Raw genomic sequence first — 56,930 nt, 5'->3', positions numbered from 1 at the left:
GCACATCAAACGCCCCGTTTGTTGGGGCAATTTTCTGTCCCATCGGTCCTGGATCACCCATTTTACGTAAATTCCTAAACCGGAATTCGATTGGGTCCATCTGCAATTTTTCTGCAAGACGGTCAATCTGACCTTCAAGAGCAAAAGTAACCTGGTTTCCGCCAAATCCCCTGAACTCACCGGCATTCCCATTATTGGTAAAAACAGATAATCCTTCTATTTCCAAATTGGGTATGATGTATGGCCCGGGAGCATGCTCGACGGCAAAATCCAGGACGGCGGGACCCAAACTGGCATAGGCACCAGTATCGGCCATAATTTTTACTTGGTGGGCGTGAATTTTTCCCTCCTGGTCAGCACCTGTCTTCATGGTAATTTTCATTGGATGCCGTTTTATGCCCGCCCGGACCGATTCCTGCCGGTTTTGATGGATTTTTACCGGACAGTTCGTCACCAAGGCAAGCAGGGCACCATATGGCTGGATATTCAATTCATCCTTTCCCCCGAATGAACCGCCCATCGGACTGGAAACGACACGGATATCCTTTTCGTCCATATTGAGAATCCTGGCAAGCTGAAACCGATCCTTAAAACCATGCTGCGTTCCAACATAAACGGTTAACTTGCCATCCGGTTCGGGGACGATGACACCTCCTTCTGTCTCCATGTAGGCATGCATTTGCCGAGGCAGCTCATAGGTTTCTTCCACCACAACCGTGCATTTTTGAAATCCCTCTTCCATGTTCCCTTGTTTATATTCGGCGCGGTGGAGGATATTCCCGTCCGGATGGAGGAATGGCGCATCAGGGCAAAGGGAGGCCTCTGGACTGTCTAGGACAGGCAGCGGTTTGTAAACCACTTGAATGAGTTTCAACGCCTCCTCTGCAATCTCTTCTGACTCAGCGGCAATAGCCGCCAACGCATCTCCCACACAACAGACACGGTCGTCACATAGAACAGGCTGGTCAGGGAAAATAAGGCCATAACCGTTCAATCCTGGAATATCTTGATACGTGACTACGGCCCGCACACCAGGCAGCATCTTTGCCTCCTCGGTCGAAATAGATACGATTTCGGCATGCGGTTCTTGGCTGCGCAGAATTTTTCCATATAACATATTTGGAAAAGAGAGGTCGGTAAGGTATTTCAGTCTCCCTGTCACTTTGTCGGGTCCATCAGGACGGACTCTCTGCTTTCGATCCGTTAAGCCAGTTTGCATGGTCATACATACTCTCCTTCTCTATTCCGATACTCTGGCCATCTCATAAACCAAAAGATTGGCTGCAATAGTTTTTTTATACCGCTCGGAAAAAAAATCATCCGAAGGAGCGTTAAACTCTTCTTGTATGGCCCTCTGCAGTTTCGTCAGTTGCTCTTTCGATATGGTTTTCCCTATCAAAAGCTGCTCACATGCCTCCAATCTCTGCGGGCGGACAGACGCGCCGCCAACAGCCAGCCGGATCGATTCTACTTCCTTTTGGTCATTCAGCCGGCAGCATCCGGCGATGGTCACGACACTGGGAGTAAATGCCTCACGTCTTCCAACCTTTTTAAAAAAAGAAGAGGTTTCCTTGTCGTTTCCATTCCCGCAAACGCTAATAGAAACAAGAAGGGAATCTTTCAGGAAAATCCCCTCTTGAAGGCAATCCCATAACGACTTCCTCAGAATCTCTGATCCTTTGGTATATGCGATTACCGTATCCAATACTAAAAAAGCCGGGAGCGTGTCACCCGTACTGCCGGCGATGTTGCCTCCAATGGTTCCCCTGTTGCGTACAGCGGGTGCTGCAATACTTTTCACCGCTTCTACTAATAGGGGGAGATGGGAGAGGAGTGAGGGATGTTGCAGGAGTTGACTTAATGTGGTTAAAGCGCCGATTTGGACCATGGATTTTCCATCGGCGATTTCATTTACGAATCCTTGAAGCTCTTTTATCTTTTCTAAACTTATTAAATGGGACGGAACGGGCTGGCCCTTTTCCCAATATGTCTGCAAAAGCGTACCCGCGGCGATGAACTGTCCGTCAGAACCATATTTTTGCTTCAATTGCAGTGCCGTCTGCAAGTCTTCAGGGATCCAAACAACAGGTGAAACGTTTTTTATAGCACCTTGGCTCATCATGCCCCGTGCAACGCTCCTTTCACGTTTTGATAATCTTCTATCGTGTCAATGTCGACGAAGTCTGCCCTTTTTTCACATTCTATTATTTTCCCCTTTAATGGCCCTCCTTGAAGAAGTTTTCTGGCCCCTTCATCCCCCTTCAACATAAATAATCGGGAAAGGGCACTTGGAAGGAAAATGACAGGCGGCCGTGGAATCCCCTGAAAGCTAGCGGCTATGAAAGAAAGAGGATTGTCTTCTTGTGGATGCTTGAGAAATTCCTTTAATAAAAGTTGAATGGTATCAACCGATAATAATGGCTGGTCTGCTAATAAAATCAAAAATCCTGCTGGTTCTACCCCCATGGCAGCCTGCAATCCACACTTTAGGGAATGGGCCATCCCCTGTACAGCCTCCTGACAAGGAACAGCCGTCCAGCGATTCTTGAAAGGTTCTTCAAACAGGCTGGGGTGAATCCATTTAAGGTCGTCCCCGGCACTTGTAGTTACGAAAACATGGCCTACATCCGCTTTTACCACACTCTCTAGGGCCATATTTCCAATGGTCGTTTCTCCCAAGGGCAAACCCAGCTTATGGACGCCCATCCGTCTACTCATGCCGGCTGCAAGATATACCACAGCAATTTTGTTTTGGTTGTTCAAGCAAACACCCCTGCCATTTTTTTAGTCCTTTGTTTTTGGATTAATTCCGCCACAATGCTGATGGCGATTTCAACCGGTCCTTCCGCTCCGATTTCCAGACCGGCTGGACTGCTGATTTGCGGAGGGATATCCTTCCCTTCGAGAAGGCGTTCAGTCCGTTTCCGCGGACCGAGTATCCCCAAATACTTTAACTCCTGATTTTGTAAGAGATTCAGCAGTTCTTTATCCCTTTGAAAATGATGGGTAAGAATCAGGACCGAATCACTAACTGACAGGTGAAGGAGCGGAATGGCATCGTTCGGAAAACCGACAATCAGCTGTTCAGCATCCGGAAAGTGAAGCTCATGGCAAAATGCCGCACGCCAGTCTGAAACTATAACCGAGAAGCCAACTTCCGCAGCAAGCTTGACTAGAGGAATGGCATCCGGCCCTGCTCCGAAAACAATCAAACGTGGTTTTGGTTCAAAGGTTTGAATATAGAAATTCATCGACAATTCCGGTCGATAGTGAATCCCCGTGTAGGGCGTGTCAATGTGCATTTGAAGAAGAAATGGTTTGAGTTGGACCGGAATTCCGCCATGCCATTTGCCGAATAATTGCCCGTCGTCAGTCATAAACAAGTAATCTGTCACACAGAACTCTTTATCTAATTTTTTTATCAAAGTGACCCTGTCGCCCTTTTCCAGATAGAACTGCAATTGACCAAGGTGATTATGTAACACCATATCTACCGGCTCCAGAAGTACATGGATGACTCCATTGCAGCCGGCCCCCTGCCCCCATGACAAATCATCCTCAGGACGCTGATCGTAAACGATGGTTCTAGCCTGTTGGTCTTTCTTCACCTCCTGTGCATGCCAGGCCAAATCTGTTTCAAGACATCCGGCACTAATCATTCCAATTGCCTCGTTCTCCCTGAACAGCATCATGGATCCTTCCTTTCGGTATGCAGATCCTTCCACGCGTATCACCGTGGCAAGAACATCCTTATGGAACGACGAACAAACCGCATTTAAAATGTCATGAATTCCATCCATTTTTCTCCTCCTCCCTTCATATGAATTAATATACGAACTAGACCCCCTAAAAATATACAAAACTACATTTCTCTATATATGTAATGGATGATACCGACCAATATAATAATAATCTTCAATCATCCACCAAGTTTCATCCATCATACCCAACACCCACCAATCCCTCCACAACACTGGCAAATAATCTAACACAGTTTTTTATTAAGATTCATATTCAAAAATGTTTGTCAGATAACCTCTCAAAAATCGAGATAAAGCTGGAAGATTATACAATAATGAAACCTAACAGTAAAAAGGGGACTGTCCCTCACTTCTGTGATGCGCTAAAGCAGCGGGGGACTGTCCCCCACCCCTGTAACGCATTAAAGCAGTTGGGGGCTTTCCCGCAGAGGGGAGATTTTTATGGCAAACGCGGAGTTTATGCAAAAAGCGATTGATGTTGCTTATGATAATGTAACGGCTGGTCATGGAGGGCCTTTTGGGGCACTTGTTGTTAAGGATGGGAAGGTGATTGGCGTGGGTCGGAATGAGGTCACCTCTTCCCATGATCCAACAGCCCATGCGGAGGTCCAGGCCATTCGGGCAGCGTGTCAGTATTTACAAGACTTCCAGCTCATGGATTGTGACATCTATACCAGCTGTGAGCCGTGCCCGATGTGCTTAGGTGCCATTTACTGGGCAAGACCGCGCGCCGTTTATTACGCTTGCACAAAGGAAGACGCGGCAAAAATTGGCTTTGACGATCAATTTATTTATGAAGAATTGGACCTGCCGATGGAAAATAGGAGAATACCGATGAAGCAGCTATTTCTCCCTCAAGGGGACTTGCCTTTCCAAACATGGGAAGGAGCAAAAATGAAGGTAGAATACTAACTCTTTAGCTTAAAAGGAGGATTTTAATGTGGAGAAACCGATTAACTAAAAGGATTGCCGCCGCTTCCGGCAGCCAGCCCGCAGAAACCGTCATTAAAAATGGAAAAATCATAGATGTCTTTAATGGTGAAATAATCGAAGCGGATATTGCCATTGAAGATGGGTACTTTGTGGGGATCGGAAACTACGATGGGATTAATGTGATTGAGGCAAATGGCCGTTATGTGTCACCCGCCTTTATGGATGGCCACGTCCATATTGAATCCTCTATGGTTACACCGGAAGAGTTTGCCAAAGTCCTGCTTATCCACGGGGTAACCAGCGTCATTGCCGACCCGCATGAAATAGCCAATGTTTTAGGGGAGGAAGGCATTCGATATATGCTCGATTCTTCTGAGCACCTTCCTTTTGACTTTTACTTCATGCTCCCTTCCTGCGTTCCCGCCACAGAGTTTGAACATGCCGGTGCGGTGTTAACCAGTAAAGATTTAAAACCGTTCTATCAACATCCCAGGGTATTGGGACTGGCAGAAGTGATGAACTTTCCCGCAGTCAAGCTGGCGGAAAAAGACATGATGAAAAAAATTGACGAGGCCAAGAAGGCCGGGAAAAAGATTGATGGACACGGTGCCGGACTATCCCCTATGGATTTAAATGTCTATCTAACGGCCGGAATCAGGACCGACCACGAAAGTACCACAGCGGAACAAGCCAAAGAACGGCTCAAAAGAGGAATGTACTTAATGATCCGGGAAGGGACCGTCGCCAAAGACTTACAGCAGCTGATTCCTATCGTCAACGAGCGAAATGCCCGGAGATGTTTATTTGTCACAGATGACAAACACCTAGATGAGTTAATCCGTGACGGAAGCATTGACCACAATATCAGACGAGCCATTGCCGCTGGCCTCTCCCCCATCACTGCTATTCAAATTGCTTCTATCAATGCCGCAGAGTGCTTTGGATTAGCGGAGAAGGGTGCCATTGCTCCAGGTTATAAAGCCGATTTCCTTTTACTAGATGATCTGGAATCCATCAAGATTTCACAAGTCTATAAGGACGGGAAACTAATTGTCGATGATGGAAAATTAGAACATTTCCCTGTTGTCGAGTCTGTAACCCCCACTGCCAATTTGCGGAATTCTGTACGGTTTAAAGAGCTTTCTCCCGGCGACTTTCAGATTTATTTGCCATCCAATAAGGCAAATATCATTGAAATCATTCCCAACAGTTTGGAAACCAGGCATATCATTGACATGGTTTCGGTATGTGACAAAGGCTTCTTCCTAACTTCAACTAGTAAAGATTTATTAAAACTGGCCGTCATTGAGCGCCATCATATGACAAATCAAATCGGATTAGGCATTGTGAAAGGACTAAAGCTCCAATCGGGGGCCATCGCCACTACCATTGCTCATGATTCCCATAATTTGATTATTGCGGGAACCAACGATAGGGATATGGCAGTTGCCGCAAAAACGTTGCAATCGATTCAAGGCGGTTTAGTAGTGGTGAATCAGGGGGAAGTCATTGCTATGTTGGAACTTTCCATTGCGGGTTTAATATCGGAAAAACCCTACCAAGAAGTCCATTCCCAGCTCCACAACATTCACCTTGCACTGAAAAAATTGGGTGCCAGCAGCGAGTTCAACCCGTTTCTAACCTTGTCCTTCCTATCCCTGCCGGTTATCCCCGAATTAAAGCTTACGGACAAAGGCTTGTTCCAGGTCTCGAAATATGAACATATCAACATCAGTGCCATTTAAAACGTATAAAAATCCCTCACCGTTTAAAGGCAAGCTCCTCTAATCATTTTCCCCTTGAATGCAAGGGGACACCTCAATTTATTTGAGGACTCCTTACTCCCTTTTTTGCTCGTGTCCTCAAAGGAAGCAATCCTGGGGACACGGGTCCTTTTTTCCCTCTCTCCTATCAAACAATGAGGACAAGCCAATTTCGGTTTGTCCTCATTTGCACCCTCCACTATGCCACAGCTGAATCTTGATTTTCTGATTTCTTATGGTGAAACCATGCCAAGAAATGGCCGCTGAGCGAAGCCAAAGTTTGTTGAAACAGCATCCCAATCACAACCGGGACCGCTACGGATGGAGGAAAGTACGTAACACCAATCACCGCTCCTGCGCTAATATTCCGCATCCCCGCCGAAAATGTCAATGTTACGAGGTTATCCCAATCCTTGATGACCAGCCGGCCAATCAGGAACGAAAAGACATAGCCGGTCATGGCAATAAAAAACACAACCACCATAATCCCAAGAAGCTTCAGGTTGAAATCCTTAATGTATGGCGAAACAATGGCACCATTCAGCATGACCACCACCCCGACACCAATCTTTGAAAAAGGAGCCAAACGGGGTCCCCATTGCTGATGGATTTTTCCCTTCGTCAGCTGATTCAGCAAAATGGCTATGATGGAAGGAATCACCACCATCAACATAAGTCCCTGCATCAAATCAAGATAATCCATTTCAATGGTTTGACCTACAAAAACGGAAATCGAAAAAGGGACAATGACAGGGGACAGCAGGGTATCTATCAAAATGATTGATAAAACCATCGGGATATTTCCCTTATAAATGGACACCCAAATAAAACTTGTAATCCCAGTCGGAATCACCATGACTAAAATGAGGCCGGTAATGGTATAAATATCACCAGGAAATGCAAGATGGCCGACTCCCCATGCCCATATCGGCATAAAAACATGGAGGAGGAGCATCGCCATAAAAATCGGAAACGGATGGGAAACAACATCTTTTAAGGATTTGAAATTAGAACCTAAGCTGCCGGCAAACGTCATAAAAGCAAATATCCACGGAATCAGAAAAGAAAAATCTTTAAGATATGTACTTAGGAACACCCCAGTGATCACACTAATCGGAGTCAGTACCGGCATGATTTTCTCGAGGAACTTGTTTAATTTTTGCAGCATTCACGAGGCACTCCTTACCGTTTATACAAAACTATCATCAAATATCATTAACCCCTTTACCTTTCCTATTATAAATTGCCATTCTACTAAAAGCCATGTGAATAAAGCCTTTTTTTCCTCCAACAAACACAAGTTGGAATTCAACGCTCCTTTATATACGCAAAAATACACCTCAAGTCTTAGCTTAAGTTCATTCTCCAGTACATTTGGGAAAACTGGAGGATTTTGTAATCTATTTGTAGAAGGTAAAAACAAAGGGGGAGTACCTATGAAGAGAATTTTTGTTTTGCTATTAGTGATCACTGGATTATATATTCTTTTTAACCGTCCGATTCATCTGGATGTCTTCAATAATTCCAAGGCCAATGGAACGGCTGATATCACAAACGATACACAAGTCATCAAGCTTAATGTATCCAGTGCCCGCGCAACGATTATTCCAGAAGACCGGCCAAATCTAAGAGCGGTTTATAATGGGAAGCAAAAGCTCAAGATTACCGATTCGGGCGATACGGTTGTGGTTTCCCTGAAAGGCAGCTGGTTCAATTGGGGTTCTGCCAAGAGCAATCTGACCATCTATATTCCCAAAGACTATAATCGGGATTTGAACATTGATTTAGGTTCCGGGAGTTTACAATTCTCCGGATCAGAAAAAACATCCATGACATTAGATGATGTAACGGCCCATATTGGTTCAGGAAAAATGGATGTATCGAATCTTGAAGTGAACCATTTAAAACAGGACGTCTCTTCGGGAGTAGTCAAATTGGATTCAGTCGTGGCAAAAACAGGCACCTTTAATGTCACCTCGGGCAAACTCGATATCAATCACTATAATGGGGCCGTCAACGCGGATGTGACATCTGGACTATTCAACATTCAATTGGACCAATTAACAGATTCTGTCACAATGGACGTGAGCTCCGGTGCGGTCAATCTTGACCTGCCAGAAAATGCTGATTTTACTCTCCAAAGTGATATAAGTAGCGGAAACATCTCTTGTGACTTTCCGTTAACCGAAAAAGAGTCCGGAAACAAAAGCGTTAATGGGAAACATGGTTCCGGAAAATATAACATCAAATTGGATGTAGCAAGCGGCGATATTGATATCTTTTAATCGCCCCTAAAACCAGGGACTTCATCCCTGGTTTTTATGTAACCAAATCGGCCTGTTCGGCATACCGTATAGTGCCTTGCCTCTTTTTATAATGGAAGGAGAATTAGCATGTATTACACCCCTTTTCATTATCCGGCAACGCCTTCGGTCCCAACCTATGGTGCTTCCGTTTGGAGTTGGCCGGCATACCGTACGTATCCACCCGTGGATACCGCCTTATTTCAAAGCTCAATCAAATCATTTCACCGACTAATGGAACAAGGGAGCATCCTACTCTCGCGGTTGTCGAACCCGCAATTTGCCCGCAGATTAATGAATGCCGCCCAGCAAGGAAAACAGGCAGAAGTAAACACCCTCATGAAATCAATCGGATTAACGGTACCCGTCTCGACACAATACACCCCCAGCGGTGTTAATTTCATACTCTCTACCCAGACCGGGCCCAGCACCCAACAAGATTGCTGCAGTCTGGCAATCTCGTTAAAATGGGGACGATGATGCAACTTGCTCCAAGGTACCTGCCGCGCGTGATGGCAGGTATTTTTTATTTCCTCTAAGGGGCTTTTTTCTGTTTATATAAATAAAAAAAAGGAGTAAAATGAAGTTTATTAATTTCATAGAGAAGAGGAGCACCACACCATTGGAAGAACAGAAAAATACCTATCGGGAACAATCTCTTTTCAGTATTTCCTGGCCGCTTTTTATAGAACTGACGCTTCACATGGGAGTTGGAATCATTGCCACCTTTATGCTTGGCCATTACTCAGATGATGCGGCTGCAGGTGTTGGCGTGGCAAACCAGCTGTTAAACTTATTTATATTGGTTTTTAACGTCACTTCAATTGGCGCCACCGTTTTAGTCAGTCAAAATTTGGGCGCAGGCCAGTTGAAACGGGCCAGGGATTTAGCCCGTTCGGTTTTTGGATTGAATTTTTGGTTTGGGATTATCGTCGCCATTATCCTATTTATATTTGGTGAACATCTATTGCACCTATTTGATATTGAAGGAAAGGTATTTGATTACGGGCGTATCTTTGTAAAAATTTGCGGGGTGTCACTGTTTTTCGAATCCTTGTCACTTGCATTAAGCTCTGTTCTCCGCAGTTATGGGTACACGAAGGAATCGATGTTTGTGACCTTGGCCATGGACCTCATTAGCGTGACCGGAAATGTGATCGCTTTAACTGGTATCTTTGGCTTACCCGTCACGGGCGTTCAAGGGGTGTCATGGAGTATTATGACGGCACGCGCATTTGCGGTAGCAGCCCTGCTTTACTTCGTCCATAACCGGCTGAATTTAAGCCTAACCGTTAAGGATATTTGGAGAGCCAAAAAAGACGATACCAAAGCCTTGCTGGCGATTGGCATTCCTTCTGCAGGGGAAAATTTATCCTATCAATTGTCACAATTGATTATTACCAGCTTTGTCGTATCTCTCGGTACGGCTTCCCTCGCAGCCAGAGTTTATGTTTTAAACATTAACATGCTATGTTTTTTGATTACGGTCGCCATCGCACAGGGAACCCAGTTGCTGGTTGCCCGCTACATCGGGGCTAAACAATATGACCGTGCCCTAAGCCGAGGCATCAAGACATTAAGGATTGCCATAGCCGCATCGACCATCACGGCATTGACCATTGCGCTGATCGGTTCGCCGCTTTTGGAGACCTTTACGAGCGATCCGACTATCATCGCCGTTGGTCTGCCGGTATTATGGGCAATCGTGTTTGTGGAGCCGGGAAGGGCAATGAATATCGTGCTGATGGGTTCGTTAAAATCAGCGGGCGATGTCCGCTTCCCCGTAATAATTGGTATCATTTCCATGTGGGGAGTGGCCGTTTCCTTAAGCTATTTACTGGGCATCCATTTGGGCCTTGGGCTTTTGGGAGTCTGGCTTGCACAAGGAGCGGATGAGTGGCTAAGGGGCTGTTTCGCGTTAAGGCGCTGGCTCATGAAGCCTTGGGAACGGTTGAGTAAAATCAGGGTTCCGGCATAAAACAAAAAACGGTATCCGTTCATGGATACCGTTTTTATATGTAAATAGCAAATTCTCATGTTAACAGTTGGCTGACTCTTGCAAGAGAGTCAGCTTTTTTGGCGCTAAAGGGTTGTTGGCTGCAAAAGTCTAACGATTAAGATGAGTTTTTCCTCCCGCATTATCGTTCGGAGAATCACCTGTCCCATTCTTACTTTTGCTATTTGGGGTTCCCATGATTTGATTATCCTTGGTGACTTTGGCCCCTTTTGAAAAATTATCTTTTGTTTTCATCGAGTTGGCTCCTTTCAAAGATTTCGCTTCGAATCACGTTAATCTGCAACCTTCTCTGCCACGATAGTCTCTCCGATTTTAGGTTCACCGGCCTGTTTTTGCCTTTTATGAACCTGTGTTTCAAAGCCGGCTTCGGTTGTTCCTGTGGACATTAACGGTTGTTTTAGCATGTCTTCATGGTTTCTATTTTTGAACATACTGTCTCCCCTTTCTACGTTTTATATTATTTGTTATATATTTTTTAACATGCAAAGGATTACGGTAATTTTAAAAATGCTTCTTTATAAAAAACCTTGGCTTGCAAGTGCAATTAACAGCGAAAAAGCCATCCAAACGGATGGCCTTTTCTAAGGGATTATTTCACCCTTGCAAACCCGAAACCTGAAGCATTATCATCCCCAGTTGTTGCACTATACCCGCCCTTGATGTCGTATAATTTTGCCCTTCTTTGCAGTTCAGCTCTAAGCTGGGCATTGGTCCATGATGGATTGGCTGACCAGATTTTTGCCGCCAATCCGGAAACGTGAGGTGTTGCCATCGAGGTTCCGCTAATCGTGTTGTAACCGCCGTCGTACCATGTTGATTGGATGTCCCGACCTGGTGCGGAAACTTCGACATCCCGCTCTTGGATGACAAAATCGCCGTCCGTTGCCGAATTGCCGCGCGATGAGAAGTCAGCTACACGATAGGTTCCGTTTTGCTGAATATTTTCCAAGGCCGCTACAGCAACAGCGTTCATTAAGGCTCCTGGATAGCCAATGGTATTATCGCCATATCCGCTATTGCCTGCTGCTGCCACTACCAGCACGCCCTTACCATATGCGTAGTCTACCGCACTGGCAATCATGCTATCTTTGGCGCTGGAGCCCAAAGACATGGAGATGACGACCTTTGACCCGGTCCTTACAGCTTCATCTGCCGCATGACGAATGGCACCGGCAATGTCATCGGAATATCCCGATCCTCTGTCATTTAGCACCTTGTAAGACCAAAGCTTGGCCTCGGGAGCAACGCCATAAATCCCTGCGCCATGTGCTAGTGCAGTCCCAGACACATGGGTTCCGTGGCCGTTTTTGTCAGTGCAAGACCCATTGACCATAGATGTAGTGGCACGGGTAAAATCTTTACATTGCTCAGCGCTTCCGGCTAAGTCACTATGATTAATATAGGCTCCTGTATCCAGTACGGCGATTTTGACCCCTGCCCCGCCGGAAGTACTTGTAATCGACGGATCATTATAAATGGCTTCAATTCCCCATGGGGTACTGTCAGCAGGAAGGGATGCCTCTTTCACACCTGGTGCAGCTGCAGATTGGTTTTCCATGCTATCAAGCTGCACTTCTGGTACTCTGTTAATCTCTAAATTTTTATTTTTTAATAAGGCTTGATACTGAGCGGAATTAACCGTAGTTGTAAATCCTTCGGCACCAAAATCCCAGCGGACTCCCACATTTTGTTTGGCCTTGGACATTTCTGAACCATGCCCTTTAATCATGACACGATAAGACTCGTTAGGAACTGCCGTTTGACCGAAAGCACCTGTTGCAAATAGAGATAGACCCATAGTTACCGCAAGGAACCCAGAACCAAGCCATTTAAGTTTTTTCAATCTTACTCCTCCCCTTTTATATCATTCAGCCGATCGGTTGTAATAACGAGTTTATTTCCAATTTTCAGATAAATCAATAAGTTTATTGTAATTACGAGTTGGGAAAAAATTGGAATTTTTTGTATGCAGGAAGTCTTCGCCTTAAAAAAATCCTACTAAATGAACTTGCCTTAAAGCACGTGAACCTATTGGGGATGGGATGGCGTTTCATTCGATTTTCCATTATTCACCAGTCTGTCATAACATTTCGAACAAACTTTGAACTTACTACTACAGCCGTGTTCTTTACCAAAAATTACTATATATTAGAAGTGTAAAGAGAAACAAAAAAGGTGGAAGGGTGGAAAACAAAATGTTTAACCAAATTTTACGGGAAAACAAAGTCTCTGCTATCATTCTAACGGTGTTGCGTTTATATCTTGGATATACTTGGTTTACAGCCGGTTTTCATAAACTCACAGGCGGCTTCGATGCTTCCGGTTTCCTAAAAGGAGCGATCGCCAACCCGGTAAAAGGTCCTGAAGGCGATGTCCTATTTGGCTGGTACGTTAAATTCTTGGATGGTTTCGCTTTACCAAACGTCGATCTGTTCAACTTCATTGTTCCTTGGGGAGAATTGTTAATCGGTCTTGGCTTAATCCTGGGATGCCTGACAACCGCTGCCATGTTCTTCGGTTTAGTGATGAATTTCGCGTTCTTCTTGGCCGGTACAGTATCATCTAACCCTAAAGACATTTTCTTAGGCTTCATCATCCTAACCGCAGGCTACAACGCTGGCAGAATTGGATTGGACCGCTGGGTTATCCCATTCATTAGAAAATTCAGCAGCCGGAAAGCTGAAGTTGAAAAGCAAAAACCAACTGCTTAAATACATCTAAGACAGCAAAAGACGATTCAGATTTCCTGAATCGTCTTTTTTGTTTTTTTCAAAAAAAGGAAAACGCCGGTAAGGTGAACCCGGTCTCATATAGGAACAAAAAATCCACATTATTGCCGATACATAGAACCAATATAATCAAAAAAGAAGTGCACCCCTTACACATTGGGATACACTTCTTCACGGTTACATTATTCCATCCAATTTGTATGGAAGATGCCTTCTTTGTCCACCCGTTGATAAGTGTGGGCTCCAAAGTAGTCACGTTGCGCCTGCAACAGATTGGCTGGCAGCGTTTCTGTACGGTAGCTGTCATAGTACGAAATCGCACTGGCAAAAGCCGGCACTGGAATTCCACGTTCCACTGCAGAAGCAACCACCTTACGCAAAGCCGATTGATAAGACTCCACAATTTCCTTGAAGTAAGGATCCAGTAAGAGGTTCGCAATCTCCGGATCACGGTCGTACGCATCTTTAATTTTTTGCAGGAATTGGGCACGAATAATACAGCCGCCCCGGAAAATCATCGCAATATCGCCGTAGCGGAGATTCCAATCGTACTCCTCGGATGCCGCGCGCATTTGGGCGAAACCTTGGGCATATGAACAAATTTTACTCATATACAAAGCCTTACGAACAGCTTCAACCAATTCTTTCTTGTCGCCTTCAAACGTACTTGTCTCAGGACCTGTCAATATTTTGCTGGCCCGGACACGCTCTTCTTTCATGGCTGAAATAAACCGGGCATAAACCGATTCAGTAATGAGCGGCAGCGGCACACCCAAATCCAAAGAATTTTGGCTGGTCCATTTGCCTGTTCCTTTTTGTCCGGCTGTATCCAAAATCAAATCAACTAATGGTTTGCCGGTTTCTTCATCGATTTTCGTAAAGATATCCGCTGTGATTTCAATTAAATAGCTGTCCAGTTCACCCTTATTCCACTCAGAGAACACGCTGTGGAGTTCTTCCGCATTTAAGCCTAAGACATTTTTTAGGATAAAATAAGCTTCACAAATCAATTGCATATCGCCATACTCAATCCCGTTGTGAACCATCTTGACATAGTGTCCGGCACCATTTGGCCCTATGTATGTACAGCAAGGATCGCCATTTACTTTGGCGGAAATCGCTTCTAAAATCGGCTGGACAAGATCATATGCTTCCTTTTGGCCACCAGGCATGATGGAAGGACCTTTTAATGCGCCTTCTTCCCCGCCCGATACCCCTGTACCGATAAAATGGAAGCCCGCATTCGCCAGTTCTTTGTTGCGGCGCATCGTATCCTGGAAGAAAGTATTTCCCCCGTCAATAAGAATATCGCCTTCCTCAAGGTATGGCTTAAGCTGCTCAATCGTGGCATCCGTTGCAGCGCCTGCTTTAACCATAATTAAGATTTTTCTTGGCTTTTCTAAGGAGTTGGCAAATTCCTCAATCGTTTTAGCTGCGGCGAAATTTTTGCCCTTTGCCTCGTTATTCATAAAGTCTTCCGTTTTGTCGTAAGAACGATTGAATACAGCCACAGAATAACCGCGGCTTTCAATATTCAGGGCAAGGTTTTTACCCATGACGGCCAAGCCGATAACGCCAATTTGTTGTTTCGACATATGTAATCCCTCTTTCTTTCTTCATCCTAATTTAGATAACCATATTCTTTCCCAGTTGACAATAAATGTGCCTATATATTGTAGAAAAAATTTAAATAGAGATTAGCTTTTGAGCATAAATAGTTTGTCCAAGTGATGCCAATTCTACTTAATAAAATCATTTTAATGGAACACTTCTCGGCTTTTAAAGAATAAGTTCTGATGATTAGGGCGGAATGCGCTCGACTCCTGCGGGTGTACGGGGCAGGGGAGCCCCCTCGGCACGCCCGCAGGTTTGCTGAGTGCCTGGAGCAGAAATCAACAACCTAATTAGAGCGCAACAGAAAAAAATAAATTGACCATAAACTTCATTTATATTAATATATTAGATTGCAGGCATTTTTTTAAGTGGTTCGAGAACCTCCCACTATAAAAAACTAAGGAGAAGTGAATATGGAGAAAAATAATACATTGGGTGCCCCTATCGCATCCGGAAAAACGCACAGCAGAGTGCAGGAAATTGTGGTAAACGGGATTGTTGCGGCATTGTATATTGCTGTATCGGCACTCATCCAGCCGTTTGGGTTCACCCAGGTTCAATTTCGCGTATCGGAGATGTTTAACCATCTGATCGTTTTCAACAAAAAATATTTGTATGGAATTATTCTTGGTGTTTTTCTAACCAATTTATTCTTTTCGCCAATGAAGGCCTACGACTTGATTTTCGGTGTCGGCCAGTCCCTCATTGCCTTATTGATTACGATTTTGTGCTCACGATTTATTAAAGGCATCTGGACACGGATGATAGTCAATACCATTGTCTTTACCTTTACGATGTTCTTGATTGCTCTCGAACTACAGCTTGCATTTGACCTGCCATTTTTATTTACATGGTTAACCACAGCAGCAGGAGAACTGGTTGTCATGGCAGTGGGCATGCCAATTATGTATGCCATCAATAAACGTGTTCATTTTAATAAAATGTTATAACCTAAAAAGGCTGGTACATCAATAGATGCGCCAGCCTCTTTTTTAATTGGAAATTCTTTTCAATAAACAATAAAATAAAGAAGAACTGAAAGAGGAAGGGAGAAAGTAAAATGATGAAACGTCCTAATGAAAATGAATATCCAGAATACTATGTTCCATACGTACAGTTGGTTCCGGATGGTGACCTGCTGCAAATTTTAAAGGAAAATCTGAAACAAGTAACTGAACTATTTAACAATATTTCCGAAAATGACGCGGATTTTCGTTACGCGCCAAATAAATGGAGCATTAAAGAAGTTCTGGGCCACATGACCGATACGGAGAGAATTATGACTTACCGCCTCCTGCGCATTGGACGCGGCGACCGGACTCCGTTGGCCGGGTTTGATGAAACGATATTTGTAACCGGATCAGAAGTGAGACAATTGCCTGTAAAAAAAATTCTAGAAGACTTCACAGCCGTACGGAACGCCACCATTACATTAGTTCAAAATATGCCTGAATCTGCTTGGGCCAACGTAGGCCTTGCCAATGAAATGGAAGTTACTGCACGGGCAATCGCCTATATCATTGCAGGGCATGAAATGCATCATCGAAACATAGTTACCGATAGATATTTAACCGTTCCTAATAACATAGACATCCATGTACAATAAGAAATCTATGTGTTCTAAACGATTGATTATTCGTTTAGCACGCAAAACGAACAGAGTTTTTTGCGAATAGCGTTAGGGAATCACGCCCTAATTCCAGAATGGGAACATCCGTCCAAAGAAGTCTTTTAACTTCAATAAACTTCTTCGTTCCCGTCACAATGCCATATACACGGCACAGGATACCTGTTGATACTCTAGAAAGGCTGTTAGCCACGCTGGTGAATCAAATGGTTATGACTTGACTTATATTGGAGTACGTGGTCCTTTTCTTCCTTGCAGGTAAAAAGGAAGCGTTGCTCCAATTTCCATTCACTAAATATCGGCTTTTAACAGCTCAATTTTATCCTGAAAATCATATTCCTTTTTCAAATGGTTGGCTATGGCTCTCCATTTCCTATAGTTGGATTGATGTTTATCAAATCTCTTTGAAAAGGATAAAATCGTATCATACTTTGGCTTTTCCGTCCTGAAATGGTAACCCCGTCTAGCAATCATGCAGGCAGCTGCTTGGTTGGAACTAAGACCATATCGTGCCATAAATTTCATTTGACCGATTTGGCTGGTATACGCGGGATTGACTCGTTTGATATTTACCCCCGCTTTCTTTGCTTTTGACTCGATCAATTGTTGAAATGTTGAATAAGCAAAGCCGGATAGCATTCGGGCATAGGCAGGACCCATTTCCCGAAGCCGTGTCCTTTTCTTTGAAAAGTCCAATTTCTCAATCATAACATTTTTTCGCACAGACACAGCGTATTCTAGAACCGACTTTATAGCATCACTCATAGAGGCGACGACCTGCTCTTTCCTTCTGCTATACATGGGGACTTTTATGGTCCAGCTATGGATTGGGTTTCCGAATCGATCAATTTCGCAAACGGCAATAAAACCGGCATTTAAGTCAACACCAATGAAGCCATTGCCATTTGAAGTTCCCGCTTTAGGCGTTTCCCTTTCGACAGTTGCGTGGACATACCAGCCTTTTTCTTGTTTCATAAACCGATAGGTAATGGAAGAGTAATATTTTTGTGGGCGGCCGCTCCGCGTAAAACCCATACTTGGAACCTTTGCTTTGTCCAGCCAGACTTGTCCGTAAGGGAAAAGGACGGCCGGAAATTCAATATACCTTCCAAATGTGTCTGTGAAATAATTTGCCACACGCAGTCTCAGTGTGTTGTTACGGTCATAAGTCGCTGTTTGGTTCCCATACGTTTCACCTTTGGAGCCAATCACCAAAAATTGGCTGCTTCTAGCCTCCAGCCAGTCATTTCGCCATTCTTGATGGTTCTTATATTGATTTTCTTCTAAATGAAATTGTTTATGTAACAGCTTCTTTGAACCAAAGCAGATGCGTAGAGTATGATTTTGGGCGTCCGACTCTAGTTTTTCTAATTTTTGCCTGAGATTTCTTAGCCTTCGTTTCTTTTGATGGAGGTAATGTTTAAGGTTTTGATATCTTTTTACGATTCTCTGAAAGGATGGATGGGTTTGTGAAAGAACTTGGAGATTTTGATGAAGTTGAACTTTTTGTGTGGTTTTCTTGTTTATTATTTTCTGTAAATAGGCAACTCTAGACTTCAGCTCTTGAATTTCCAGCTTTCTTTTTTCAATAAAAGAAGAAACCTTTCCATCCAGTTGCATTCTTAGTGAATTAAACTGCCGGGCCGTGATTCCATATTGCTTCATGAAGGTCTTTTTGAGGCTGGAAGAGGAAGCCCCTTTGATATGAGATTGCACAAACAGCTTCCGCTCAAGCTTTCCGAAATAGGCGGCATATTCTTGAAGGTACTGTTCCGACGAGAGAACGTTATCGAGGGGGATGTTCGGCAATTTCGTTTGGTAGGTTTGCAACATCTTCCAAAACCTCTTTTACTTTTTCTTCTAGAATTTTATTTTTGTAGCTTTGAATTCCATACAGCTTTCCTGAAAAGCTGGTAATAATAGCTATTAAATCATCAACAAGCTCTTCTTGAGGTGGTGTCTCATCTGTTTGCTCATCTAAAATATGCAACTGTACTTGGTGGCTTTCAAAATAAGTTTGTAAGTAATGAAATCCAAATCGAGTAAGGCGATCACGATATCGTATGGCGAGATCGGATAGGATACCGGCCTCTGCCAATTTCATGATTTTGACAAGTCCTTTCCGATTGTCATTCAACCCAGACCCCACATCCTCAATTACTGTAACCTGGTTGAAGGAATTCAAATCCATTTGATTTTTGATAAAATCAATCTGTCGTTGTAAATCTCCTTTCGCTTTTTGTTCATGCGACGAAACGCGGGCATAAATGACCAAGTTTTTAGCACTCTCTTGATCTTCACCGTTCCCTAATAGCCGGTTAATCTCGCTTTCTGGCAATCTTCTTTGCCCGTTCGGAGTACGAACAAAGACAGCCTTACCGGAAATGTCCCAGCGTTGTAATGTTTTGACTGTCACTCCTAAAGTTTTTGCAGCCTCATTCATCCTATATAACTTTTCCATATTCAAACTATAACACCAAAAACAGTTGATGTCCATTAATGTCTATGTTTTTGAAAACTGCTAAAAACCCTGTTACAAAAATAGAGGCGGCTATTCTCCAACTAAATTTCCTAAAATCATTGCGAACGTTTGTTCTTTGTTTTATAATGATATTAATGGAAATAATAGGTAAGTATCCATACCATTAGACACATAAATTTGCCTTATTTCTGTTAAAAAAAATTTCTTGTTGAACAGGAGCTGCTCAATATGACTGCCAAACTGATTCCTTATTTTGTCATGGATGGAAATGCAAAGGAAGCGATTGAATTTTATCAAAAAGCGTTGGATGGCCAGGTGCTTTTTATCCAATCCTTCGGTGAAATGCCGGAAAATCCTGAATTTCCTCTGCCAGAAAGCGCAAAGGACCGCGTGAGTCATGCAACGATTCAAGTTGGCCAATCGGAGATTATGTTTTCTGATACGTTTCCAGGCCAGCCTTCCCAAAAAGGAAATCAAGTGACTATTTGCATTTCCACGGATGATGCCGAACAATCAACAAGATTCTTTCATGCATTGGCCGATGGCGGCCAAGTCCAAATGCCGCTGCAGGAAACCTTTTTTAGCCCGGCCTACGGAACGTCACTGATAAGTATGGGATTACCTTCCAAATCTTCACAGAGGGAAAACAATAAATGAAAAACAGCTCTGTCCGCATTCAATTTGCGGCAGAGCTGTTTTTGTTTATATTTACCCCATTTTTGCTTTTGACGCTGCTGCCTGATATTTTCTCATTGGGCCATATTCCAAAACCTCTTGAAGATAGAGGTTTCCTTTCGGGCTCGTTTGTTTAAGCAATTCCATTAAGTATGTAATATCATCCATCGCCCTGTGTGTCTGATAGTTGGTTATTTGATGGGCTTGAAGCAGTGTAAGCAGCTTCCCATTGGGGAATCCGTACTGCTTCCAAGGCACATTTCTCATCGTGCAAAACCACTTTAAATCATTGACTTCAGGATACATATGAAATAGAAAGCTTCGGTCAAAAGAAGCATTATGGGCAAACACCGCATCAGTCCGGTCAAAATAGGACTTTATTTTTCCATCAACAAAGCTTTTGCCTTCTACCGCTTCAAACGGGATCCCATGGACCCGAAATGCTCTTTCATAGTTTCTCCGTGCAGAATGTTTCAATGGCTCTCTTAAAAATGATTCTTCTTCGAGCACTTCGATGATTTCACCTGAATCGGGCCGAAAGGAAAATAGTTTTAAAGCCAATTCGATTACTTCATCCGTCGCAGGACCCAACCCGGTTGTCTCAACGTCCAACACCAATCCGATTCTTTCCTTATTCAGCACAATAATCATCCTTTAAATAAATTTACTCCATTATATCAAACAGGGAAATTTTTATCCTGCACATGCCCTAAAAAAAATAAAAGCGGCTCACTCAAAAGAATGGGACGCTAAGTTTCTGAATTCAGTTATCAGTAAGACTATTATAGAGTACTGTCTTCTTCCAACTCATGTTTATTGTAGTACCAGTTTGTGATTTGAGTCATAATGGCAAATACGAGGAAGAAATTCATCGCCCAAACGTTGATGAACGGAGCTAAACCGCCAAATTCTATGGTCACATACCCCTTTAGCTTCATAACAATCATCGATTCAATAAACACTAGGATAAACCCAGCAAAACCCGCAACGGCAGCTCTAATCACCTTTTTCTCCCTCCAATGTGGATAGCTTATTTACGTTTTTAACAAATGTAAATTTGACAACTTTGTGAACATCTTATTCTCATTATATAGCAGAAAGACCACCCTCCACAATGAATTAGCTCATTAAATTTTCAAAATTTTATTAAGAAAAGCGCAAGCATATTTTTTTAGAATAGCCTTAAAAAATAATAAGGTTTATTCTTTTTGGCTGTTGATTGCAGTGAAAGAAGCTCAGTGAACCCGCGGGCGTGCCACGGAAACTCCTCGGCCCCGTGCTCCCGCAGGAGTAGAGCTTATCCGCTCCAATCAACAGAGTTAAAATATTAACATGATCGTTTAAAAGAGCCAAACAAAAAGGGCAGCCTTTAAGATGTTGGGCTGCCCTTTGTACCTTATTATCATATAAAGTTTTACTTTAAAAATTTAAATGTCGCATTCACGAACATTTTTACGCCGATTTCCAAAGAATCCTCATCTATGGTAAAACGGGCGTGGTGGTGCGGATAGGTGATTCCTTTTTCTGCATTGCCTGCCCCGACATAGAAGAATGCCCCAGGAGCTGCCTGCTGGAAAGCGGAAAAGTCTTCCCCGCCCATATTGGCAGGAATTAACTCTAATGTGTCTTCGCCGAACACATCCAAAACCGTTTCCTCGAGAACACGGGTGGCTTCTTCGTCATTGATAACCGGATGATAACCGAAATCGAACCGGAAATCATAAGAGGCCCCATGCGCTTCCGTTATTCCTTTAATGACCCGCTCCATTAAAGCAGGAACAGATTCCCGAAGCTTTTTATCAAAAGTACGGACGGTGCCTTGAATTTCAACTGACCCTGGGATGACATTGTGGGTAGTGCCGCCAACAAATTTGCCGACAGTAATGACCAGTGGCTCAAGCGGGTCAGTATTGCGTGAAACGATATGTTGAAGGTTGGTCACAACCTGGGCGGCAACAGCAATCGAATCCACGGTTTGATGCGGCAATGCGGCATGCCCGCCTTTGCCTTTTACAGTGATGTAGAAGGTATCCGGTGAAGCCATCATCGCTCCGTACTTGATGCCAACCTTACCATTTGCAAGCGGTGACCACAGATGGGCACCAATGACAAAATCCACGCCCTCCATTACACCGGCTGCGACCATTTCGGCACCGCCGCCTGGGAATAACTCTTCGCCATGTTGGAAAAAGAAGCGGACTTCTCCTTTGATCTTGTCTTTCAATTGGGTAAGAACCTTGGCGGTTCCAAGCAGCATTGCGGTATGGCCATCATGGCCACAGGCATGCATAACGCCTGGATTTTTTGAGACAAATTCAAAGTTATTCTCCTCTTCAATTGGAAGAGCGTCCATATCAGCACGAATAGCCAAAACTTTTCCAGGCTGCTCCCCAATCAATCGGGCCATAACGCTTGTTTTGGTAGGACGGGATAACTCGAGATTGCCAAACGAGTTTAAAGTATCATAAACAAATTGAGCTGTTTTCTCTTCTTGAAAGGATAACTCTGGGTTTTGGTGTAAATACCTTCTCCAGCTGATGACCTCTTCATTAACCTCATCGGTGAATTTTGTTAAGTCTACTTCTGTACTTGAAGCCATAATTACATCTCCTCTTAGAATAAACATGGTGCCAAATGACTTTTAATATACGATAAGGCCGCATATCGAGACAATAATGGAACTAAAACCAATCAGAAACGTCAAAAGCGAAAGTTTAGTCGTTAGTGACTTTTTAAAAGACTGATAGCCATGGTCCTCTTCTATTAAACGGTCAGTCCGTTCCATAGCTCTCGGTTTCGGAGCCATCATTGTACCGATGATTCGAAAGCCTTTAAAAAATAATGATAAAAAGCCCGATTGAAAAATAACCATCATTGCCCAAACTAATAGACTGATAATCCCAACCAAGAAAGACTGGTTAATCCAATCAACCAAAGAAATCCCTGAGGCTATTTTAACTCCTATCCACATCATGATGAACAAAAGAAAAACCATCAATTTTTTCATCTTTCCCATCCTTCCTGTTGTACAGCCATTATAGTCTTATGACAAAAATGGATAAGCAGACAGGAGTTTCTCTGCCTCCCGTCTGCTTGCAACTGTTTGTTATGATCTATCAGTTTATGAAAATCTTAAGATGTAAATCTTTGATAGAGGATGCTTCCCCCGAAAGGGCAACTCTTCTTACTCAGAAACTTTTTTTGCATATCTTACATCCGGATAACGGTTGTAAGGATAATTGATGCCATCAAATTTTTGAGAAGTCAAGAAAGTATTGGTATAGTGATATACCGGAACGAATGGAAGTTCATCCATTAATACTTTTTCTGCATCATGTAATAATTTGAAATGCTCTTCTTGTGTTTGCGCTGTTTTGGCTTGTGCCATTAAGCTGTCATACTTTTCATTTACCCAGCCTGTACGGTTGTTCGGGCTATCCCCAAGGTAGTAGTCAAGAATTACAGCCGGGTCAAGCAATACGCCAATCCAGCCCATACGAGCCATTTGGAAGTTGCCTTGTGCGGTCGTATCTAAGTAGGTTTTCCACTCTTGGTTTTCTAGTTTAATATCGACGCCAAGGTTCTTTTTGTACATTTCTTGCACTGCTTCAGCAATTTTCTTATGGTTTTCAGCAGTATTGTATAATAGGGTTACATCAGGAAGAGTAGTCCAGCCTTCTTCTTCCATACCTTCTTTTAGCAATTTTTTGGCTTCAGCAACATTTTCTTTGAAGTAGGATCCGCCATCCTTACGGAAATCTCCATCTGCTGTTTTAACGCCGCTTGGCACGAATGCATATGCAGGGATTTCTCCAGCCTTAGTTACATTCTTTGTTAAGGTTTCACGGTCAATCGCCATAGCAAACGCACGGCGGATCTTCGCATTTGTGAATGGTGCTTTGTTTACGTTAAACATGTACATATAAGTTCCGAAATAAGGAACATTTTTGTATTCTTTGCTGCTTTTCTCTTGATCGATTACGTCTGTTGGCAATGTTTGAATTAAATCAAGCTCGCCAGTTTTGTACATTTGATAATAAGTTGTTGCATCCGGAACCATTTTCCAGGTAACTTTTGTTAAATTAATATTTTTATTATCATAGTATTTTTCATTTTTCGCAACGACAACATCGCTGTCATGCTTCCATTCAGACATTTTGAATGGTCCGTTTGATACATAGCCATCAGATTCTGCTGCCCAGTTTTTGTTGCCTTCCACAAGGTCTTTTTTAACAGGGTAGAATGTCCACATGGTCAAAAGTTCTTTGAAATAGCTAAGTGGTGCAGCTAATTCAACGACAAGTGTTTTGTCATCTTTCGCTGTAACGCCCACATTATCAACAGTACCTTTTCCTTTGTTGTAGTCCTCAGCACCCTTTAGGTAATAAAGATAGAAAGCAAATTGGCTTCCTGTTTCAGGATTTAATACACGTTTCCATGCATATTCGAAGTCCTGTGCAGTTACAGCTGTCCCATCAGACCATTTTGCATCATCACGAAGGGTAAAAGTGTAGGTCTTGCCATCATCGGAAACTTTTACGTCTTTCGCAGTTCCCAGAACAGCATTTCCTTTTTCATCCTTTTTGTATAAGCCTTCAAAAATGTGATCCAACACCCAGCCGGAAGTTGTATCAGTTGCCATCGCCGGATCGAGTGCCGGTGGTTCTGAGATGGCGTTTAAAGTCAGTTCTTGCTTAACGTTTTTAGCACTGTCTTTAGTGCCAGAAGCTTTATCTGCATTATCACTTCCACAGCCTGCTAACGCAGTACTGATCACAAGCGATGCTGCAATGGCAGACAACCACTTTTTCATTTTTGTTCCTCCCTTTAAATGGTTAATTATATAGATGGCATGCAGTCCAATGGTTGGCCTTTACTTCTTTCCATTCTGGAGCGGCCTCGGAACAAATAGACATGGCATGCGGACATCTTGTACGGAATCGGCAACCGCTTGGCGGATTAACGGGGCTTGGCGGGTCTCCCGCAAGTACAATCCGTTCTCTCCGTTTGGCTCTTGGATCCGCAACCGGAATCGCCGATAATAATGCTTGAGTGTATGGATGAAGCGGTTCTGCGAATAGATCATCGCTGGTTGCAAGCTCCATCATTTTTCCTAAATACATAACCCCGATCCGGTCACTGATATGCTTAACCATACTAAGGTCATGGGCAATAAATAAGTAAGTTAATCCTTCTGTTTCTTTCAGGTCCTCCAAAAGGTTTACCACCTGTGCTTGGATGGACACGTCCAAAGCGGCGATTGGTTCATCTGCCACGATAAATTTCGGCTGGACAGCCAAGGCCCGGGCAATACCAATCCGCTGGCGCTGCCCGCCGCTGAACTCATGGGAGTAGCGTTTTGCATGCTCTGGCACTAGGCCTACACGGTCAAGCAGGTCATAAATCCGTTCCTGGCGCTCTTTCCCTTTGGCTAAGCCATGGGCATCGATTCCTTCCGCAATGATGTCACCAACGCGCATTCTCGGGTTTAAGGAAGCGTAGGGATCCTGGAAAATAATCTGCATTTCCCTGTTAACAATGCTTTTTTCCTTTTTGTTTAAAGTGGAAACATCAACGCCATTGTAAATAATTTTTCCTTCAGTCGGATCTTGAAGGCCGACTACTGTTTTTCCGAGCGTCGATTTTCCGCTTCCGCTTTCTCCTACCAAGCCGAATGTTTCGCCTTTTTTAATATACAGCGATATATCATCAACGGATTTAACCGATTGATCCTTGCCTATGGAGAAATACTTTTTTAATCCATCTACTTGGAGCAGTGTATCACTCATTTTTGAACCCTCCCTGCTGCAATTTCCTCTTGAGCCATAGATGCACGAGGGTCATTTAGCCAGCATTTGGCTGTATGGCCTTTTTCGACTTCAAATTCCGGTGGCATTTCACCCAGACAAATTTCCATCGCATAAGGACATCGCGGCGCGAAAGGGCAACCCTTTGGCGGTGAAAATAAATCCGGTGGAGAACCTTCAATCGGAACAAGACGCTCTTTTCCATCTGCTTGCGGGTCTGGCCTTGAGGCCATCAGCCCCCATGTATACGGATGTTTCGGGTTGGCAAACACTTCTTCCACCGTTCCGGTTTCGACCATCATGCCTGCGTACATGACCATGACACGTTCCGCCGTCTCGGCTACCACACCCAAATCATGGGTGATCAATATAATTGCGGTATCCATTTTATCCCGAAGGTCTTTCATCAAATCGAGAACTTGGGCTTGAATGGTTACATCCAATGCGGTTGTCGGTTCATCGGCAATCAGCAGTTCCGGATTGCAGGCAAGGGCAATGGCAATCATGACCCGCTGCCTCATACCGCCGCTAAATTCATGAGGGTACTGGCTGTAACGTTCTTCCGGATTCGGAATGCCGACCAGTTTTATCATTTCGATGGCCCGCTTTTTCGCATCCGCTTTACTAAGATGCTGGTGGACAATCAGTCCCTCTTCAATTTGCTTGCCCACTTTCATGGTTGGGTTCAGTGACGTCATGGGGTCTTGGAAGACCATACTAATCTTTGAACCTTTTACTTTTTGGAACTCCCGTTTTGATAGTTTGAGAAGATCCTTATTATCAAATAGAACTTGTCCATTTTTTATTTTTCCGGGAGGAGTTGGAATTAACCCCATTATCGATTGAACGGTTACGCTTTTTCCGCTGCCGCTCTCGCCTACGATGGCGACAATTTCTCCCTTATCTACATGAAACGAAACATTCCGTACGGCTTTTACCTCGCCGCCATAGGTTTTAAAATTAACTTCCAGGTTTTTTACATCTAGTAAATGAGACATCATGTCACCTCCCCTATTTGCGATTTCGCGGATCTAATGCGTCTTGCAGTCCATCCCCAAAGGCATTAAAGGCAAACATGGTTAGTGAAATCATAAATGCCGGGAAGAACAAGCGCCACCACTGACCGCTTAAAATAACCCCTAACGAATCGTTAGCCATTGTTCCCCAGCTGGCGAATGGAGCTTGAACGCCAAGTCCAAGGAAGCTTAAGAAGGACTCAGAAAAAATGGCTTGAGGGATGGTAAACGTTAAATTAACGATAATGATTCCCAATGTATTTGGAATGAGATGGCGAAGAATAATCTTCGCATGGGATGTACCCAATTTTTCAGCTGCAAGGACATAATCCTGTGATTTTAATTGCAGAACTTGTCCACGTGTTAGCCGGGCCATACCCACCCATCCTGTTACGGACAGGGCAATGACAATGGTTGTAATCCCAGGCTCCATGATCACCATTAACAAGATGACGACTAGTAAATATGGGATACCATAAAGAATCTCGACGATCCTCATGATAATCGTGTCCACTCTGTCACCCAGTTTGCTCCTGCCTGCCATATAGCCGGCAATCCCGCCAACCGTAACCCCTATCAACAGGTCGATTAAAGCGGCGATGATTCCAATCGTAAGAGACACGCGGGCACCATACCAAGTTCTTGCCCAAACATCCCTCCCTAAATCATCTGTTCCGAACCAATGTTTCCCGTCAGGTGCCATGTTCGAATTCAATAAGTCTTGACTAGTAGGACCGTATTTCACCATTAATGGACCGAAGATCGCAAAGAAGATAATGATGATTAACAGCGAGGCTCCCAATACAGCCAGCTTATTTTTCAAAATGTTTAAAACCGTTTCCTTCCATGCGCTTAAAGAAGGACGCTGAATTGTTTCTGAAGCTTTTTTATCAGGAGAAACCGGTTTAAACAGATTGTTTTCCATTGAATTTGTCTGCATCCTCAGTTCCCCCCACTTGATAATTTAATTCTTGGGTCAATCAATCGGTACGAGATGTCGATGAGGAAAAGAATCACGACTAGAACCGTACTGTAAAAAATGGTTGTTCCCATGATTACCGGATAGTCCCGGTTGAAAATTCCGTCAACAAAATATTTACCTAAACCAGGAATGGCAAAGATCTTTTCAATAACAAACGTTCCGGTAATTAAGGTAACGGCCAGCGGGCCAATAAAGGTAATAACCGGAAGGATGGCATTTCGGATGCCGTGTTTCAGGACAATCTTAACGGTAGATAATCCTTTCGCATCCGCCGTTTTGATATAGTTCTGGTTCATGACATCAATCATGCTCGACCTCATAAACCTTGCAATAACCGCTAAAGGCGATAACGCAAGGGCAATCGATGGAAGGACAGTGTGATCCCACGTTCCCCACGAAGCAACCGGAAGCATATGCCACTCTACCGCGAAGTACTTGATTAACAGCGGTGCCAATATAAAACTTGGGACCGATATCCCCAGAATGGCGATCAACATGGCCACAAAATCAATGGCCCGGTTATGATAGAGCGCAGCGATGATTCCTAACATCAAACCAAAAACGAGAGCAATCACCAGTGCTTGAATCCCAAGGGTTGAGGAGACTGGAATCCCGGCGGAAATGATGTCGTTAACCGATCTTGTTTCCGACTTAATCGACGGTCCCATATCGAGCTTGGCGAGGTCTTTCATATATAAAACGTATTGAACCGGGAGAGGCTCATCTAAATGGTACTTTGCTCTAATATTTGCGAGCACTTGTTCCGGCAATACATTTGCATCAGAAGCAAATGGATCGCCTGGAATACTTTTCATAATGACAAAGGTTAACGTGATAATGACCCAAATCGTTAACAGCATCATGAGTATTCTTTTGATGATATACACTCCATTCACCTCCTATATTTTTAAAAGAAATTATGCATTTACTGATCCTAACACGCCATTAGTGGCTGTCATGGCAATAATAGCGCAGCCCCACATATGCTTGTAGGCTGTTACAATATCCTCACAAGTGAAACGGATGTTTTTCGGTCCTGTTAATTCCACCGTTGGAAGTGTGGTCGTCATTTTTGCCTGCTGCGGACCTTTCAATTCAATGTCAAAGGTAACTGGCCCTTCGAATGTAATAGGCTTTAAGGATTTGACTTTTTTAACAGCCGCTTCCGCTTTCGTTCGAATTTCTGCACGGGCTACTTCTGGATGGAGCAGTTCTGCAGCAAACCGGTCTACCGCTCGTTTTGTTACCGCCGCTTCCACCTCGGGCAATGTTTCTTTGACTTCCCGAACATACGCATCATCACCGCTGATGAAGATGGCAGGTACCCCGAATGCTCCGGCAACCAAGGTGTTCATTTCGGTTTCTCCGACTACTTTGCCGTTGATTTTCATTTCATTGATACAAATGCCGGCCAGTGTGTGGCTGATGACTGTTACATCGGAACCGCCTTCTCTGCCATGATGGCCAACGAACATGATGCCGTCGAAGGATTCGTCGAGTCCTTCTAATTGGCACATGACACGGTTGCTTCCGGAGACCAATCGGGCTCGGGGATCGAGTTCCTCTATTAAAATATTAGACATGTTGCCGTGGCCATCTGCAACGACCACTTCAGTTGCTCCCCCATTAAAAGCCCCTTCTATAGCGGCATTCACATCGGCGGTCATTAATTTACGGAATCTCTGATACTCGGAATTTGTTTTTAGCTGTTGATTGGTGGCAACTCCTGAGATGCCCTCCATATCGGCTGAGATAAATATTTTCATAACAAAACCCCCAATTTTTTTAAAAATGTAACTCGACTATCTTATGAGTCTATTAAAAAGGAAACGTTTGACCCTCATGAAGATTTAAAATAAACGCTTTGAGTAATTCTTTTGTTGCTTCAAGATCCCCCGCATCGACGACTTCCACCGGAGAATGGGCATAACGTGATGGAATAGATAGGACTCCTGTCGGGATTCCTTTATTCGCATAATTGACGGCGCCTCCGTCTGTGCCGATTCCTGTGAAGACTTCCAGCTGATACGGAATATTTTTCTTCTTAGCCAAGCTAATGAGCAGGTCTTTCATGGTTTTATGTACAATTAAGCTAAAGTCCATGACTTTAATGCCCGTTCCTGCTCCAAGCGCCAAACTTTGGTCCATGGTTTCTTCCAGCGTATCACTCACGGCAGTTGTATCCACGGCAATTGCTGCATCCGCATCCAAATGCTCTGAAGCCGTCTTGGCTCCTCTTAAACCGACTTCCTCTTGCACGGCAAAAAGTAAAATCAGTTCCCCGGAGAAGGACTCATTTTCCAGTTCGTTTAAGGTTTGCAGGAGGACTGCGCAGCCTGCCCGGTCATCCAATGATTTGGAACGGTATCTTGGTGCTGACTTAGGTCCGATTACTTGGAATTCTGTTCCCCATGTCACCGGTGTCCCAATGTCAACGCCCATTTCCAGTACTTCCTCTTTAGAAGCAGCACCGATATCAATATACATCTGGCTATGTTTTCTTACCTTCGAAGATTCGTCAAATTTCGCATAATGGGCAGATATTGTACCAATCACACCAGGAATAATCCCGTCTGTTCCCATTACCTTTACCGGCTGGGCCAAGAGAATCCGGTCATCGTTTCCACCTAGCTTTTCAAAACGTAATAAGCCATTCGGCTCAATCTTTTTAACAATAAATCCAACCTCGTCCATATGGGCGGTTAATAACACCACAGGTCCTGGCTTGTCGCCTTTTTTTCTGGCAATCACGTTGCCAATCGGGTCAATCGTTACTTGATCGGCTTTCTCCTGTAAATATTCCTTAAGAAAATAGGAAACCGAATGCTCGTAACCGCATGGACCTGACAGCCCTGTCAATGTTTTTAGAATTTCTAACATGTCGAACCCCCACCTTTAAAAGTAATCGAATGTATTTTTGAATACATCCATCTGAATGGTCGTATTCATTTCAGTTATAAAAGGTAACTCATTCAATTTGTATAATAAGTCGGTTATATCTTCCTGGTTTGGAACAGCGATTTGGGCAAGCAGGGAATAGGGTCCGGATGTCATGGTAATGTATCGGATTTCCTTAAACTTTTTCAATTCCTCAATAACTTGCATAATCCGTTGAGGGGCAGTCTTGATTTGTATGATTGCACCGGATTTAATACCGATGGCTGCAGGATTCACTACACCGACAACTTCAATAATTCCGTTGTCCAACAGGTTTTTATATCGCAGCCGAATGGTTTTCTCTGAAACATTTAAATTCGAGGCAATTTCAGTAAAGGAGACTCTTCCATCCTTTGAGAGACGCTGAATTATCCCCCTGTCCAGTTCATCCAACTCGTACTTCAAGTCACTTCCTCATTTCGGTCTGATTTTTCCAACTTATTCCTCATCACAGTAGTGAAATTGAGGTTATCGGGCGAATTACATTATTCAGACTTTACTTTATTATCTGAATTAGGAATTTAAGAGTTATTATAGTTAAATAACTTCTATATTGCAACTATTTTTACTACTTTTCAGAAATATTTTTTTAATTAAAATATTTTGCATACGCTTTCATTTTCAAATGAAAAGCGCAAGCGCCCTGGTCAGCGCCGTATGGCCTCCTCGAAAAAGCTAACGCTTTTTCTTCGTGCGATGCTTATGCTCCCGAAGCTTTCCTTTGTGGAGCTCTCCAACTGAGATAAGGTGAAACTTCAATCAGCGATCTTTTTTCTCGCTGATTGTTAGTTGAACCAATCGGGTTCTTACGGGCAGTTGAGAATCTACTGCCCGTTGAACGGGATAAAGGAAACACGAAGAGCGGAGCGCATTCGTGCTTGAATTATCGTAGGGCGGAGAGTGAACGACACTAGGCGCTAGGGCGCTGGAGCTGGAGCTGGGCAATTCTCAAAGACCAGATATACTTTCTAATACATAAAAAAACACCCAGTCTGAGAATGGCTTGATCGGGCCATTCGCTCAACAGGATGTTGTTTTTAATTCCACTATTTTCCATTAACTAACTTTAGGAATGAACCTTGGCTATGAATTCGTCAATCGTAAGGACTGTGCCGGGAAATCCTAGCTTGTCGGCCAGTTGGGTAATATAAGGCGCTTCGACATTTGCCTGAACTAAGGCTTGTTTTTTTGCAAAAACCTCACGTGTTGGCCCATCTGCTAGTATCCTTCCATCATTAAAGACGATTGTCCGTTCAAAGTTGTTGGCGACAAAATCCATATCGTGAATAATAGTCATAACAAGCTTGCCTTTTTCTTTAAGCGTTTGGATAATCTGTTTGATTCTTTCCTTCCCCTGGCTGTCCTGGGCAATCGTTGGCTCGTCAAAAATGATTATATCGGTATCCATCACCATGACGGAAGCAATACATAGAAGTTTTTTTTCTGATAAACTTAAATCGTGGGGATTGGTGTCCAACTGACCATCCAGTCCGACCATTTTTAGCGCCTCAAGGGCTTTTTCCCTTGCCTTGGATTGCTCCATCCTGATGATTAGCGGGCCAAACAATACTTCATCCAGGACAGTTCGTTTAAAAATTTGATCATTCGGGTTTTGAAAAATAAGCCCGATTGTCCGGGCCAGTTCGGCTGCCGTTTTCCCTTTGATGTCCTGACCTTTCATGGCAATCTGTCCTGTATCAGGTTTCAACAGGCCTTTCAGCAATTTGACGAAAGTGGTTTTCCCCGCGCCATTCTGGCCAATGATGGCAGTGGAGCGCTGGTCAAGCTCCAAGTCAATGTTACGTAGTACAGGAGCACCTTCATCTTTTTTATAGGAGAAAGAGAGATTGGTTACCTTAATCATCGTCTCATCTCCTTTAATGCCGCTTCCGCTTCCTCCAGGGTAACAGGGTAAGTTTCCATCCCTTTGTTTTTTACGCCCATTCCCTTGCAAACCCTTGTATAAACAGGAGCTGTGACTCCAAAGGATTCGAGATCGTCCCTTGAAAAAATCTTTGCGGGTGTATCAAAGTCGATTACTTTCCCCTGATCAAGAAGGAGAACCCGATCACAATACTGGGCCACTTTTTCCATCTTATGTTCCGCCATAATAATGGTAATCCCCTGAGTTTTTAAACCTTGAACTGCCTGAAAGACTTCCTCGGAACCTCCTGGATCAAGCTGGGAAGTAGGTTCATCGAGGACTAAAATCTCTGGCCTCATGGCAATGATGCTCGCAATCGCCATCCGCTGCATTTGTCCCCCCGATAAATCAAAAGGATTATGATCCTTCACATGTCCAATTTTAAAAAGCTTTAGCACTTCATCTATTCGCTTTATCATCTCCGCCCTTGGTATACCGCTATTTTCCAACCCAAAGGCAATTTCTTCATACACCGTCATTTTGGACCCCGTTACCTGTGTAAACGGATTTTGGAAAACCATGCCAACCTTGAGGGAAATATCCGTAATCGAATGGGTTTTCACTTCAAGCCCGTCCACCAGCACTTTGCCTCCGTATGCCCCTTTGTAGAAATGGGGAACGAGTCCGACAAGCGCTTGGCACAGGGTGGATTTACCTGCTGAATTACGTCCGATAATTCCAATAAACTCCCCTTCGTTGATGGAAAATGAAACATTGTCCAGTGCCAGGGTTTCAGATAAAGGATATTTATATTTTAGATTTTCCACCGTAATTTTCTTCATGATAGGATCCTCCACACGACAGCACCGGCAATCCCTAGCAAGAACAGGAGTTGAATGAGTTTACTATAAGGATTGATTTTTTCTTCATGTAAAAAAGTTTTGGGAACCCGGGAATTAAAGCCCCTGACCTCAAGGGCCATCGCCCGTTCTTTCGTGTTGATCAACGAGCCTAACACTACTGGACCGATCAATGGCAAAAATGCCTTGACCCGGATGAGTAAATTTCCCTCCGTCTCCATTCCCCGGGCTCTTTGCGCATCGGTAATCGTACTGACAGACGCCATCATCTCCGGAATGATTTGAAAAACGGAAACAATCATATAGCCAATCCGTGGCGACATGCCCTTGCGGACCAGCGACTCCACTAACTCTGATGGTTTGGTTGTCAGGATGAGAATCATGAAGGCACTGACAATATTGATGACCCGGAGTGTAATCGTTAAGGCAAACAACAGCCCCTCTTGATACATGGTGACAGGTCCGATTTCAAACAGGACGGTTTCGTTTTCAGGTTTAAACAGCCCTTGAATGATCACAACCGTGATAAGCACTAGGAAAACAAAGCTAAACACAGGGACGGTTTTTAGCAGTACTTTTGCAAAAGCAAGCAGCAGCAAACTAATCCCTACACAGATAAAAGAGATTGAATAAGATGGCAGGATAATCGGGATTAAGATAGCAAATACAATATAGATTAGTTTGGTAATCGGGTCGATATCATGCACGAAAGAGTTCCTTTCGGCATATAAACCGATGGATTTCAAATGGCTTCACCGTCTTTCGCTTCAAAAAGAGGGTTAATCAAGGGTTTCTACCCGATCATGATTGTTATATAATTGAACAATATTTCTTGGCAATCCCTTGAAAATACCATAGCTGATTAACACGACTAATAGTTTGTCTGGCACGTCGACGACCACTTCATCCAGTAAGGAGGCAAGCCAAGTGGAATCTGTGTTGGCCAATACTGCCGCAAATAAGGCATCCCCCCATACATTGCCTGTTTGCCCTCCCCAGAACCCGATATTAAGCGGTGTGGAAACAATGGTAGCCACGAGTCCAATGATAATCCCCGCTACAAGCGCTTTTCCCCAACTGGAAATATAGCCTTTGTAAAATAAGATTCCTGTAACCAAGCCGATGCCGGCGCTGGTAATCGCATAAACAAACGAAATCGGGTCCGCCGTTAACCCATATATGATATTGTTAATCGCACCAGCAAGGGCTCCAACAATCGGGCCGCCCAGCATCGCCGCAAGCACCGTTCCGATGGAGTCCAGCCATAATGGAAGTTTTAATAAACCCGCGAGCAATTTTCCAATGTAGTTTACACCTACTGCCACCGGAATAAGAACCAAAGAAGCTGTTGATAAACGTAATGACCACATGCTTTGATTTTTCATCTGTAAAACCCCCTTTTAATCTTTTAAACTAGAATGATAGGAAACGATTGCTTCTAAAGCTGTCAAAATCTCAAGCTCTTCCCCGTGTTTGCTTTTAGCTTCCTTTTCAACGTAATCGTTAATTCCCCCTTCCAAATCACCTTCTTTTTCGACTACAACATTTAGGATCGAAGCGGTTTTCATTCCGCGTAAGCCGCCGATGACGAATAAGGCAGCTGTTTCCATATCGGCTGCCAGCACGCCTTTTTCCGACCAGAACTGGTCAATCTCTGACTCTTTATCAGTATAAAAGCTGTCATGACACCTGACAATACCTGTGTAAAAATTTACTTTTGCCCGCTTGGCCGCTTCTACCGTGTGAAACAGCAATTGGGTATCGGGCACTGCCGGATAAGAGTGCTCTATATATGCCGCGGAAGCGCCGTCATTTCGGACAGCACCGGAAGCAATAATCAAGTCCCCTAGTTTAAGGTGCGGCTGTAAGGCACCGCTTGAGCCAATCCGGATCATGACATTTACACCGATATTTTTTAATTCCTCCACGGCAATTCCGGCAGAGGCTCCACCAATTCCAGTCGAGGTGACTAATATCGGTATCCCTTTATAGCTTCCTTTCACGCTTCGATACTCCCGATTGCAGGCGATTTCTTCCGCATCGTCCAAGAATTTTGCCACTTCCAATACGCGTCCAGGGTCACCCGGCAATAGCGCATAGTGAATTCCCGTCTCTTTTCCTAGTCGGATATGCGGCTGCAGGTTTGTTTCCATTTATTTTATGCTCCTTTTCCGTAGAATTGGCTAATTATTTCGTATGATAATAGCTTGTCTATATGATAATATTACCAAATAGTGGAGGCATGTGTATTGATTTTTTATCAAATCTTCACAACTTTCACACAAGTAATCTATAATTTCTACATAAATTTTTCTTACTATAAAAGTAACTTAATTAGGAAATAGGTTCACTGAACTCATTTCTTAAAACTTCCCATAATTTTGATTGGTGCCGGCACCAATCTATTTTTTTTGCCACGATCAAATCTTCATAACTTCCACATAACTTGCCTATAATTTCTACACAAGTCTTTCTTACTATAAAAGTAACTTAATTAGGAAATAAGTTTATTGAACTCATTTCTTAAGACTTCCCATAATTGGATTGGTGATTGCACCAATCTATTTTTTTTTGGCTTTTAGGCAAAAAAAATTTGTCCTTTTGCAAAGACAAATGTCAACTGTTGGTCCAGGACCGTCTTTTTTTTGTATTCATGCCTTTACAACTTCGAGCCAATTCGTTTGGGAGCCGTAAACACACTTTCTGGAACTCTCCCTTGTTCCATCCGATTATTTTTGAGCTGGACAGCGGTTTTGCTCTGGAAATAGGCTTTGATGGAATCATTAATAAACGCAACACTAATAGCCGTTAGTATAAAGAAGCCAATCGGAACCAGAACGACCCACGAGTAGGAATACAGATAACTGACCTCACCGCCGATGACACCGGACCATTCAAAGGAAACGGAATGTGGGGCTTCCTCTTTCGGGGCTCCATAAGGGACATAGGTCCCCCCGAAAAACAGCAGCATAAAACCCAGGTGGGCCAATAACTGCAAAGTTTGAATGAATTGCTGGCCAAATAGTAAAATCCACTTCTCATACACGTGGGGCACAATATGTTTGAAAAATATATACGTCCTGCCAGAACCGAGCACTCTGGAGGCCTCAATAAATTCTTCCTTCAACACCAGCCTGATTTCCGAAGAAATATGGATGGTTAAGTTGGGGATGGCGATGATGACAAGAATAAGCGTCTCAAATAAGGCCCGCTGCCAAAATGGATTGGCAAACCCATCGATTGTCATCCACAGAACGCTGTAGAGAATAAAATAGGCGATAATCGTTTGCGGCACCACGGAAAATGGCTCAAACAATGTTTTCATCCCGCTGTAAATCGGATTGGGCAGCGAGTAAACAAGGAAACTTAAGATCAGTGATAGCAACATCCTAAAAAACGTTACGACTAACACAACCCCGATTGTCCATTTTGCGCCCTCCACCATCTTATGCCCCAAATCATAGCCATAAATGTCTGACCCTAGGAGATAAACAGAAAATGGCGGATAGGGTGGTTTCCCAATGATTTTTCCCGTATCATCCACCTGAACCATCGTCTGCCTGATTTCTCCGTCATTAAAAACCGTATTGAGAATACTCCCAATGAAGAGGGATAGCAGAAAAAGGACGCTAATGAGGAACCTTTTCCTTTTTAATAAGAATATCAGCATATTATTGGATTTCCTTTCTCTTACTAAAACTAATCCACTCATAAATCCTAAAAACAAGGAAAAAAGGAATGAAAATCAAAATACAGCCGATAAAAAAAGGATCGGAGTAGGTTAACATAATGCGGAGCAAACCATTCATATTAAACAAGTAATCTATCACCAATAAAGTTGACAGCATCGACCAAAGAATAGTTTTGGAGGTCCCGAACATCCCCTCGGCAATATTTCTTAACACATGGACATTTAAAATATAGGAGAACTGCAGACCTTTGGCTTTGGCCAGCAAAATGTATGGCTTTTCTAATTCCTCCTCAATGGCATGAATCATGACTTTGGTTATGTAAAAGCTGATGGGAACACTTAAGCAAATAACCGGCAGAAGGATGGCTTCTTCCCTGACCGTCACGACATGTGCCAGTTTAATTCCCGTCTGCTTATATACGATAATCACAAATAATTGCAGCAACAGAATCAGCATTAAATCGGGGATTGACTCAGCAATTTCCAGGAAATTTTTCAATTGTTTCAGCCTGTTCCTAAAAAACAGAAACGCCAGATACGAAATCGCAAAAGCAATCAAACTGGCTGTCACAACTCCCATAGCCAACATTTTCATGGAATCCCAGTATTTTATAAAGATGATGGGAAACAAGGAGTTCTTTTGGTCAACGGTTGTAAAATCGCCAAAGGTGAACACTTTTACATTCAGGTCAAAAACAGCTTGGACATAGTCATAGAAATGAAAGGATATGTTATCAAATAAAACCGGTAATACTGTAATGAGAATGAGTACTTCAACTGCAAACAGGCACTGCAAAATGAAGGCCAGCAATTTTCGGAGAAATGTCACCATCTTCATATGACGCGTTTACCTCATCGTTTTTATTTTTACAGATTTTCCCTCTTTTATATAGTCGTAAAGTTGGTAGTAATAGTTTCACTGTTTTGAAAAAATCACTTTTTTTAATAGACTCTGCTTCCCCGTCAGGAAAGCACGACACTACTTGATTTATTAGAGGTTTTATTGTTTCTTTTTGCCAAACCATCTGTTAATCAAGGCATTCCCCGCCAAGAAGGCAGCAATACAAATAGGTATGGACCACATGCCTATGGCAGCGGAAACTTGATTGCCAATCACAATTAAACCAACCAGCCAGATAAACTTAAGAAACCAAAAAAACAGATTCATCCTCAAGCGCCCTTTCTTAAACTATTTACCACTATCATTACCGATAAATCCTGGGCTTTCAATGAATCTGCAAGAAAAGCATAAGCTCCCTGGTCAGCGCTCGACAGTCTCCTCCAAAAAGCTAACGCTTTTTGTTCTTCTGATGCCTATGCTTCCGAAGCTTTCCTTGTGGAGTGGACAATTCCCAAAGTAAAATCTTATAACTATAATCCCCCTGTCGTTTCAGGGGGACTACCTGCTGCTAATTACGCTACTTTAATTGCTTTTCCGAATGGGATCTTCGGCATGAACTTACCGGAAACAAGCCAGAACAGCTCAAAATCCACTTTCTCCAAATCCTCAGGTAAAAAGCCAGTTACATCTGTGATATAAAACAATGTATCAATCTTCTCTTCCTTTGCCCACTCAAGCACTAATGTATAGGAAGATTTCCCGTGGTTATGGTAGGTAATAGTATCGCTTTTGACAGGGGTGATACTTCTTATTTTGAAATCGGCTTGAACCAAGATGGTGTCTGGTTTTACTTTTTCAAACAACGTGACAATATTGTTAATTAAAATGGTGGGTGCTTCCTTGGTGGATGTATCGACCGCTAATGCCACCTTTTTATCCTGGCGTTCTTGAATCATTGAAAGGATTCGCATATGCCATTTCATTACCGTTTTCCCCCTTGTTTGGAATGAGCGAGCGATATTATTTTAAGTCATTCCATGAAGGAATATAAATGGATAATTATCACATTGACCGAATTTTGAAACAAAGCAAACAACATATATTTGGCTAAAACGGGAACATTAGATTTATGGCACTTTTAGCGGTAACGTCCTTTTAACACCTAAAAAGCCATCACCTTATTCCTGCCGCAATTTTTGGATAAGTATAACCCTTCATCGGCACGTTTTAATAACATATCAATATTATCGAATGGCTGATACTCCGCTACACCAAAACTGGCTGTCAGTGCCCCCGCTTCAGTAAAAGAATAGTCCTCAATGATTCTTCTTAGACGTTCTGCTAATTGAAGGGCATCACCTCCACAGCTTTCTGTTATCAAGATAAACTCTTCGCCGCCCCAGCGGCCAAACATGTCCCCTTGCCGCAAATTCTTTTGGACGAGACTGGCAAATTCAATTAATACCGAATCCCCGGTTTTATGGCCAAATCGATCATTCACCATCTTAAAATGGTCGATATCAAAAAAGATAATGGAAAACGGCTTCCCTGTGACTTCCGCGTCTCCTGTCATTTTTTCCAGCCATTCATCAATTTGATGACGATTGGCAATGCCGGTCAATGAATCAAGAAAGGCATGCCTTTTTACTAATTCCACTTCGGTGAACACCTTAAATAAATGCTGGGCAAAGAAAAGAACAATAATATATACCAAGGTTGCAATATAAAACTGAAGGAAGGAGTCCACTGATTCAGCCGGCAGCCGGCCAATATATAGGAGGCCGTTTGATAGAGTAATAATAAAAATGACCAAAGAAAAATAAAGGCCGCGTTTCTGCCCTAGCGTAAAAAAAATAAACAATATATACAAGGGCATCCAGACAATGAAATCCCCCAGTTCTCCCCCGCCGGATTGAACAATCCTGTAATAAATGGTTGTAGCGACTTTTGAGACATGATAGATACTAATCAATAATAAATTCGAGTACTCAACCATGGCTGTGAACCGATTTAAAACCAATAAAACCCAGCTGACTGTGAACCATACAATCATGGCAAAGTTTATGATGGCAGTGAGCTTAGGTTGAAACAATAAATTTTCCAGAATACTGTTTGAAAGAAGCGAAAATACTAAAATTGGCAGAACCCATAAATAAATCAACCTTTTCAGTTCAGCAAACGATTTTAATGATCTTGCCATTGACTCCCTCTCCCGACTATTCATTGTCGTTTGACCTGGGTGCATTTCATATGACAAACAGTTTATATTTACTACCGAAATTTCCCTTTTTATAAAAATTATGTATTCTATTATTATTGTACTGTAATTGGATAAATTTTCATATCATTGTTTTTTGTTTTGTGTGCTAAAAGTACCTCCTCTTTATTTAGGTAAAATAGGATAAAAACTCCAATCAGCAGAGTCAAAAAGCAGCGATAGTCTTTAACAAAGCCTAAAAAAAGGTGCCTGATACAGTTTGTATCAAGCACCTGGTTTTGTTATATTTATGCTGCCTGTTCTTCTGAGTTGTCTTTAAGATCGTGTCCTTCCCACTTCGAGATAACGATAGCGGCCAAAGAGTTTCCTACAACGTTGACGCACGTGCGGGCCATATCGAGGATACGGTCAATCCCGGCAATAAAGGCCAAGCCTTCCGCAGGAATACCGACACTGCCTAATGTCGCCAAGAGAACAACAAGGGAAACCCCTGGGACACCCGCTATACCCTTCGAAGTGACCATCAGCACAAGGACCAATGTAATTTGATGGGTAATGCTCATGTGAATGCCGTACATTTGCGCGATAAATAACGCAGCGATTGCCTGATAAAGGGTAGAACCGTCAAGATTGAAGGAATAGCCAGTCGGAATGACAAATGAAGTAATGGCTTTCGGACAGCCGATTTTCTCCATTTTTTCCATAATTCTTGGAAGAACGGCTTCCGAACTTGCGGTTGAATAGCCTAATAATAATTCGTCTTTCAAGTACTTCAACAACTTGAAAATGTTATAGCCGACAATCTTTGCTGTAAGGCCCAGTACAACGATGATGAAGAAAATCATGGCACCGTATACGACTAACACTAATTTCCCAAGAGGTATTAATGATGATAAACCAAACTTGGATACGGTCACCCCGATTAGCGCAAATACACCAATAGGCGCTACTTTCATAATTTGGTTTGTGACATAGAACATAGCATCAGCAGTGCCTCTAAAAAATTGAATTAAAGGCTGGCCTTTTTCCCCAATAGCTGCTACACCAAGTCCAAACATGGCTGAGAAAAAGATAATGGCAAGCATATCACCGTTGGCTAATGACTGAATAATATTCGTAGGGACAATATTGACAAAGGTATCGATTTTCGAGTGCGACTGTGTGGTTTCAGCTGTCTCTACATACGTATTAATATCCGTTTTCGTTAATTGAGACATATCGACTCCTGTTCCCGGATGGAACAGATTGGCTGCCAGGAGGCCGACGACAATCGCAACCGTCGTAATGATTTCAAAGTATAGCAGGGTTTTTCCGCCGAGTTTACCTAACGTTTTCATGTCACCCGTACCGGCCACACCAACGATAATGCTGGATATGACTATCGGCACGACAATCATTTTAATTAAACGGATAAAAATATTTCCAATTGGCTGCAGGATTTCGGCTACTTGAGGATTTCCGTAAAATATCCCGCCAATAACAATACCAAGAACTAAACCGATAAAAATTTGCCAGGCTAGGCTAATTCTTTTCATTTACACCTCTCCTTTTTTCTATGATGATAAAACAATTTAATTTCTAATTTTATCCTATATGAAAATAATAGTAAATATCCTATTACTCCTATTTTAATGTGATACTAGAATAATTTTAATAATAATCAATGGGATAATCAATCTGAAATACATTCCAATTTCCTATAATGCTTTGGAAATAAGGATATCTTAGGGTATTATAATACTATACAAATAGTTTAAAAGATTCAGAATGGAAGGTGCGGCATGTTAGAGAAATTTCCTATCTATATGAAGTCTCTTGAACAAGATCGGCAAATAACAGTATACCTCCCCAAAACCTATAAAACGGATGACAAACATTATCCCGTTTTGTACATGCACGATGGACAAAACGTGTTTGAAGACGAAGGTGCCATCAACGGGGTCTCCCTTGGCATGAAGCAATATTTGGATGATACCCGCATGAACATAATTGTAGTAGCAATTGACCAAAATAGCCAAGAACGAATCAATGAATATTGTCCATGGAGACATGGCCCGTTAAGCCAGGAAATTCTTGGATTTGATTGTCCTCTAGGAGGCAAAGGCGAGGCTTATCTAGATTTTATCGTGAATGAACTAAAGCCGCTTATGGACGAAAAGTACCGGACACTTCCGGACGAGACGGCAATGTCAGGAATCTCTTTAGGTGCACTGATCAGTACCTTTGCTGCTTGCCGGTATCCTGAGATTTTTAGAAAAATAGCTGTCTTTTCTCCAGCCTATTATCGCAACCAGGAAGAAATCGAGAAATTATTAAACGGTTCAGATCTTTCCGCCATTGAAAAGTTCTATATGGACATCGGAACAAGGGAAGTACCGGACAATGCGGGAGAAAGTGAACTTTTTGTTTATTTGTCTAAAAGAGTTTACGAAATTGTGAACAGCAAAATTAGCAATAGCCGATTTATAGAGATTGACGACGCCGAGCACCATTATAAGTTCTTTAAGGAAAGAATTCCTGCCATGTTGGCTTATTTATTTGGTGATGAATTGAAAAAGGAGTGAAACTATATTGTTTCCACTCCCATTTTTTATTATAAATGAAGCACCATTAGTTCAACGTCGTAATACACTTCATCGATTTTTAAAGCTTTTTCCTCGCGCCCGAATACTTTAAAACCCAATTTACTGTAGAGTCTTTTTGCACTTTGATTGCCTTCTGTAACGACTAGATTTAATTTTTCAATAGCCCCCAATGATTTGGCAAAACCAATGGCTTCTGTCAGTAAAGCAGACCCCACTCCCAAACCTTGTTTTTCAGGAGTCACGTACATGGCAACAATATTTCCGCAATGCCGGATTTTGGGTGCCTTTTCCTGTGTGAGCGTGACCATCCCAATCAGCGCCGCCCCCTCAAACGCCCCAAATGTATAGGCATCTTCTTGTGCTAGATTTCGGGCCGTTTGCTCTACCGGGTTCTCCCTGGCGAGCGCTTCTTCATAACTAGTTAAAAACGCCGTTGGATTATGTTTTAACGCTTCTAATCTTAGATCCCAATAAGTATCCGCATCGGCTGCATACAGACGCCTGATTTCCAAATTGCATTCCCCTTTCTTTATTACATTTATGTATGAAACAGCTGGTTGACCTCTTTCTCCAACTCCTCTGCCAAAGGAAATGATCCTTCATGTTTCAAGCTTTTTACGATGTTGGTATAATACCACTTTTGCTGATCTTTTCCGCGTTTAAACCTGGTCCATACTTCTTCTCCATTTTGTAAGAAGTCGTCTGAAATGGAACGGATATTATGCAGTTTATCCGCACAGGCCACCGCTTTTATGTCATGGGATGCCGACTTTAAAAATTCAATCGTGTGCTGTTTTCTCTGTTCCCAGGAATGCGACTTATTCGGTTCGGAGCACCCCTCCACGATAGCCGCAATCTCAGGTCCGAATTCTTGACTGATGTCCTCCAAGGTAACAGGAGTATCCTCAACGGTATCATGCAGGATACCTGCCGCCACTAGGTGATCGCTGTAGCCAGCCTTCAATAATAGCATGCCAACAGCGGCCGGATGGGAAATATACGGGATATCCGTCCCTTTCCGGCACTGCCCGGCATGGGCTTTGGCCGCAAATTGAAGCGCATTATCAATCAAATCCATTTGAATCCCTCCTTATGACTTTACCACCTTTATTGTAACATCTGGTGTTGACCGGTATGGAATTTAATTAATAGCAAAGGAGCCGCTGCTAGCGGCCCCTTTCCTCAAACGTATTATACTTTCTCGCCCTTTTCCATTACTGGAGAAAGCGATCCTTTAAACAAAGGGACAAGGAATAATACACCGACAATAAACAGAACGGCAGACGTTTCATAAATCGTTACCAGTGAAAACGTCTGTTTTAACCAGCCGCTCATTGTCATCGTGATAACGTTCGTTCCCATAAAGACGGGATTAAGAATTCCGTTTACCCGTCCGATGAAGTTAGCCTCTGTGTTTTTCAAAATCATGGTATTAATCCCAATATGGATACATGGCATAAAGATTCCGCAGATAAATTCAACGGAGAGTGTAAGCCAGAACAATTCCGAGAATCCCATGATCAGGAAACCGATGGCATTTACCGTCATCCCCATGGCAAGCAGGATTTGCGGCGGAATTTTTTTCGCCATTCCCACCGTAATCCCACCGCCCAAAATCATTCCAACCCCAAATGCCATCATCAGCCATTGCATTTGCTCTTTTGGCAGACCAAGTTGCTCCGTAACGAGAAAAACGGTTAATGGCTGCGTCAGCCCCAAAGCCAACCCGGATGCGGCAAAACACCCTCCAAGCAATGTCAGCGGCCGGCTGTTCCATACATAACGAAAGCCTGCCTTCATTTCTTCCATAACGGTTGAATCTTCTTGTTTTTCGTCTTGTGCTTTATCAGGCGGGAGCCGGAATAGAATCCCTGCTGACAGCAAGAAGGCAATTCCCATAATCGCAATCGCAACGTCGATGCCGTATTGCTGATAGACAAACGTTCCAATCACCGGCCCAAGGATCATGAACAAGGCAAACAGCGTTTGATAGAGCGACATTCCCATTTGGACCAATTCTTCTTTTACATGCAGTTTAAACAGCTTCATTCCCGAAGGCTGGGAAAATTGCGACAGAATCGAAGAGGCAAGCGTGGCAAAGAATACGACTTTCCAGCTGCCAAACACGAGGGTCAGCAACACCACAAAAATAGAGACGGCACTTAAGAAATCACACCAAATCATCGTCCGTTTTGGCTTCCAGCGGTCAGCAAAGGTTCCCCCGATAAACGAAAATAAAAAGATGGGGGCGAACTCAGCAACAGAAATCAGCGATACCGCGACCGGGTTTTCATTCGTCTTTTCAACAACAAATAGTAAGACCGAGTAATTTCTTACCCAGATGCCAATTTGCAGGAAAAGGGTAGAAAGCAAAATGGTTTGAATGACCCGGTTGCGGAATAAAGTACCCACGGAAATGTCAGCTTGAGCTTTTTCCATAAAAAAACCTCCTTATCCATAAATCTGGAAAGGAGGAAAATGAGCGCAGAAAGAAGTCGTAATATCATACGGAAATCTTTCATATAAAAAAGCTCAAACCAATCCTATCCAGAAAATTTTTCGTCATGATACGAATAGCTTCTCAAATAGGACTAGTTGATCATTGGCTTTTTCGTCACCCTTCCGAAATGAAATGTAGTTCTATCTTACTGTAAATGGATAGAAGATTCAAGAAATTTTTACACTTTTTGTTAAATTGGGATGGAAGCTATTCATGCATACCACTGTCCCGTCAGGATAAACTATGAGAGGCAATTATAACCGTGCTTTTAGAATCTTAAGGGGTGATTGGAATGGCAGATACTTTGGGCCCGATTGACTATCAAACAGGCAGTTCGATTCGGACATTTAATATTTTAGATACCCGTGTAAGTGAGGAAGGTTATGATGTTGTGTTAAATATTGACCTGGATAGCGGTTATGACCTAGAAGGGGTCAAGATGCAGATATCATTTGACGACCTGACGGCCTACGAAACGAAGGATATCCATGAAGCAGTAAGATACGCTTTGGGATTTTTTGATCCTCAGCCATAAAGAAACAGCAAAGGAAAATGTCCATTGTAAAGACTGGCCCATTTTCCTTTTTATTTGATCTGTTAAACGATAATGTTGATTTACTAACTCTGTTGATTGGAGCAGAGAAGCTCGACTTCTGCGGGAGAGACCCCGCAGGTGCTTCCAGCGCCGAGGAGGCTCCCCGGCAGCCTCGTGGGTTCGCTGAGCAACTTTCGCGGAAATCAACAGCCAAATTTAAAAGAGCCTTTTTTTTTCCCATATTATCTATTCACCGTAACCTCCGAAGCGCCTTCATCGTCAATAAAGTAAAGCGCTTTAAAGGGTGAAGAATGAATGGAAAAACCAAAAAGCCCCTTTGACCTCATGCAAAGAAAAGTGCAGAAAATCTATAGGGAGAATCTAGCTAGACCAACAAATAAGCAAAAGGAGTCAAGGGACACCTTGATATTTCTTGGTTTTATTGTTTTTGGATTTATTATATGGGGAATTGTAGAGCGGATTTTATTATAGCAATGGTTAATCTGTACCTGCTTATGTTAGCTTGTTTTTCAAAATAAATGCTTGGAGGTTGTCAATTACTAGCCTAACAGCTCCGAGCGTAGCAGAAATATCTCCCGAAACTTCTAAACTGTGGTCGGCCTTTGGAATCACTACGGTCCTTACAAGTTTATTCTGTTTAAATGACTCCACCCGTTCCTCCATAAAATGGTGGTCATTACTCCCGATAACGCAAAGGGAGGGTACCTCTGTAGCCAAAATGGCTTGATAAACCTTCTCGTCTTTAAGAAGTGGTGTAAGCCATATTCCAAACGACTTGTGAATGAAATTTTGCTGTGCCCATTCCAAAGCCATCGGAATGGTACCAATTGATTTGCTTAACAGGAAACACTGTTTATATTCAGCATCTTTTAATACCTCTGCCACCGTAGCCTTAACATCCTCGTAGATCCATTGTTCCTGTTCAGCATCAGGCAAATTCGCGAATTGCTCATTTTCCTTGAATTGATAGTTAACATGAAGAACATCTATGTTTTGGGTCATACACACATTAGTCGCATAATAAAACAAAGGCAGCTGTGTTGTATAGCCAATTCCGGGCAGCATAATACAAATACTTTTATTGGATTTTTGTCCCCGTAACCAGGTATAAGGAATGGTTGAATATTCATTTCTGACAACTTTACCCTCTGTCATTTGAAACATGTTCCATCCCCCTCTTATGTTGTTTTCTTTGAAACGTCTCTCTCCAATCGTTCAATGACGCGGGGCCCAAAGAATAACAGATGCACCAATTATGCAAATAGCGGCTCCTATCCAGTCATAAAGATCAGGTGTTTTTTTATCCACTAGCCATCCCCATAATACGGACAAAACAATAAAGACGCCTCCATAGGCCGCGTAGACTCTGCCAAACGAAGGAAATGCCTGAAAGGTTGCAATTACTCCATACAAGGCAAGAATAATTCCACCCAATATCCCCAGATAAAATGGTTTTCCTTCTCGTAAAGACAGCCAAACAAGATAACCGCCGCCAATTTCAGCCAGTCCAGCCAATGTAAATATAAAAATAGCTTTCAACCATGACACATCCTAACTTGTGCAGTGTAACCGTTACTTCCCACCATTATATCAAAGCCTTTTTTACAAGACACCTTTGGAATCTGTTTATTGGGGATTTCCTGATATATTAGGATTTTTCCCGATATATCGAAATTTTTCCTGATATATTGAAATTTCCCCTGATATATTGGGATTTTTGAGGTTAGTCTTAAAAGTGGACACGTTAAAATGAGATTTAGTTTATAATACAATCATCATTAATAAGGGACGTGTTCACTATGGGTAAGCACCATACTCAAGAATACAGGGATTATGTTTGTAAATTAATTGTTGAAGAAGGCAGGAAAGCTACAGATGTCGCATACGAGCTTGAAATATCCACTAAGACGATTAGCCGGTGGGTGACAGTTTATAGAGCGAAAATAAATGCTGGGAAGACAAGTGAGAACTATATTACACCCACAGAACTAGAAAAACTAAAAAAGCAACATGAGAAAGAGCTTCAACAGTTAAAAGAGGAGAATGAAATTCTAAAAAAGGCCATGCACATCTTCACGAAAAACCAAGCGTGATTTATAAATTTATTCAAGCCCACTCTGATGAACACACTGTGGCGAAGATGTGCAAAGTTCTTAAAGTATCATCAAGTGGCTACTATAAATGGGTCAAAAATCTGAACAATCCTCTTTCTGAGAAGGAGGACTATCGTTTAGAGCTCCAGCAGAAGATTAGTAAGTCCTATCATGAAAGTTTTGGAACGTACGGTAGTCCTAGAGTGCATTCTGATCTTCTGGACTGGGGATATATCATTTCCCAAAAAACGGTCGCTCGAATGATGAAAGAAATGGGATTAAAAGCCATTCCAACAGAAAAGTTTGTGGTTACTACGGATTCCAATCATGACTTAAATATTTATCCTAACCTTTTAGATCGCCAATTCAACGTAAAGGAGCCTAATCAAGCCTGGGTAGCTGATATTACGTATATTTGGACACTTGAAGGATGGGTTTATTTATCATCGGTCATGGATTTATTTTCTAGAAAAATTGTAGGGTGGAGTATGGCTTCACACATGAAGAAAGAGTTATCCATTCAAGCGTTAAATATGGCGATTGTTTCAAGGCAGCCTGGAGAAGGCTTAATTCATCACTCGGATCGTGGTTCTCAGTATTGTTCGCATGATTATGTTGATATTTTGAAAGAGAAAAAATTGCAAATCAGTATGAGTAAAAAAGGCGACCCGTACGATAATGCTTGTATTGAATCGTTTCACGCAACTATCAAGAAAGAGCTAATTTACAGGAGACGCTTTACTACAAGGGCTGAAGCTATAAAAGCCATTAATTATTATATTAGTGGTTTTTATAACGAAAGACGAAAGCATTCGACCTTAGGAAACCAATCACCGAATCAATTTGAGAGAAGTCACCAACAAAATGAAGTAGAAAAAATCTCGTAATATAGCCATTTGGTGTTAGAAATAGTCAATCATGTTTTTCGATTGACTATTTCTAATACGGACCAAACGAAGTGCGGTAGTGGTTTTGTTTAATAATATCTCAAATTTTATTGTCCACTTTCTTGACAGAAGACCATTTTCACTGATATATTGGGATTTTCACTGATATATTGGGACTCCAGAAATTGGCCCTTACCGTGTGCTATAGAAGACTTATTTCCACAATCGGCTGTACATGATGAAACAAAAGAGAATGGCAGTTAATGGCCATTCTCCTTTGTTTAAGGATTTGTATTTTTTTCGAATAAAAAAAATATATAATCAGTAGGAACTCCCTTAAACCCTAGCTGTCTCAAAATAGCGGTAATATTGCCGCGATGATAGGTTCCGTGGTTAGCAACATGATGGAAAAGTTCTGAATAACTGGTGGTTAATGTTCCATAGCTGGGATGATGGATACTCGTCTGCTCATTCCATTCTTGATTTTTTATAAAAATTAAGGTATTTCTCTCCTAGTTTTGCATAATTTTGCTCAAGTGTTTCCAAATTTCTCTCGGATTTTTCTTTGCTTATTTGAGCTACCCCCTCAATAACCTCACCAAAGCTGTCTCCCCTTATCGTCCGCAGCCAGACATAATCGGTCTGGTACATATGGAAAAGGGTTTCGTAAAGGGATGGAAAAACGCTGTCTACTTCTTGAAAGCAAATATCGGAAGGCAATTCCTTCAAATGGTTAAAAACTCGCTGATTTGCCCATAAGTGGTACTCTATCAGTTGTCCGCCCAAGCTAATTCCTCCAATCTATCCTTTATAGGCTTCATTTGGTCCAAGCACTCGTTTACCCGTGTCCGGTACTTCCTGCCTCTTGATTCGAATTTTTTTCCCTTGAGCTTTTATCCATGAAAATTGGTTTATCTCAAACTATTCTTCTTTTTCACGATCGATTCCTTCTTGGTATTGTAACTCTTTATAAAAAAAGAGAACACTTCTGGACTTATAGATAAGTCTTAGAAGTGTTCTCTCATAGATACACCGATTATTTTGCTTCAGCGTAAAGTTTGTTGACTTCGTCCCAGTTCACTACATTGAAGAATGCACCGATATAATCAGGGCGTTTGTTTTGATATTTTAGGTAGTAAGCATGCTCCCAAACATCAAGGCCAAGAACTGGCTTTTTGCCTTCCATTAATGGGCTGTCTTGGTTAGGTGTGCTGGTAACAGCCAATTTGCCGCCATCAACAACAAGCCATGCCCAGCCAGAACCGAAACGGCCTGTAGCAGCTTTTGTGAATTCATCTTTGAATTGGTCGAAGCTTCCAAATGCTTCGTTGATAGCGTCAGCAATAGCACCAGTTGGAGCGCCGCCGCCATTTGCAGAAAGCAAGTTCCAGAATAGGCTGTGGTTAGCATGTCCGCCGCCATTGTTGCGCACTGCATTACGGATATTTTCAGGAACAGCGTCAAGGTTTGCGATTAACTCTTCAACGCTTTTGCTTGAAAGATCATCATGGCCTTCAAGAGCTGCATTTAAGTTATTTACGTATGTAGCATGGTGACGGTCGTGGTGAATGTTCATTGTTTGCTCATCGATATGAGGCTCAAGTGCATTTGCTGCATATGGTAATGCAGGAAGTTCGTATTTTGCCATTTTTCTTTCCTCCAATTTCAATATTGATTGTTTACTTACTCATTATAGAATAGGATATTTAACTTTTTCAACTAATAAGTTTAAAAATAAGTCATATTCTTGAGAGTAAAAAAGAGCTGTATGGGGACAGCTCTTTTTTAGCGTATTAGCTTTGCTTAACAGGATATTCCTCACCAATCGCATGCAATCGCTCGGCGATCTGTTCTTCGGTTAATTCATGTTCCTTTACATAAAGGTTTCTTGGATGCACACGGCATTCGTGGGTGCAGCCGCGCAGATATTTATGCTCATTTTCTTCGGAGCAAAGAATTTGCTTGTTGCATTCAGGGTTGGCACAGTTTACGTACCGCTCAGACGGTTCACCTGAGAAATAGTCTTTCCCTACAATGACATGTTCCTTTTGGTTGACGGGAACGCTGATCCTTCCGTCAAATACATAACATTGGCCGTCCCATAGCTGCCCTTGTACTTCAGGGTCTTTACCATAGGTGACAATCCCTCCATGTAACTGCCCAACATCCTCGAATCCTTCTTTTACAAGCCAACCTGAAAACTTCTCGCAACGGATTCCTCCGGTACAATAGGTTAGTACTTTTTTTCCTTCGAATTGTTCTTTGTTTTCCCGAATCCACTCAGGAAGCTCACGGAAAGCCTTGATATCCGGGCGGACAGCCCCTCTGAAATGGCCAAGGTCATATTCGTAATCATTTCTGGCATCAATGACGACCGCATTGGGATCTTGCATGGCTTCATAGAACTCTTTTGGACTTAGATGTTTACCAGTCACTTGGTTTGGATCTATATCGTCTTCCAGGCGGAGCGTCACAAGCTCTGAACGAGGTCGGACATGCATCTTTTTAAAAGCGTGCCCCTCTGATTCATCGACTTTAAACACCATTTCTGCAAACCGGGGATCCGCATGCATTTTTTCCCTATACTTATCGGTTTGTTCGACCGTTCCGGATACCGTTCCGTTGATTCCTTCGGCAGCCACAAGAATCCGGCCTTTTAAACCAAGCTCTTTACAAAATTGTAGATGCTCTGCTGCAAATTCTTCTGGGTTTTCAATCGGCGTATACATATAATACAGTAATACTCGATATGGTTTTGTTTCTGTCATCTTCTTTTCCACCTATCTGTTATATTTGCAAGATATACCATTTAGGCTGGGTTATATATGAACCACTTATCTCTTACAAATGAAATATTTTTTATAAATAGAACTGTTCAGGAATTTTCCCGAATTTTCGGCGGTGATATAAAAGCGGGTCACTGTTGGCACTTTGAATATCAATTACCTCACCAATTAAAATCATATGGTCTCCGGCTTCAATGGTTTTAAACGTCTTACACTCGAGAACCCCAGCAGCCCCGGAGATAATCGGCAGATTGTTTCCCGACAGCTTCCATTCGCAATTATTAAACCGATCTGTCCCTTTTGTAGCAAACAGGGCACATACATCACTCTGATCTCCTGCAAGGACGTTTACGGCGAATTTTTCGGTATTGACGAACGACTCATACGTTCCAACCCGTTTATCAATAGACCATAAAATCAACAGGGGATCGATTGAAACGGATGCAAATGAATTGACGGTAAGGCCAAGCGGCTGATTATTTTCATCAACAGTTGTCACAACCGTAACACCGGTTGGATAATTGCCCATTACCTCTTTAAAAAGGGTTACCTTGTTTTCCACGCTTTTACACACCTTTCCCTTCGCAAATAATATTCATACGCTGTTTTTCTATTTATTAAACATTAAAGTATAAAAACCAAGGATAATTATATCATCTATGTTAAAAACTAGCTTGTTAAATGTTTTGGCTGACTTAGCCTTTTTTTCCAATCAGGCGCAGGGTAAATGATAGCTCTAATATATCTTTCCCTGTCTAATCCACTTTGTTGCCACCCATTTCTCCCCTTGGGCAACCGGAATACTGGTGTGCAGGGACATCCGGTCCACTTGCCCCTTACTGTTTCCATAGTGGAAATAGACAGCAGTTCCTTTTTTCGGAATAATGGTGACTCCCGCTTTTGGAAAAACGGTCTCGCCTCCGGCTGGAACATCATTTAAATAGATTAATAGAGTGCCGACACGCTGACCTCCTTGCTCAGGCTTTACCCTGTTTGAAGGAAAATAGTCAAAATGGGGCTTATACTCTTCACCAATTTTGTAGTTTAACACCTGGAGTCCTTCTCCGTTTTCAATCGGATAATGGGTCAATTCGGCAATCCGCTTTTCTATGGCTGAAACCAGCCAATTTTCGCCCACAGAAAAATACATTCCTTTACTGGTTCTGCCCGGAGCGGCTTTTTCCTTCCCAGTTTCGGAATCAATGATTTGGGAGGGCTGCAAGCGGTCCCTGGATAGATTGATGAGCTGATCGCACTCTTCATAGCTTAATAGATTATCTAAATGAAGAATAAATGGGTGGTCCACTCGGGAGAGGACTGTGATGTCTCGATCACTGGTAGTAATGATATTTCCCTTATTCCCGATTTCCGGTACTTCGTATGCAAAAGGAGTTGGGCTGCTGCCCTCGGTCTTAACCGATTGATTCCCGACCATACGCAAAAGAGTCTGATAAGCAAACGTTTCATCAAATCCCTTTTTAATCATGGCCGCAGCAATTGCCTCAGGGGAAGCGCCACTTTTTAAGGTATTCATAATCCAATCTTTGAATTCAACTGTGATATGCTTGATTTTCTCCACTTACTACCTCTCCCTCCAGGACGAATCGCAAATCCCACCTATTTGATTTAAGCCTTGATATAATTATACTCTAGTTCATCTTCTAGTTCATGGTAATTCACATGTAAATCATGGCCATCAAAATACCATAAATCCGATTCTTCAATAAAGAATAAGACGCCATCTTGCTCAATGCTTACGGCAATATCAAGTGGATCCTCCTTTGTAAAAGCCAGTGTATACCCTTCCTGCACAGGACTGGAACCATATATTTTCACATAAAACCTGACTTTATCTCCACTCTTTAAACCGACATCGTCCTTAAACCATTTAAACGCCTGTTCACTGATGACAATCTCCATAACGTGATTCCTCCATTAACACAATATCAATCAATTCTTCGCAGTCTGCTATATAGGTTTCGTTAACCTTATCCAATGTATTCACCATAACAAACATCTTCTCGGTCAATTTATATTTAAATAGAACATTTGTCAACCAATCGAATTGACATGTATGATAAAATAAAAATGTTTTTATACCTTTTGGTTTCAAAATGGGGACAGTCCCCCATCACTTTAACGCATTAATGGAACGGGGGCCTGTCCCCCGCCGTGGTAAAGCGTTAATTCAGCGGGGACTGGCCCCGATTTAGGCAGGTGAATGATATGGCAGCAAGGTTTTCTACGAAGGATAGAATTTTGGAGTTGTTGAAGAAGGAGTCAAGTTTGACGGTTGGTGAGTTATCTAAGTTTTTGGGGATAACGGAGATGGCGGTCAGGAAGCATTTGAATGTATTGGAGCGGGATTCTTTTCTTGTTGTGACGGAGGTTCGTCAACCGATGGGGAGACCGATTCAGGTTTATTCTTTATCGCCGAATGCGGATGGCTTGTTTCCGAAGAATTATGAAACGATGATGATTGAGTTTCTTCGTGATCTGAAGGAGCTGCATGGCGACGAAATCATCGATTATCTCTTGGAAAAAAGAAGTGAGAGACAAAAAAATGAATACCTGCCGAAAATGCAAGATAAGAGTTTAGAAGAAAAAGTGGAACAGCTGAAGGAGATCCAGGTAAAAAAAGGCTATATGGCTGAACTCAAAAAACTGGGTCAAAATCAGTTTGAATTAATAGAATACAATTGTCCGATTTTTTCAGTTGCCACAGAACATAAACAAGCTTGCACATGCGAAACCAATATGTTTAAGCGTGTCCTGGGCACCGAAAATGTCAAAAGGATCACTTGTAAAACCGATAACGAGGACCATTGCCGCTTCTTGGTTGAAGCTTAAAAATATAAATGCTGACCAGTCTAACCGGTCAGCATTTTTCAATTCATCTTGGGCTTCGGATACACCACGATCATTTTATAAAGAATAAACAAAACCAAAAAGATTAACACTAACGAAATAACAGGATTAACGAAGAAAAGATTCCTGATTAAAGCATAGAGGATTAACGGAGTCGTGGAAGCATGGAGGGACATCTTCCAAAGAAGCGCATATTTTATTTTTCTATGCGTTAGTTTATTCATCAACAGTCCCACAGCGGCCACCAGAGAAATCCCCAAAATACCCGTGAAGATGCTTTGAAACGGATAAAAAACAGCAACTTGGAACATAAATACACTGCGAGGTACATCATTAAATTTTGAATCATACGACGATACTAACTTCAATAAATCAGGCAAAGTAATCAACAGCATCAGCAGTGCAAAATAAATGACCGATATGCTGATTTTACTTTTATTAATTTTTAAAACCGCCTTTTTACTCGGCAGCATTAAGCTGTTCACAAAGGAGGAAACGATCCCCATTTAATTAATCCCCCATAAATCAAGTAAATTTTTTATGATCAACGATTAACGATAAATCGATAATTCCTCTTCAATTTTTTCTCTAATTAATGTTAAGCATTCTTCTTGAGTTTTGGCAAAAATTCGCTTTCCATTGACAATGGCATACGGCCGTTTGGCACACATACCGCAAAAAGACATGCATTCATTCCGGATGACAGCCACTTCGGGATACTCCGTTTCAATTATTGCTTCCAGGTCCAATAGGCTCATCAGGTTGGAATCACAGATTTCTACTACCACAATCCCAATGACAAAACACCTCCTCTATACACGTCCGGTTTTAATACTCATCTTAACCAGATTGATCTATTATTATCATTACTCTTCTTTAAGATTAACGGCCACTAAACTATTTTTATACAAAAAGGTTTAAAAAGCAAAGGAAAAACATCTCATTGCAATTCTTCAGGTGTTCTCCATTTTAAAAGGACTAAAAAGCTTCTAGCTCTCTAGTCCTTTCATTCTTAAAACTTATCTTTTTAACAAATCATTCCTTAATGGTGTAAAGGTGTCGATAATGGCACCTGCTTCTAATGCCTTGGCCCCGTGTTTGGCTCCACCTGGGATAAAGATGGTTTCTCCCGGTCCGATTATGGTGGTTTCACCCTCAATTGTAAAGGCAAATTTCCCCCTTAGGCAATAGGTTAGCTGCTCGTGGGGATGGCTGTGTTCATAGCCCTCTGCACCCGCCTCAAAATGGACCTCCATCATCATAATGGAATCTCCGGGAGGGAAGATTTTTCTTTTTACACCTGGTTCTGCCGATTCCCACTTCATTTGATTACTCATCCTAATCCTCCATTAATAGGCTTTTGATACTTCCACGCGGAATGTTTTCCCATTCTCAGTTAAGTATAAATGAACTCCGTGGTCCTGGTCATCCCTAAAATACGAAACGTATTTCTTTTCTTCTTGGTCTTCCAATAAGGCGGTATAGGAGGTATTTGTACAAAAAAAAGAGCTGACATACTCAGCTCAAAAGGGATTTTTCATTATTCAGATTGAATTTGCTTATTATTTTCCAATAAACTCCTGTGTCCAGTAATTGCCATCCGCTACATAACCCACACCGATATAGTTAAAGTTCGGGTTCAAAATATTCGCACGGTGGCCTTCACTATTCATCCAGGCATTCACGACTTCTTCCGGTGTCTGTTGCCCCATGGCGATGTTCTCACCGGCATAATTATAAGTAATGCCATATTGTTTCATCATATCAAACGGTGAACCATAGGTTGGGCTCGTGTGACTGAAATAGTTATTAGCTGACATATCTCGTGACTTTTCATGTGCCATTTTGCTAAGTGTTGTATCCACTTTTAGTGCAGAAAGACCATTTTTCGTCCGCTCTTGGTTCGTCAGATCAACAACCTTTTGTTCATAAGCACTTAGCGCAGAGTTCGTTTCGGTTGCAGCCGGCTGCGTCGTGGTTGTGGTCTGTTGTGTTGGCTGTTGAGCTGTTTGGGTCGACTGCTGCTGGGCAGGCTGCTGGACCGTTTGCGTTGGCTGTTGTGATTGTGATGTCGGAGCAGTCTGGCTTACCGTCTGCTTAGGAGCAGTAACCCCCCATTTTGCATAAAGGTCCGCTAGCATTTTATTAATATCGTTATTATTAGATGTCTGGTAATAGTATACTTTTTGCTGTGTTGTTTGTGTGTCCAACGTTGCTGCATGGGCTGGCGCTGCCAAAGGACTTGCCATGATGACAGCCGCTGCTGCACCCATTGTCAGGATTGCTATTTTCTTCATAAATTTCATCCTCCCTGAAAATTCTTGCCGTTGCTTTGCCCATTCATCATAACATGAGATTTTTGTCATATTTCAGGAAGGATTTAGCAAAGGAAAACTGAACTATATGCCTAAATCTGTTCAAGCCAGCATTACAAAAGCATCTTGCAGCGTAATCTTACTATTTTGCTTTTTTAATAGACTTTGGCATTCATTCCATATTTTATATAAAAATAATAGGTTGACAGGTTTTTATTTT

Annotated in this window: 63 protein-coding genes, 1 pseudogene and 1 riboswitch (1 of these 65 cut by a window edge); of the genes and pseudogenes, 14 read left to right on the top strand and 50 right to left on the bottom strand. The window is 42.5% G+C overall.

Annotation, left to right across the window (positions count from 1 at the left end):
* The 4 genes in view from pucD to ACY8D0_RS01070 are tightly spaced (at most 15 nt apart) and all read right to left on the bottom strand, a layout consistent with a single transcriptional unit that may run on beyond the window.
* Window positions 1-1,225 carry the 5' portion of a xanthine dehydrogenase subunit D gene (pucD, locus tag ACY8D0_RS01085; protein ID WP_462408671.1) on the bottom strand. The gene continues 1,052 nt to the left of window position 1, outside the view, so only the first 1,225 of its 2,277 coding nucleotides appear in the window; it begins with the start codon at window positions 1,223-1,225; its stop codon lies off the left edge, out of view.
* Window positions 1,226-1,240: 15 nt separating this feature from the next.
* Window positions 1,241-2,122: an FAD binding domain-containing protein gene (locus tag ACY8D0_RS01080; RefSeq protein WP_462408670.1), complete on the bottom strand. Its 882-nt coding sequence runs from the start codon at window positions 2,120-2,122 to the stop codon at window positions 1,241-1,243.
* A complete protein-coding gene (locus ACY8D0_RS01075; protein ID WP_462408669.1) occupies window positions 2,119-2,763 on the bottom strand; it encodes an NTP transferase domain-containing protein in 645 nt (214 codons plus the stop codon). The genes ACY8D0_RS01080 and ACY8D0_RS01075 overlap by 4 nt, the downstream gene beginning before the upstream one ends.
* Window positions 2,760-3,800: an XdhC family protein gene (locus ACY8D0_RS01070; protein WP_462408668.1), complete on the bottom strand. Its 1,041-nt coding sequence runs from the start codon at window positions 3,798-3,800 to the stop codon at window positions 2,760-2,762. Before ACY8D0_RS01070 ends, ACY8D0_RS01075 begins: the two co-directional genes overlap by 4 nt.
* A gap of 402 nt (window positions 3,801-4,202) precedes the next feature.
* Between ACY8D0_RS01070 and ACY8D0_RS01065 the strand changes: the two genes are divergently transcribed.
* Together ACY8D0_RS01065 and ade are read left to right on the top strand one after the other, a co-directional pair.
* Complete coding sequence (locus tag ACY8D0_RS01065) at window positions 4,203-4,673, top strand: nucleoside deaminase (RefSeq protein ID WP_462408667.1); 471 nt, start codon at window positions 4,203-4,205, stop codon at window positions 4,671-4,673.
* Between the two features lie 26 nt (window positions 4,674-4,699).
* A complete protein-coding gene (gene ade, locus ACY8D0_RS01060) occupies window positions 4,700-6,439 on the top strand; it encodes an adenine deaminase (RefSeq protein ID WP_462408666.1) in 1,740 nt (579 codons plus the stop codon).
* A 217-nt stretch (window positions 6,440-6,656) separates the two neighbouring features.
* Here ade and ACY8D0_RS01055 read toward each other — a convergent pair whose 3' ends face one another.
* A complete protein-coding gene (locus ACY8D0_RS01055; RefSeq protein WP_462408665.1) occupies window positions 6,657-7,625 on the bottom strand; it encodes a bile acid:sodium symporter family protein in 969 nt (322 codons plus the stop codon).
* Window positions 7,626-7,893: 268 nt separating this feature from the next.
* Between ACY8D0_RS01055 and liaG the strand changes: the two genes are divergently transcribed.
* The 3 genes from liaG (at window position 7,894) to ACY8D0_RS01040 (ending at window position 10,738) form a co-directional block, all read left to right on the top strand.
* Entirely contained in the window at window positions 7,894-8,742 is an 849-nt protein-coding gene (liaG, locus tag ACY8D0_RS01050) for a LiaG family protein (RefSeq protein WP_462408664.1), read from the top strand.
* Between the two features lie 108 nt (window positions 8,743-8,850).
* A complete protein-coding gene (locus tag ACY8D0_RS01045) occupies window positions 8,851-9,240 on the top strand; it encodes a YuzC family spore coat inner layer protein (protein ID WP_462408663.1) in 390 nt (129 codons plus the stop codon).
* Window positions 9,241-9,382: 142 nt separating this feature from the next.
* Window positions 9,383-10,738: an MATE family efflux transporter gene (locus ACY8D0_RS01040; RefSeq protein ID WP_462408662.1), complete on the top strand. Its 1,356-nt coding sequence runs from the start codon at window positions 9,383-9,385 to the stop codon at window positions 10,736-10,738.
* A gap of 129 nt (window positions 10,739-10,867) precedes the next feature.
* Here the strand turns inward: ACY8D0_RS01040 and ACY8D0_RS01035 are convergent, their stop codons facing one another.
* From ACY8D0_RS01035 to ACY8D0_RS01025, 3 genes are all read right to left on the bottom strand, one after another.
* Window positions 10,868-11,011, bottom strand: coding sequence for a hypothetical protein (locus ACY8D0_RS01035; RefSeq protein ID WP_462408661.1), 144 nt, complete (start codon window positions 11,009-11,011; stop codon window positions 10,868-10,870).
* Between the two features lie 38 nt (window positions 11,012-11,049).
* Window positions 11,050-11,208 (bottom strand): hypothetical protein, encoded by a 159-nt coding sequence (locus ACY8D0_RS01030; RefSeq protein WP_462408660.1) that lies wholly within the window; start codon window positions 11,206-11,208, stop codon window positions 11,050-11,052.
* 158 nt (window positions 11,209-11,366) lie between these two features.
* Window positions 11,367-12,620: a S8 family peptidase gene (locus ACY8D0_RS01025; RefSeq protein WP_462408659.1), complete on the bottom strand. Its 1,254-nt coding sequence runs from the start codon at window positions 12,618-12,620 to the stop codon at window positions 11,367-11,369.
* 352 nt (window positions 12,621-12,972) lie between these two features.
* Between ACY8D0_RS01025 and ACY8D0_RS01020 the strand changes: the two genes are divergently transcribed.
* The gene (locus ACY8D0_RS01020) at window positions 12,973-13,488 is read left to right on the top strand and encodes a DoxX family membrane protein (protein WP_462408658.1); all 516 of its coding nucleotides are present in this window, start codon (window positions 12,973-12,975) and stop codon (window positions 13,486-13,488) included.
* Between the two features lie 200 nt (window positions 13,489-13,688).
* On the opposite strand, the gene gndA is transcribed toward ACY8D0_RS01020, so the two are convergent.
* Window positions 13,689-15,101, bottom strand: coding sequence for an NADP-dependent phosphogluconate dehydrogenase (gndA, locus tag ACY8D0_RS01015; protein WP_462408657.1), 1,413 nt, complete (start codon window positions 15,099-15,101; stop codon window positions 13,689-13,691).
* 381 nt (window positions 15,102-15,482) lie between these two features.
* A riboswitch (PreQ1 riboswitch) is annotated at window positions 15,483-15,527 on the top strand.
* 6 nt (window positions 15,528-15,533) lie between these two features.
* On the opposite strand from gndA, the gene ACY8D0_RS01010 reads away from it, so the two are divergent.
* Both ACY8D0_RS01010 and ACY8D0_RS01005 read left to right on the top strand, forming a co-directional pair.
* Window positions 15,534-16,070: a QueT transporter family protein gene (locus tag ACY8D0_RS01010; protein WP_462408656.1), complete on the top strand. Its 537-nt coding sequence runs from the start codon at window positions 15,534-15,536 to the stop codon at window positions 16,068-16,070.
* 110 nt (window positions 16,071-16,180) lie between these two features.
* Window positions 16,181-16,726: a DinB family protein gene (locus ACY8D0_RS01005; RefSeq protein ID WP_462408655.1), complete on the top strand. Its 546-nt coding sequence runs from the start codon at window positions 16,181-16,183 to the stop codon at window positions 16,724-16,726.
* A 312-nt stretch (window positions 16,727-17,038) separates the two neighbouring features.
* Here the strand turns inward: ACY8D0_RS01005 and ACY8D0_RS01000 are convergent, their stop codons facing one another.
* Together ACY8D0_RS01000 and ACY8D0_RS00995 are read right to left on the bottom strand one after the other, a co-directional pair.
* Window positions 17,039-18,580 (bottom strand): IS200/IS605 family accessory protein TnpB-related protein, encoded by a 1,542-nt coding sequence (locus tag ACY8D0_RS01000; protein ID WP_462408654.1) that lies wholly within the window; start codon window positions 18,578-18,580, stop codon window positions 17,039-17,041.
* On the bottom strand, window positions 18,534-19,208 hold the full coding sequence (locus ACY8D0_RS00995) for an IS607 family transposase (protein ID WP_462409912.1): 675 nt from the start codon (window positions 19,206-19,208) through the stop codon (window positions 18,534-18,536). The genes ACY8D0_RS01000 and ACY8D0_RS00995 overlap by 47 nt, the downstream gene beginning before the upstream one ends.
* Before the next feature lie 249 nt (window positions 19,209-19,457).
* On the opposite strand from ACY8D0_RS00995, the pseudogene ACY8D0_RS00990 reads away from it, so the two are divergent.
* Window positions 19,458-19,882, top strand: a pseudogene (locus ACY8D0_RS00990) (VOC family protein).
* A 55-nt stretch (window positions 19,883-19,937) separates the two neighbouring features.
* Here the strand turns inward: ACY8D0_RS00990 and ACY8D0_RS00985 are convergent.
* The 23 genes from ACY8D0_RS00985 to ACY8D0_RS00875 all read right to left on the bottom strand — a co-directional run bounded on the left by ACY8D0_RS00985 (window position 19,938) and on the right by ACY8D0_RS00875 (window position 41,655).
* Complete coding sequence (locus ACY8D0_RS00985; protein WP_462408653.1) at window positions 19,938-20,555, bottom strand: exonuclease domain-containing protein; 618 nt, start codon at window positions 20,553-20,555, stop codon at window positions 19,938-19,940.
* Window positions 20,556-20,686: 131 nt separating this feature from the next.
* Window positions 20,687-20,908 (bottom strand): hypothetical protein, encoded by a 222-nt coding sequence (locus ACY8D0_RS00980; RefSeq protein WP_462408652.1) that lies wholly within the window; start codon window positions 20,906-20,908, stop codon window positions 20,687-20,689.
* Window positions 20,909-21,318: 410 nt separating this feature from the next.
* Window positions 21,319-22,503: a M20 family metallopeptidase gene (locus ACY8D0_RS00975; protein ID WP_462408651.1), complete on the bottom strand. Its 1,185-nt coding sequence runs from the start codon at window positions 22,501-22,503 to the stop codon at window positions 21,319-21,321.
* A 42-nt stretch (window positions 22,504-22,545) separates the two neighbouring features.
* A complete protein-coding gene (locus tag ACY8D0_RS00970; protein ID WP_462408650.1) occupies window positions 22,546-22,911 on the bottom strand; it encodes a DUF3899 domain-containing protein in 366 nt (121 codons plus the stop codon).
* 177 nt (window positions 22,912-23,088) lie between these two features.
* Complete coding sequence (locus tag ACY8D0_RS00965; RefSeq protein ID WP_462408649.1) at window positions 23,089-24,717, bottom strand: peptide ABC transporter substrate-binding protein; 1,629 nt, start codon at window positions 24,715-24,717, stop codon at window positions 23,089-23,091.
* Window positions 24,718-24,739: 22 nt separating this feature from the next.
* A complete protein-coding gene (locus ACY8D0_RS00960; protein ID WP_462408648.1) occupies window positions 24,740-25,693 on the bottom strand; it encodes an ABC transporter ATP-binding protein in 954 nt (317 codons plus the stop codon).
* Window positions 25,690-26,709, bottom strand: a complete 1,020-nt coding sequence (locus tag ACY8D0_RS00955; protein ID WP_462409911.1) for an ABC transporter ATP-binding protein — start codon at window positions 26,707-26,709, stop codon at window positions 25,690-25,692. The genes ACY8D0_RS00960 and ACY8D0_RS00955 overlap by 4 nt, the downstream gene beginning before the upstream one ends.
* A 13-nt stretch (window positions 26,710-26,722) precedes the next feature.
* The gene (locus ACY8D0_RS00950; RefSeq protein WP_462408647.1) at window positions 26,723-27,667 is read right to left on the bottom strand and encodes an ABC transporter permease; all 945 of its coding nucleotides are present in this window, start codon (window positions 27,665-27,667) and stop codon (window positions 26,723-26,725) included.
* Window positions 27,668-27,669: 2 nt separating this feature from the next.
* On the bottom strand, window positions 27,670-28,596 hold the full coding sequence (locus ACY8D0_RS00945) for an ABC transporter permease (protein WP_462408646.1): 927 nt from the start codon (window positions 28,594-28,596) through the stop codon (window positions 27,670-27,672).
* A 30-nt stretch (window positions 28,597-28,626) separates the two neighbouring features.
* Complete coding sequence (locus ACY8D0_RS00940; RefSeq protein ID WP_462408645.1) at window positions 28,627-29,475, bottom strand: M55 family metallopeptidase; 849 nt, start codon at window positions 29,473-29,475, stop codon at window positions 28,627-28,629.
* Window positions 29,476-29,527: 52 nt separating this feature from the next.
* Window positions 29,528-30,589 (bottom strand): M42 family metallopeptidase, encoded by a 1,062-nt coding sequence (locus ACY8D0_RS00935; RefSeq protein WP_462408644.1) that lies wholly within the window; start codon window positions 30,587-30,589, stop codon window positions 29,528-29,530.
* Window positions 30,590-30,604: 15 nt separating this feature from the next.
* A complete protein-coding gene (locus ACY8D0_RS00930) occupies window positions 30,605-31,051 on the bottom strand; it encodes an Lrp/AsnC family transcriptional regulator (RefSeq protein WP_462408643.1) in 447 nt (148 codons plus the stop codon).
* Window positions 31,052-31,712: 661 nt separating this feature from the next.
* On the bottom strand, window positions 31,713-32,510 hold the full coding sequence (locus tag ACY8D0_RS00925) for an energy-coupling factor ABC transporter ATP-binding protein (protein ID WP_462408642.1): 798 nt from the start codon (window positions 32,508-32,510) through the stop codon (window positions 31,713-31,715).
* Entirely contained in the window at window positions 32,507-33,352 is an 846-nt protein-coding gene (locus ACY8D0_RS00920) for an energy-coupling factor ABC transporter ATP-binding protein (RefSeq protein ID WP_462408641.1), read from the bottom strand. The genes ACY8D0_RS00925 and ACY8D0_RS00920 overlap by 4 nt, the downstream gene beginning before the upstream one ends.
* Window positions 33,349-34,116, bottom strand: a complete 768-nt coding sequence (locus ACY8D0_RS00915; RefSeq protein ID WP_462408640.1) for an energy-coupling factor transporter transmembrane component T family protein — start codon at window positions 34,114-34,116, stop codon at window positions 33,349-33,351. The genes ACY8D0_RS00920 and ACY8D0_RS00915 overlap by 4 nt, the downstream gene beginning before the upstream one ends.
* Before the next feature lie 33 nt (window positions 34,117-34,149).
* Window positions 34,150-34,755, bottom strand: coding sequence for an ECF transporter S component (locus tag ACY8D0_RS00910; protein WP_462408639.1), 606 nt, complete (start codon window positions 34,753-34,755; stop codon window positions 34,150-34,152).
* A 15-nt stretch (window positions 34,756-34,770) separates the two neighbouring features.
* Window positions 34,771-35,523, bottom strand: coding sequence for a nucleoside phosphorylase (locus ACY8D0_RS00905; protein WP_462408638.1), 753 nt, complete (start codon window positions 35,521-35,523; stop codon window positions 34,771-34,773).
* Between the two features lie 506 nt (window positions 35,524-36,029).
* Window positions 36,030-37,040 carry an ABC transporter permease subunit gene (locus ACY8D0_RS00900; RefSeq protein WP_462408637.1) on the bottom strand — a complete coding sequence of 337 codons (1,011 nt, stop codon included), beginning with the start codon at window positions 37,038-37,040 and terminating at the stop codon, window positions 36,030-36,032.
* A gap of 1 nt (window position 37,041) precedes the next feature.
* Window positions 37,042-37,899 (bottom strand): ABC transporter permease subunit, encoded by an 858-nt coding sequence (locus ACY8D0_RS00895; protein WP_462408636.1) that lies wholly within the window; start codon window positions 37,897-37,899, stop codon window positions 37,042-37,044.
* Window positions 37,900-38,061: 162 nt separating this feature from the next.
* A complete protein-coding gene (locus tag ACY8D0_RS00890) occupies window positions 38,062-38,229 on the bottom strand; it encodes a hypothetical protein (protein WP_462408635.1) in 168 nt (55 codons plus the stop codon).
* Window positions 38,230-38,474: 245 nt separating this feature from the next.
* A complete protein-coding gene (locus ACY8D0_RS00885) occupies window positions 38,475-38,885 on the bottom strand; it encodes a vWA domain-containing protein (RefSeq protein ID WP_462408634.1) in 411 nt (136 codons plus the stop codon).
* A 179-nt stretch (window positions 38,886-39,064) separates the two neighbouring features.
* A complete protein-coding gene (locus ACY8D0_RS00880) occupies window positions 39,065-40,102 on the bottom strand; it encodes a GGDEF domain-containing protein (RefSeq protein ID WP_462408633.1) in 1,038 nt (345 codons plus the stop codon).
* A gap of 305 nt (window positions 40,103-40,407) precedes the next feature.
* On the bottom strand, window positions 40,408-41,655 hold the full coding sequence (locus ACY8D0_RS00875) for a cation:dicarboxylate symporter family transporter (RefSeq protein WP_462408632.1): 1,248 nt from the start codon (window positions 41,653-41,655) through the stop codon (window positions 40,408-40,410).
* A gap of 246 nt (window positions 41,656-41,901) precedes the next feature.
* Here ACY8D0_RS00875 and ACY8D0_RS00870 point away from each other — a divergent pair, with 246 nt between their 5' ends.
* Window positions 41,902-42,684, top strand: coding sequence for an alpha/beta hydrolase (locus ACY8D0_RS00870; protein WP_462408631.1), 783 nt, complete (start codon window positions 41,902-41,904; stop codon window positions 42,682-42,684).
* 29 nt (window positions 42,685-42,713) lie between these two features.
* On the opposite strand, the gene ACY8D0_RS00865 is transcribed toward ACY8D0_RS00870, so the two are convergent.
* The 3 genes from ACY8D0_RS00865 to ACY8D0_RS00855 all read right to left on the bottom strand — a co-directional run bounded on the left by ACY8D0_RS00865 (window position 42,714) and on the right by ACY8D0_RS00855 (window position 45,144).
* The gene (locus ACY8D0_RS00865; protein ID WP_462408630.1) at window positions 42,714-43,217 is read right to left on the bottom strand and encodes a GNAT family N-acetyltransferase; all 504 of its coding nucleotides are present in this window, start codon (window positions 43,215-43,217) and stop codon (window positions 42,714-42,716) included.
* A 26-nt stretch (window positions 43,218-43,243) separates the two neighbouring features.
* Window positions 43,244-43,783, bottom strand: a complete 540-nt coding sequence (locus ACY8D0_RS00860; RefSeq protein ID WP_462408629.1) for an HD domain-containing protein — start codon at window positions 43,781-43,783, stop codon at window positions 43,244-43,246.
* Between the two features lie 113 nt (window positions 43,784-43,896).
* Window positions 43,897-45,144, bottom strand: a complete 1,248-nt coding sequence (locus ACY8D0_RS00855; protein WP_462408628.1) for an MFS transporter — start codon at window positions 45,142-45,144, stop codon at window positions 43,897-43,899.
* Between the two features lie 353 nt (window positions 45,145-45,497).
* On the opposite strand from ACY8D0_RS00855, the gene ACY8D0_RS00850 reads away from it, so the two are divergent.
* Window positions 45,498-45,740 carry a hypothetical protein gene (locus tag ACY8D0_RS00850; protein WP_462408627.1) on the top strand — a complete coding sequence of 81 codons (243 nt, stop codon included), beginning with the start codon at window positions 45,498-45,500 and terminating at the stop codon, window positions 45,738-45,740.
* A 513-nt stretch (window positions 45,741-46,253) separates the two neighbouring features.
* Here the strand turns inward: ACY8D0_RS00850 and ACY8D0_RS00845 are convergent.
* Together ACY8D0_RS00845 and ACY8D0_RS00840 are read right to left on the bottom strand one after the other, a co-directional pair.
* Entirely contained in the window at window positions 46,254-46,925 is a 672-nt protein-coding gene (locus ACY8D0_RS00845; protein WP_462408626.1) for an alpha/beta family hydrolase, read from the bottom strand.
* Between the two features lie 51 nt (window positions 46,926-46,976).
* Window positions 46,977-47,300, bottom strand: a complete 324-nt coding sequence (locus ACY8D0_RS00840) for a YnfA family protein (protein ID WP_462408625.1) — start codon at window positions 47,298-47,300, stop codon at window positions 46,977-46,979.
* 260 nt (window positions 47,301-47,560) lie between these two features.
* Between ACY8D0_RS00840 and ACY8D0_RS00835 the strand changes: the two genes are divergently transcribed.
* Complete coding sequence (locus ACY8D0_RS00835; RefSeq protein ID WP_462408624.1) at window positions 47,561-47,854, top strand: transposase; 294 nt, start codon at window positions 47,561-47,563, stop codon at window positions 47,852-47,854.
* Window positions 47,851-48,741: an IS3 family transposase gene (locus ACY8D0_RS00830; RefSeq protein WP_462408623.1), complete on the top strand. Its 891-nt coding sequence runs from the start codon at window positions 47,851-47,853 to the stop codon at window positions 48,739-48,741. Before ACY8D0_RS00835 ends, ACY8D0_RS00830 begins: the two co-directional genes overlap by 4 nt.
* Window positions 48,742-49,022: 281 nt before the next feature.
* Here ACY8D0_RS00830 and ACY8D0_RS00825 read toward each other — a convergent pair whose 3' ends face one another.
* From ACY8D0_RS00825 to ACY8D0_RS00795, 7 genes are all read right to left on the bottom strand, one after another.
* Window positions 49,023-49,199 carry a DinB family protein gene (locus tag ACY8D0_RS00825; protein ID WP_462409910.1) on the bottom strand — a complete coding sequence of 59 codons (177 nt, stop codon included), beginning with the start codon at window positions 49,197-49,199 and terminating at the stop codon, window positions 49,023-49,025.
* Window positions 49,200-49,209: 10 nt separating this feature from the next.
* Window positions 49,210-49,527 (bottom strand): DinB family protein, encoded by a 318-nt coding sequence (locus ACY8D0_RS00820; protein WP_462408622.1) that lies wholly within the window; start codon window positions 49,525-49,527, stop codon window positions 49,210-49,212.
* Window positions 49,528-49,777: 250 nt separating this feature from the next.
* Entirely contained in the window at window positions 49,778-50,389 is a 612-nt protein-coding gene (locus ACY8D0_RS00815; RefSeq protein WP_462408621.1) for a superoxide dismutase, read from the bottom strand.
* A gap of 145 nt (window positions 50,390-50,534) precedes the next feature.
* On the bottom strand, window positions 50,535-51,509 hold the full coding sequence (gene trhO / locus ACY8D0_RS00810; protein WP_462408620.1) for an oxygen-dependent tRNA uridine(34) hydroxylase TrhO: 975 nt from the start codon (window positions 51,507-51,509) through the stop codon (window positions 50,535-50,537).
* A gap of 91 nt (window positions 51,510-51,600) precedes the next feature.
* Window positions 51,601-52,056 (bottom strand): flavin reductase family protein, encoded by a 456-nt coding sequence (locus tag ACY8D0_RS00805; RefSeq protein ID WP_462409909.1) that lies wholly within the window; start codon window positions 52,054-52,056, stop codon window positions 51,601-51,603.
* Window positions 52,057-52,263: 207 nt separating this feature from the next.
* Window positions 52,264-53,106 carry a 2OG-Fe(II) oxygenase gene (locus ACY8D0_RS00800; RefSeq protein WP_462408619.1) on the bottom strand — a complete coding sequence of 281 codons (843 nt, stop codon included), beginning with the start codon at window positions 53,104-53,106 and terminating at the stop codon, window positions 52,264-52,266.
* 47 nt (window positions 53,107-53,153) lie between these two features.
* Window positions 53,154-53,447 (bottom strand): HesB/YadR/YfhF family protein, encoded by a 294-nt coding sequence (locus ACY8D0_RS00795; RefSeq protein ID WP_462408618.1) that lies wholly within the window; start codon window positions 53,445-53,447, stop codon window positions 53,154-53,156.
* A 306-nt stretch (window positions 53,448-53,753) separates the two neighbouring features.
* Here ACY8D0_RS00795 and ACY8D0_RS00790 point away from each other — a divergent pair, with 306 nt between their 5' ends.
* Window positions 53,754-54,377 (top strand): helix-turn-helix transcriptional regulator, encoded by a 624-nt coding sequence (locus ACY8D0_RS00790; protein WP_462408617.1) that lies wholly within the window; start codon window positions 53,754-53,756, stop codon window positions 54,375-54,377.
* 38 nt (window positions 54,378-54,415) lie between these two features.
* Here ACY8D0_RS00790 and ACY8D0_RS00785 read toward each other — a convergent pair whose 3' ends face one another.
* From ACY8D0_RS00785 to ACY8D0_RS00770, 4 genes are all read right to left on the bottom strand, one after another.
* Complete coding sequence (locus tag ACY8D0_RS00785; protein WP_462408616.1) at window positions 54,416-54,901, bottom strand: DUF1189 family protein; 486 nt, start codon at window positions 54,899-54,901, stop codon at window positions 54,416-54,418.
* 45 nt (window positions 54,902-54,946) lie between these two features.
* The gene (locus ACY8D0_RS00780; protein WP_462409908.1) at window positions 54,947-55,192 is read right to left on the bottom strand and encodes a YuzB family protein; all 246 of its coding nucleotides are present in this window, start codon (window positions 55,190-55,192) and stop codon (window positions 54,947-54,949) included.
* A gap of 222 nt (window positions 55,193-55,414) precedes the next feature.
* Window positions 55,415-55,732, bottom strand: a complete 318-nt coding sequence (locus ACY8D0_RS00775) for a cupin domain-containing protein (protein WP_462408615.1) — start codon at window positions 55,730-55,732, stop codon at window positions 55,415-55,417.
* Window positions 55,733-55,957: 225 nt separating this feature from the next.
* Complete coding sequence (locus tag ACY8D0_RS00770) at window positions 55,958-56,692, bottom strand: CAP domain-containing protein (protein WP_462408614.1); 735 nt, start codon at window positions 56,690-56,692, stop codon at window positions 55,958-55,960.
* Window positions 56,693-56,930 lie beyond the last annotated feature (238 nt).

The organism is Neobacillus camarae, from assembly GCF_054950115.1.
The sequence above is the reverse complement of the archived record's forward strand: the minus strand, read 5'-3'. Positions and strand labels throughout refer to the sequence as shown.

Excerpts from the sequence above, each read along its gene's own strand:
- ACY8D0_RS01080 (WP_462408670.1), bottom strand. The coding sequence starts at position 2,122 with ATGATGAGCCAAGGTGCTATAAAAAACGTTTCACCTGTTGTTTGGATC.
- ACY8D0_RS01070 (WP_462408668.1), bottom strand. The coding sequence starts at position 3,800 with ATGGATGGAATTCATGACATTTTAAATGCGGTTTGTTCGTCGTTCCAT.
- ACY8D0_RS01065 (WP_462408667.1), top strand. The coding sequence starts at position 4,203 with ATGGCAAACGCGGAGTTTATGCAAAAAGCGATTGATGTTGCTTATGAT.
- ade (WP_462408666.1), top strand. The coding sequence starts at position 4,700 with ATGTGGAGAAACCGATTAACTAAAAGGATTGCCGCCGCTTCCGGCAGC.
- ACY8D0_RS01055 (WP_462408665.1), bottom strand. The coding sequence starts at position 7,625 with ATGCTGCAAAAATTAAACAAGTTCCTCGAGAAAATCATGCCGGTACTG.
- liaG (WP_462408664.1), top strand. The coding sequence starts at position 7,894 with ATGAAGAGAATTTTTGTTTTGCTATTAGTGATCACTGGATTATATATT.
- ACY8D0_RS01045 (WP_462408663.1), top strand. The coding sequence starts at position 8,851 with ATGTATTACACCCCTTTTCATTATCCGGCAACGCCTTCGGTCCCAACC.
- ACY8D0_RS01035 (WP_462408661.1), bottom strand. The coding sequence starts at position 11,011 with ATGAAAACAAAAGATAATTTTTCAAAAGGGGCCAAAGTCACCAAGGAT.
- ACY8D0_RS01030 (WP_462408660.1), bottom strand. The coding sequence starts at position 11,208 with ATGTTCAAAAATAGAAACCATGAAGACATGCTAAAACAACCGTTAATG.
- ACY8D0_RS01020 (WP_462408658.1), top strand. The coding sequence starts at position 12,973 with ATGTTTAACCAAATTTTACGGGAAAACAAAGTCTCTGCTATCATTCTA.
- gndA (WP_462408657.1), bottom strand. The coding sequence starts at position 15,101 with ATGTCGAAACAACAAATTGGCGTTATCGGCTTGGCCGTCATGGGTAAA.
- ACY8D0_RS01010 (WP_462408656.1), top strand. The coding sequence starts at position 15,534 with ATGGAGAAAAATAATACATTGGGTGCCCCTATCGCATCCGGAAAAACG.
- ACY8D0_RS01005 (WP_462408655.1), top strand. The coding sequence starts at position 16,181 with ATGATGAAACGTCCTAATGAAAATGAATATCCAGAATACTATGTTCCA.
- ACY8D0_RS01000 (WP_462408654.1), bottom strand. The coding sequence starts at position 18,580 with ATGTTGCAAACCTACCAAACGAAATTGCCGAACATCCCCCTCGATAAC.
- ACY8D0_RS00995 (WP_462409912.1), bottom strand. The coding sequence starts at position 19,208 with ATGGAAAAGTTATATAGGATGAATGAGGCTGCAAAAACTTTAGGAGTG.
- ACY8D0_RS00985 (WP_462408653.1), bottom strand. The coding sequence starts at position 20,555 with ATGATTATTGTGCTGAATAAGGAAAGAATCGGATTGGTGTTGGACGTT.
- ACY8D0_RS00975 (WP_462408651.1), bottom strand. The coding sequence starts at position 22,503 with ATGGCTTCAAGTACAGAAGTAGACTTAACAAAATTCACCGATGAGGTT.
- ACY8D0_RS00970 (WP_462408650.1), bottom strand. The coding sequence starts at position 22,911 with ATGAAAAAATTGATGGTTTTTCTTTTGTTCATCATGATGTGGATAGGA.
- ACY8D0_RS00965 (WP_462408649.1), bottom strand. The coding sequence starts at position 24,717 with ATGAAAAAGTGGTTGTCTGCCATTGCAGCATCGCTTGTGATCAGTACT.
- ACY8D0_RS00960 (WP_462408648.1), bottom strand. The coding sequence starts at position 25,693 with ATGAGTGATACACTGCTCCAAGTAGATGGATTAAAAAAGTATTTCTCC.
- ACY8D0_RS00955 (WP_462409911.1), bottom strand. The coding sequence starts at position 26,709 with ATGTCTCATTTACTAGATGTAAAAAACCTGGAAGTTAATTTTAAAACC.
- ACY8D0_RS00950 (WP_462408647.1), bottom strand. The coding sequence starts at position 27,667 with ATGCAGACAAATTCAATGGAAAACAATCTGTTTAAACCGGTTTCTCCT.
- ACY8D0_RS00940 (WP_462408645.1), bottom strand. The coding sequence starts at position 29,475 with ATGAAAATATTTATCTCAGCCGATATGGAGGGCATCTCAGGAGTTGCC.
- ACY8D0_RS00935 (WP_462408644.1), bottom strand. The coding sequence starts at position 30,589 with ATGTTAGAAATTCTAAAAACATTGACAGGGCTGTCAGGTCCATGCGGT.
- ACY8D0_RS00925 (WP_462408642.1), bottom strand. The coding sequence starts at position 32,510 with ATGATTAAGGTAACCAATCTCTCTTTCTCCTATAAAAAAGATGAAGGT.
- ACY8D0_RS00920 (WP_462408641.1), bottom strand. The coding sequence starts at position 33,352 with ATGAAGAAAATTACGGTGGAAAATCTAAAATATAAATATCCTTTATCT.
- ACY8D0_RS00910 (WP_462408639.1), bottom strand. The coding sequence starts at position 34,755 with ATGAAAAATCAAAGCATGTGGTCATTACGTTTATCAACAGCTTCTTTG.
- ACY8D0_RS00905 (WP_462408638.1), bottom strand. The coding sequence starts at position 35,523 with ATGGAAACAAACCTGCAGCCGCATATCCGACTAGGAAAAGAGACGGGA.
- ACY8D0_RS00900 (WP_462408637.1), bottom strand. The coding sequence starts at position 37,040 with ATGCTGATATTCTTATTAAAAAGGAAAAGGTTCCTCATTAGCGTCCTT.
- ACY8D0_RS00895 (WP_462408636.1), bottom strand. The coding sequence starts at position 37,899 with ATGAAGATGGTGACATTTCTCCGAAAATTGCTGGCCTTCATTTTGCAG.
- ACY8D0_RS00890 (WP_462408635.1), bottom strand. The coding sequence starts at position 38,229 with ATGAATCTGTTTTTTTGGTTTCTTAAGTTTATCTGGCTGGTTGGTTTA.
- ACY8D0_RS00885 (WP_462408634.1), bottom strand. The coding sequence starts at position 38,885 with ATGAAATGGCATATGCGAATCCTTTCAATGATTCAAGAACGCCAGGAT.
- ACY8D0_RS00880 (WP_462408633.1), bottom strand. The coding sequence starts at position 40,102 with ATGGCAAGATCATTAAAATCGTTTGCTGAACTGAAAAGGTTGATTTAT.
- ACY8D0_RS00875 (WP_462408632.1), bottom strand. The coding sequence starts at position 41,655 with ATGAAAAGAATTAGCCTAGCCTGGCAAATTTTTATCGGTTTAGTTCTT.
- ACY8D0_RS00870 (WP_462408631.1), top strand. The coding sequence starts at position 41,902 with ATGTTAGAGAAATTTCCTATCTATATGAAGTCTCTTGAACAAGATCGG.
- ACY8D0_RS00860 (WP_462408629.1), bottom strand. The coding sequence starts at position 43,783 with ATGGATTTGATTGATAATGCGCTTCAATTTGCGGCCAAAGCCCATGCC.
- ACY8D0_RS00855 (WP_462408628.1), bottom strand. The coding sequence starts at position 45,144 with ATGGAAAAAGCTCAAGCTGACATTTCCGTGGGTACTTTATTCCGCAAC.
- ACY8D0_RS00850 (WP_462408627.1), top strand. The coding sequence starts at position 45,498 with ATGGCAGATACTTTGGGCCCGATTGACTATCAAACAGGCAGTTCGATT.
- ACY8D0_RS00845 (WP_462408626.1), bottom strand. The coding sequence starts at position 46,925 with ATGTTTCAAATGACAGAGGGTAAAGTTGTCAGAAATGAATATTCAACC.
- ACY8D0_RS00835 (WP_462408624.1), top strand. The coding sequence starts at position 47,561 with ATGGGTAAGCACCATACTCAAGAATACAGGGATTATGTTTGTAAATTA.
- ACY8D0_RS00815 (WP_462408621.1), bottom strand. The coding sequence starts at position 50,389 with ATGGCAAAATACGAACTTCCTGCATTACCATATGCAGCAAATGCACTT.
- trhO (WP_462408620.1), bottom strand. The coding sequence starts at position 51,509 with ATGACAGAAACAAAACCATATCGAGTATTACTGTATTATATGTATACG.
- ACY8D0_RS00805 (WP_462409909.1), bottom strand. The coding sequence starts at position 52,056 with ATGGGCAATTATCCAACCGGTGTTACGGTTGTGACAACTGTTGATGAA.
- ACY8D0_RS00795 (WP_462408618.1), bottom strand. The coding sequence starts at position 53,447 with ATGGAGATTGTCATCAGTGAACAGGCGTTTAAATGGTTTAAGGACGAT.
- ACY8D0_RS00790 (WP_462408617.1), top strand. The coding sequence starts at position 53,754 with ATGGCAGCAAGGTTTTCTACGAAGGATAGAATTTTGGAGTTGTTGAAG.
- ACY8D0_RS00785 (WP_462408616.1), bottom strand. The coding sequence starts at position 54,901 with ATGGGGATCGTTTCCTCCTTTGTGAACAGCTTAATGCTGCCGAGTAAA.
- ACY8D0_RS00775 (WP_462408615.1), bottom strand. The coding sequence starts at position 55,732 with ATGAGTAATCAAATGAAGTGGGAATCGGCAGAACCAGGTGTAAAAAGA.
- ACY8D0_RS00770 (WP_462408614.1), bottom strand. The coding sequence starts at position 56,692 with ATGAAGAAAATAGCAATCCTGACAATGGGTGCAGCAGCGGCTGTCATC.